Annotated in this window: 61 protein-coding genes, 2 tRNA genes and 1 pseudogene (1 of these 64 only partly in view); 24 read left to right on the plus strand and 40 right to left on the minus strand. The window is 53.3% G+C overall.

Annotated elements, in window-relative coordinates; all coding sequences use genetic code 11:
* From tssI to ACLW56_RS11680, 4 genes are all read right to left on the minus strand, one after another.
* Positions 1-1990 (minus strand): type VI secretion system tip protein TssI/VgrG (gene tssI, locus ACLW56_RS11665; protein WP_330983944.1); only part of this gene is annotated, 1990 nt, incomplete at its 3' end.
* A 280-nt stretch (positions 1991-2270) separates the two neighbouring features.
* On the minus strand, positions 2271-3308 hold the full coding sequence (locus ACLW56_RS11670) for a permease (RefSeq protein WP_330983945.1): 1038 nt from the start codon (positions 3306-3308) through the stop codon (positions 2271-2273).
* Between the two features lie 42 nt (positions 3309-3350).
* Positions 3351-3998 carry an NAD(P)H-binding protein gene (locus ACLW56_RS11675; RefSeq protein ID WP_330983946.1) on the minus strand — a complete coding sequence of 216 codons (648 nt, stop codon included), beginning with the start codon at positions 3996-3998 and terminating at the stop codon, positions 3351-3353.
* Between the two features lie 3 nt (positions 3999-4001).
* A complete protein-coding gene (locus tag ACLW56_RS11680) occupies positions 4002-4430 on the minus strand; it encodes a YhbP family protein (protein ID WP_330983947.1) in 429 nt (142 codons plus the stop codon).
* Between the two features lie 52 nt (positions 4431-4482).
* Here ACLW56_RS11680 and ACLW56_RS11685 point away from each other — a divergent pair, with 52 nt between their 5' ends.
* Positions 4483-4767 (plus strand): GIY-YIG nuclease family protein, encoded by a 285-nt coding sequence (locus ACLW56_RS11685; RefSeq protein WP_330983948.1) that lies wholly within the window; start codon positions 4483-4485, stop codon positions 4765-4767.
* On the opposite strand, the gene ACLW56_RS11690 is transcribed toward ACLW56_RS11685, so the two are convergent.
* Both ACLW56_RS11690 and ubiT read right to left on the minus strand, forming a co-directional pair.
* On the minus strand, positions 4754-5257 hold the full coding sequence (locus ACLW56_RS11690) for an N-acetyltransferase (RefSeq protein WP_330983949.1): 504 nt from the start codon (positions 5255-5257) through the stop codon (positions 4754-4756). The two genes, ACLW56_RS11685 and ACLW56_RS11690, sit on opposite strands and share 14 nt — an antisense overlap.
* Positions 5251-5775, minus strand: coding sequence for a ubiquinone anaerobic biosynthesis accessory factor UbiT (ubiT, locus tag ACLW56_RS11695; protein ID WP_330983950.1), 525 nt, complete (start codon positions 5773-5775; stop codon positions 5251-5253). The genes ACLW56_RS11690 and ubiT overlap by 7 nt, the downstream gene beginning before the upstream one ends.
* 220 nt (positions 5776-5995) lie before the next feature.
* Between ubiT and ubiU the strand changes: the two genes are divergently transcribed.
* The 3 genes from ubiU (at position 5996) to ACLW56_RS11710 (ending at position 8966) form a co-directional block, all read left to right on the plus strand.
* The gene (gene ubiU / locus ACLW56_RS11700; protein ID WP_330983951.1) at positions 5996-6991 is read left to right on the plus strand and encodes a ubiquinone anaerobic biosynthesis protein UbiU; all 996 of its coding nucleotides are present in this window, start codon (positions 5996-5998) and stop codon (positions 6989-6991) included.
* A gap of 8 nt (positions 6992-6999) precedes the next feature.
* Positions 7000-7878 (plus strand): U32 family peptidase, encoded by an 879-nt coding sequence (locus ACLW56_RS11705; RefSeq protein ID WP_415377767.1) that lies wholly within the window; start codon positions 7000-7002, stop codon positions 7876-7878.
* 80 nt (positions 7879-7958) lie between these two features.
* Positions 7959-8966 carry a luciferase-like monooxygenase gene (locus ACLW56_RS11710; RefSeq protein WP_330983953.1) on the plus strand — a complete coding sequence of 336 codons (1008 nt, stop codon included), beginning with the start codon at positions 7959-7961 and terminating at the stop codon, positions 8964-8966.
* Between the two features lie 126 nt (positions 8967-9092).
* On the opposite strand, the gene mtr is transcribed toward ACLW56_RS11710, so the two are convergent.
* The 8 genes from mtr to rbfA all read right to left on the minus strand — a co-directional run bounded on the left by mtr (position 9093) and on the right by rbfA (position 17743).
* Positions 9093-10337, minus strand: coding sequence for a tryptophan permease (mtr, locus tag ACLW56_RS11715; RefSeq protein ID WP_330983954.1), 1245 nt, complete (start codon positions 10335-10337; stop codon positions 9093-9095).
* Positions 10338-10491: 154 nt separating this feature from the next.
* Complete coding sequence (locus ACLW56_RS11720) at positions 10492-12426, minus strand: DEAD/DEAH family ATP-dependent RNA helicase (RefSeq protein ID WP_330984060.1); 1935 nt, start codon at positions 12424-12426, stop codon at positions 10492-10494.
* Positions 12419-12496 carry a protein YrbN gene (gene yrbN / locus ACLW56_RS11725; protein ID WP_099458804.1) on the minus strand — a complete coding sequence of 26 codons (78 nt, stop codon included), beginning with the start codon at positions 12494-12496 and terminating at the stop codon, positions 12419-12421. Before yrbN ends, ACLW56_RS11720 begins: the two co-directional genes overlap by 8 nt.
* Before the next feature lie 106 nt (positions 12497-12602).
* The gene (nlpI, locus tag ACLW56_RS11730) at positions 12603-13487 is read right to left on the minus strand and encodes a lipoprotein NlpI (RefSeq protein WP_330983955.1); all 885 of its coding nucleotides are present in this window, start codon (positions 13485-13487) and stop codon (positions 12603-12605) included.
* A gap of 108 nt (positions 13488-13595) precedes the next feature.
* On the minus strand, positions 13596-15731 hold the full coding sequence (gene pnp / locus ACLW56_RS11735) for a polyribonucleotide nucleotidyltransferase (RefSeq protein ID WP_330983956.1): 2136 nt from the start codon (positions 15729-15731) through the stop codon (positions 13596-13598).
* A gap of 250 nt (positions 15732-15981) precedes the next feature.
* Complete coding sequence (gene rpsO, locus ACLW56_RS11740) at positions 15982-16251, minus strand: 30S ribosomal protein S15 (protein WP_312625433.1); 270 nt, start codon at positions 16249-16251, stop codon at positions 15982-15984.
* A 146-nt stretch (positions 16252-16397) separates the two neighbouring features.
* Positions 16398-17342: a tRNA pseudouridine(55) synthase TruB gene (truB, locus tag ACLW56_RS11745; RefSeq protein ID WP_330983957.1), complete on the minus strand. Its 945-nt coding sequence runs from the start codon at positions 17340-17342 to the stop codon at positions 16398-16400.
* Positions 17342-17743 (minus strand): 30S ribosome-binding factor RbfA, encoded by a 402-nt coding sequence (gene rbfA, locus ACLW56_RS11750; protein WP_330983958.1) that lies wholly within the window; start codon positions 17741-17743, stop codon positions 17342-17344. The genes truB and rbfA overlap by 1 nt, the downstream gene beginning before the upstream one ends.
* 50 nt (positions 17744-17793) lie before the next feature.
* Here rbfA and ACLW56_RS11755 point away from each other — a divergent pair, with 50 nt between their 5' ends.
* Positions 17794-18009, plus strand: a complete 216-nt coding sequence (locus ACLW56_RS11755) for a hypothetical protein (protein WP_330984062.1) — start codon at positions 17794-17796, stop codon at positions 18007-18009.
* A 4-nt stretch (positions 18010-18013) separates the two neighbouring features.
* Here ACLW56_RS11755 and infB read toward each other — a convergent pair whose 3' ends face one another.
* The 4 genes from infB to ACLW56_RS11775 form a co-directional block, all read right to left on the minus strand.
* Positions 18014-20698 (minus strand): translation initiation factor IF-2, encoded by a 2685-nt coding sequence (gene infB, locus ACLW56_RS11760; protein WP_330983959.1) that lies wholly within the window; start codon positions 20696-20698, stop codon positions 18014-18016.
* Positions 20699-20722: 24 nt separating this feature from the next.
* Positions 20723-22210, minus strand: a complete 1488-nt coding sequence (nusA, locus tag ACLW56_RS11765; protein WP_330983960.1) for a transcription termination factor NusA — start codon at positions 22208-22210, stop codon at positions 20723-20725.
* A gap of 27 nt (positions 22211-22237) precedes the next feature.
* A complete protein-coding gene (gene rimP, locus ACLW56_RS11770; RefSeq protein WP_330983961.1) occupies positions 22238-22690 on the minus strand; it encodes a ribosome maturation factor RimP in 453 nt (150 codons plus the stop codon).
* A 199-nt stretch (positions 22691-22889) separates the two neighbouring features.
* Positions 22890-22966: transfer RNA gene (locus tag ACLW56_RS11775), tRNA-Met, on the minus strand.
* A gap of 334 nt (positions 22967-23300) precedes the next feature.
* Between ACLW56_RS11775 and argG the strand changes: the two genes are divergently transcribed.
* The 4 genes and pseudogenes from argG to ACLW56_RS11795 all read left to right on the plus strand — a co-directional run.
* Entirely contained in the window at positions 23301-24647 is a 1347-nt protein-coding gene (argG, locus tag ACLW56_RS11780) for an argininosuccinate synthase (RefSeq protein WP_330983962.1), read from the plus strand.
* 198 nt (positions 24648-24845) lie between these two features.
* Entirely contained in the window at positions 24846-25475 is a 630-nt protein-coding gene (locus ACLW56_RS11785) for a winged helix-turn-helix transcriptional regulator (RefSeq protein WP_330983963.1), read from the plus strand.
* Positions 25476-25685: 210 nt separating this feature from the next.
* Positions 25686-26726 (plus strand): porin OmpA, encoded by a 1041-nt coding sequence (gene ompA / locus ACLW56_RS11790; RefSeq protein ID WP_330983964.1) that lies wholly within the window; start codon positions 25686-25688, stop codon positions 26724-26726.
* A 43-nt stretch (positions 26727-26769) separates the two neighbouring features.
* Positions 26770-26928 (plus strand): annotated as a pseudogene (locus ACLW56_RS11795) (YfaZ family outer membrane protein); the annotation flags it as partial.
* Positions 26929-26969: 41 nt separating this feature from the next.
* Here the strand turns inward: ACLW56_RS11795 and ACLW56_RS11800 are convergent.
* The 7 genes from ACLW56_RS11800 to rlmE all read right to left on the minus strand — a co-directional run bounded on the left by ACLW56_RS11800 (position 26970) and on the right by rlmE (position 33151).
* Complete coding sequence (locus ACLW56_RS11800; RefSeq protein ID WP_330983965.1) at positions 26970-27368, minus strand: hypothetical protein; 399 nt, start codon at positions 27366-27368, stop codon at positions 26970-26972.
* Positions 27369-27539: 171 nt separating this feature from the next.
* Positions 27540-27626 (minus strand) — tRNA-Leu (locus ACLW56_RS11805).
* A gap of 9 nt (positions 27627-27635) precedes the next feature.
* The gene (gene secG, locus ACLW56_RS11810; protein ID WP_330983966.1) at positions 27636-27965 is read right to left on the minus strand and encodes a preprotein translocase subunit SecG; all 330 of its coding nucleotides are present in this window, start codon (positions 27963-27965) and stop codon (positions 27636-27638) included.
* A gap of 227 nt (positions 27966-28192) precedes the next feature.
* Positions 28193-29530 carry a phosphoglucosamine mutase gene (gene glmM, locus ACLW56_RS11815; protein ID WP_330983967.1) on the minus strand — a complete coding sequence of 446 codons (1338 nt, stop codon included), beginning with the start codon at positions 29528-29530 and terminating at the stop codon, positions 28193-28195.
* Entirely contained in the window at positions 29523-30371 is an 849-nt protein-coding gene (gene folP, locus ACLW56_RS11820; protein ID WP_330983968.1) for a dihydropteroate synthase, read from the minus strand. The genes glmM and folP overlap by 8 nt, the downstream gene beginning before the upstream one ends.
* 98 nt (positions 30372-30469) lie before the next feature.
* Positions 30470-32407: an ATP-dependent zinc metalloprotease FtsH gene (ftsH, locus tag ACLW56_RS11825; RefSeq protein WP_330983969.1), complete on the minus strand. Its 1938-nt coding sequence runs from the start codon at positions 32405-32407 to the stop codon at positions 30470-30472.
* 114 nt (positions 32408-32521) lie between these two features.
* Entirely contained in the window at positions 32522-33151 is a 630-nt protein-coding gene (gene rlmE, locus ACLW56_RS11830) for a 23S rRNA (uridine(2552)-2'-O)-methyltransferase RlmE (protein WP_330983970.1), read from the minus strand.
* A gap of 125 nt (positions 33152-33276) precedes the next feature.
* On the opposite strand from rlmE, the gene yhbY reads away from it, so the two are divergent.
* Positions 33277-33570: a ribosome assembly RNA-binding protein YhbY gene (gene yhbY, locus ACLW56_RS11835; RefSeq protein ID WP_330983971.1), complete on the plus strand. Its 294-nt coding sequence runs from the start codon at positions 33277-33279 to the stop codon at positions 33568-33570.
* Between the two features lie 141 nt (positions 33571-33711).
* Here the strand turns inward: yhbY and greA are convergent, their stop codons facing one another.
* On the minus strand, positions 33712-34188 hold the full coding sequence (gene greA / locus ACLW56_RS11840; protein WP_330983972.1) for a transcription elongation factor GreA: 477 nt from the start codon (positions 34186-34188) through the stop codon (positions 33712-33714).
* A gap of 247 nt (positions 34189-34435) precedes the next feature.
* Here greA and dacB point away from each other — a divergent pair, with 247 nt between their 5' ends.
* Positions 34436-35869 (plus strand): serine-type D-Ala-D-Ala carboxypeptidase, encoded by a 1434-nt coding sequence (gene dacB / locus ACLW56_RS11845; protein ID WP_330983973.1) that lies wholly within the window; start codon positions 34436-34438, stop codon positions 35867-35869.
* 108 nt (positions 35870-35977) lie between these two features.
* Here dacB and cgtA read toward each other — a convergent pair whose 3' ends face one another.
* From cgtA to rplU, 4 genes are all read right to left on the minus strand, one after another.
* Positions 35978-37147: an Obg family GTPase CgtA gene (cgtA, locus tag ACLW56_RS11850; protein ID WP_330983974.1), complete on the minus strand. Its 1170-nt coding sequence runs from the start codon at positions 37145-37147 to the stop codon at positions 35978-35980.
* 15 nt (positions 37148-37162) lie between these two features.
* Positions 37163-38128: a DMT family transporter gene (locus ACLW56_RS11855; protein ID WP_330983975.1), complete on the minus strand. Its 966-nt coding sequence runs from the start codon at positions 38126-38128 to the stop codon at positions 37163-37165.
* Positions 38129-38221: 93 nt separating this feature from the next.
* Positions 38222-38479 carry a 50S ribosomal protein L27 gene (gene rpmA / locus ACLW56_RS11860; RefSeq protein ID WP_097164196.1) on the minus strand — a complete coding sequence of 86 codons (258 nt, stop codon included), beginning with the start codon at positions 38477-38479 and terminating at the stop codon, positions 38222-38224.
* A gap of 19 nt (positions 38480-38498) precedes the next feature.
* Complete coding sequence (rplU, locus tag ACLW56_RS11865) at positions 38499-38810, minus strand: 50S ribosomal protein L21 (RefSeq protein WP_000271401.1); 312 nt, start codon at positions 38808-38810, stop codon at positions 38499-38501.
* Between the two features lie 257 nt (positions 38811-39067).
* Between rplU and ispB the strand changes: the two genes are divergently transcribed.
* Both ispB and sfsB read left to right on the plus strand, forming a co-directional pair.
* Positions 39068-40039, plus strand: a complete 972-nt coding sequence (gene ispB / locus ACLW56_RS11870; RefSeq protein WP_330983976.1) for an octaprenyl diphosphate synthase — start codon at positions 39068-39070, stop codon at positions 40037-40039.
* Positions 40040-40225: 186 nt separating this feature from the next.
* Positions 40226-40495 (plus strand): DNA-binding transcriptional regulator SfsB, encoded by a 270-nt coding sequence (sfsB, locus tag ACLW56_RS11875; protein ID WP_330983977.1) that lies wholly within the window; start codon positions 40226-40228, stop codon positions 40493-40495.
* A 59-nt stretch (positions 40496-40554) separates the two neighbouring features.
* Here sfsB and murA read toward each other — a convergent pair whose 3' ends face one another.
* The 7 genes from murA to mlaF all read right to left on the minus strand — a co-directional run bounded on the left by murA (position 40555) and on the right by mlaF (position 45348).
* Positions 40555-41814 carry a UDP-N-acetylglucosamine 1-carboxyvinyltransferase gene (gene murA / locus ACLW56_RS11880; RefSeq protein WP_330983978.1) on the minus strand — a complete coding sequence of 420 codons (1260 nt, stop codon included), beginning with the start codon at positions 41812-41814 and terminating at the stop codon, positions 40555-40557.
* Positions 41815-41866: 52 nt separating this feature from the next.
* Complete coding sequence (gene ibaG, locus ACLW56_RS11885; protein ID WP_330983979.1) at positions 41867-42121, minus strand: BolA family iron metabolism protein IbaG; 255 nt, start codon at positions 42119-42121, stop codon at positions 41867-41869.
* Between the two features lie 124 nt (positions 42122-42245).
* Complete coding sequence (mlaB, locus tag ACLW56_RS11890) at positions 42246-42536, minus strand: lipid asymmetry maintenance protein MlaB (RefSeq protein WP_330983980.1); 291 nt, start codon at positions 42534-42536, stop codon at positions 42246-42248.
* Positions 42536-43171: a phospholipid-binding protein MlaC gene (gene mlaC / locus ACLW56_RS11895; RefSeq protein WP_330983981.1), complete on the minus strand. Its 636-nt coding sequence runs from the start codon at positions 43169-43171 to the stop codon at positions 42536-42538. The genes mlaB and mlaC overlap by 1 nt, the downstream gene beginning before the upstream one ends.
* A gap of 18 nt (positions 43172-43189) precedes the next feature.
* Positions 43190-43741, minus strand: coding sequence for an outer membrane lipid asymmetry maintenance protein MlaD (mlaD, locus tag ACLW56_RS11900; protein WP_330983982.1), 552 nt, complete (start codon positions 43739-43741; stop codon positions 43190-43192).
* Positions 43742-43745: 4 nt separating this feature from the next.
* The gene (gene mlaE / locus ACLW56_RS11905; protein ID WP_330983983.1) at positions 43746-44528 is read right to left on the minus strand and encodes a lipid asymmetry maintenance ABC transporter permease subunit MlaE; all 783 of its coding nucleotides are present in this window, start codon (positions 44526-44528) and stop codon (positions 43746-43748) included.
* 7 nt (positions 44529-44535) lie between these two features.
* On the minus strand, positions 44536-45348 hold the full coding sequence (gene mlaF / locus ACLW56_RS11910) for a phospholipid ABC transporter ATP-binding protein MlaF (protein WP_330983984.1): 813 nt from the start codon (positions 45346-45348) through the stop codon (positions 44536-44538).
* Positions 45349-45557: 209 nt separating this feature from the next.
* Here mlaF and ACLW56_RS11915 point away from each other — a divergent pair, with 209 nt between their 5' ends.
* From ACLW56_RS11915 to npr, 11 genes are read left to right on the plus strand one after another with little or no spacing between them, the layout of a single operon-like run.
* Positions 45558-46535: a calcium/sodium antiporter gene (locus tag ACLW56_RS11915; RefSeq protein ID WP_330983985.1), complete on the plus strand. Its 978-nt coding sequence runs from the start codon at positions 45558-45560 to the stop codon at positions 46533-46535.
* Between the two features lie 14 nt (positions 46536-46549).
* Positions 46550-47536: an arabinose-5-phosphate isomerase KdsD gene (kdsD, locus tag ACLW56_RS11920; protein WP_330983986.1), complete on the plus strand. Its 987-nt coding sequence runs from the start codon at positions 46550-46552 to the stop codon at positions 47534-47536.
* Between the two features lie 14 nt (positions 47537-47550).
* Positions 47551-48117, plus strand: a complete 567-nt coding sequence (gene kdsC, locus ACLW56_RS11925) for a 3-deoxy-manno-octulosonate-8-phosphatase KdsC (protein ID WP_330983987.1) — start codon at positions 47551-47553, stop codon at positions 48115-48117.
* Positions 48114-48677, plus strand: a complete 564-nt coding sequence (lptC, locus tag ACLW56_RS11930) for an LPS export ABC transporter periplasmic protein LptC (RefSeq protein WP_330983988.1) — start codon at positions 48114-48116, stop codon at positions 48675-48677. The genes kdsC and lptC overlap by 4 nt, the downstream gene beginning before the upstream one ends.
* Positions 48658-49215, plus strand: coding sequence for a lipopolysaccharide ABC transporter substrate-binding protein LptA (gene lptA / locus ACLW56_RS11935; protein ID WP_330983989.1), 558 nt, complete (start codon positions 48658-48660; stop codon positions 49213-49215). The genes lptC and lptA overlap by 20 nt, the downstream gene beginning before the upstream one ends.
* Before the next feature lie 6 nt (positions 49216-49221).
* Positions 49222-49947, plus strand: a complete 726-nt coding sequence (lptB, locus tag ACLW56_RS11940) for an LPS export ABC transporter ATP-binding protein (protein ID WP_330983990.1) — start codon at positions 49222-49224, stop codon at positions 49945-49947.
* Positions 49948-49994: 47 nt separating this feature from the next.
* Positions 49995-51428, plus strand: a complete 1434-nt coding sequence (rpoN, locus tag ACLW56_RS11945) for an RNA polymerase factor sigma-54 (RefSeq protein WP_330983991.1) — start codon at positions 49995-49997, stop codon at positions 51426-51428.
* Between the two features lie 22 nt (positions 51429-51450).
* On the plus strand, positions 51451-51738 hold the full coding sequence (gene hpf / locus ACLW56_RS11950; RefSeq protein WP_330983992.1) for a ribosome hibernation promoting factor: 288 nt from the start codon (positions 51451-51453) through the stop codon (positions 51736-51738).
* A gap of 57 nt (positions 51739-51795) precedes the next feature.
* Entirely contained in the window at positions 51796-52287 is a 492-nt protein-coding gene (ptsN, locus tag ACLW56_RS11955; RefSeq protein WP_330983993.1) for a PTS IIA-like nitrogen regulatory protein PtsN, read from the plus strand.
* A gap of 33 nt (positions 52288-52320) precedes the next feature.
* Entirely contained in the window at positions 52321-53175 is an 855-nt protein-coding gene (gene rapZ, locus ACLW56_RS11960) for an RNase adapter RapZ (protein WP_330983994.1), read from the plus strand.
* On the plus strand, positions 53172-53444 hold the full coding sequence (npr, locus tag ACLW56_RS11965; RefSeq protein ID WP_330983995.1) for a PTS phosphocarrier protein NPr: 273 nt from the start codon (positions 53172-53174) through the stop codon (positions 53442-53444). Before rapZ ends, npr begins: the two co-directional genes overlap by 4 nt.
* Before the next feature lie 164 nt (positions 53445-53608).
* Here npr and mtgA read toward each other — a convergent pair whose 3' ends face one another.
* From mtgA to arcB, 3 genes are all read right to left on the minus strand, one after another.
* Positions 53609-54334 (minus strand): monofunctional biosynthetic peptidoglycan transglycosylase, encoded by a 726-nt coding sequence (gene mtgA, locus ACLW56_RS11970; protein ID WP_330983996.1) that lies wholly within the window; start codon positions 54332-54334, stop codon positions 53609-53611.
* Complete coding sequence (gene elbB / locus ACLW56_RS11975; RefSeq protein ID WP_330983997.1) at positions 54331-54984, minus strand: isoprenoid biosynthesis glyoxalase ElbB; 654 nt, start codon at positions 54982-54984, stop codon at positions 54331-54333. Before elbB ends, mtgA begins: the two co-directional genes overlap by 4 nt.
* Before the next feature lie 235 nt (positions 54985-55219).
* Positions 55220-55902: the 3' end of an aerobic respiration two-component sensor histidine kinase ArcB gene (gene arcB, locus ACLW56_RS11980; protein ID WP_330983998.1), read on the minus strand. It continues 1645 nt past the right edge of the window; 683 of the gene's 2328 nt are visible here — the last part of the coding sequence; its start codon lies beyond the right edge, outside the window — the gene reads right to left on this strand; the stop codon is at positions 55220-55222.

Consider the following 55902-nt stretch of genomic DNA (forward strand, 5'->3'; position numbering starts at 1 on the left):
GCGCCTTCAGCACCGCGGGCTGTACGGTCTGCACCACGCTTCCCGGGCTGCCGCCGCTGTTGAGATTGATTACCGGCGCACTGATGTCCACCCCCGACGGGCTGATTACCACAAACGAACTCCCCACCTTCAGGGTGATTTTGCTGGCGCTGTCCAGCACCATCTCCCCCTGCGCCTTTATGCCCAGCGCACCGCTGATTTTTTGCGCCAGCTCACTGTTCACCTGCAGGCTGTATTTCCCTGCCACCAGGCTGATGTGGTCGCCGCTGGTTTTATGGTGCTGCGTGCCGTCCACGGTCACCTTGCGGTCATTCGCCACATACAGTCCGTCGTTGTGGCTGATGTTCGCCATCCGGTCATGTCTGACGCTGACCGTCTGGTCGTTTTGTACGGCGAGGTCCTGGTCATGCACCACGCTGATTTTCTGGTCATGGCCGATGGTTTCCGTGTGGTCAGCCTTCACATCCGTGCTGCGGTTGTTCAGCACCTCCGTGTCCATATCCTTCTGCGCGTGCAGATAAACCCTTTCCTGCCCGGTGGCGTCTTCAAAGGTCAGTTCGTTAAAGCCGCTGCCTTTATACGTTTTTGAGCGAACAGTCATCTGCGTTTTGGTGAGCGGCAGGTCTCCCGGCGGGCGGTTATCCTCGTGATAAGTCCGGCCCATCACCACCGGCTGGTCCGGGTCGCCGTTGAGGAAATCGACAATCACCTCCTGGCCCACCCGCGGAATGGCGAGATTGCCAAAACCCGCCCCGGCCCACGCCTGCGATACGCGTATCCAGCACGAGCTGTCTTCAGTGCAGCCGTGATAGCGGTCCCAGATGAATTTCACCCGAATGCGGCCGTGCTCGTCGCAGAAAATCTCTTCCCCTTCCGGGCCGGTGACCACCGCGCTCTGCGGGCCATCCACCCGGGGCTTTGCCCGCGGTGGCATGCGCCAGGTCCGGTCTGCGGGAATAACCGAGAACTGGTTGGTCAGCGTGGTGCCGCTGCCCTGGCTGCCGTGCAGGGCCTGCGGCTGGTCGCCGCTCAGCAGGCTGCTCACCACCTGCCACTCCCGGTTCAGGGCCGATGTGGGATGCCCGGTCAGGTTGAACCTCACGCCGGGCCACAGTACCGGAGAATTGCTGGTGCCGGTGGCCGTTTCCGCGTCCGAACGCCAGCCTTCCATCCGGTAGCGGGCAAAATCCGCGCCGTGCTGCTCGTCCTTATAGCGACCCGGATAATCGTAAATTTCATACTGCTGCCACTGGCCGTTGAGGTGTTCGCCTGCCTGGTCATAGCGCCCCGGCCAGCCCGGCACTTTGAAGGTGTAATCCTGCATCTGGACGGAAGAAGGTCGCACCTGTGCCTGATAGCTGAAGGCGCTTATGCAGCCCGTGGCGGCGTCGGTGAGATTGGGGTTAAACGGCAGCTCACCGGCAGAGGGGAGCGCGGCAACGTCATCGGTCAGGATCAGCGTCTGCTCTGCGTCCATGCTGTTAAAGAACAGGATGCCCTCTTCGGCCCACAGCCGGGACAGGAAAGCCAGGTCCGTTTCCCCGTACTGGACGCAGAATTCCCGCGCCGGGTGCGGCTCATACAGCACCGCTTTCCAGCCGGTGATGCCATTCTCTTCGAGCAGAAGCGCGGAAATACCCTGAATGTCCTGTTGCTGAAAGTGGCGGAAATTTTGCCGCAGGCCGCTGCGCCACAGGGGAGGACGGATGCTGAGGCTGTACTGCATCTGCCAGTGATTGGATTCCCGGGTACGAAACGCCGCCACCACGCCGCTGATGCAGCGCACGGGCGAGTTGCCCTGCCAGAGGGTCAGGGTGACTTCTTTTTCAAGCAGCGTGTCGGCGGTTTGTCCGAACGATGTGCTGGCGATGTCCACCTCCAGCGTAAACACCCGCGAATAACCTTGCCGGAGTTCGAAACGCACCACGGCGAAAGTGTTCGCGTCCTTACCCGCCACTTCCAGCGTAAAGCGCAGTCCTTTTAATGACACAGCTGACTCCTGTCAAAAGAGTAAAAATGCTGCAAAGGAAGGTAGGGATTTGGGGGATTTATTTTGTGATGCAGGCGAGGGTTTTCGAATGTATTTAGCTAAAAATCATTAAATATCAATAAATTAATTTACTTCGTGAATAAGTGACGCTGACAGATTGATGAGACTTAAAAAAATCTCCACGTCTAAAAGAAAGGAACGCCAACAGGCCAATCGAAGTAATATAGAAATCGCCCCCAAAATAGGCTGGAATGGGGGCAATACCATTAGGCATGGTGACTTACAGCAGCGCCAATCCGCCGGTTATTACACCACTTAGCGCCACGAGACCACCCGCCAGCCATAGAGCTTTCGCCGGAAACGCTTTGCGCAACATGATGAGCGAAGGCAGGCTGAGTGCAGGCAACGTGATAAGCAGTGCCAGCCCCGGCGCTACGCCCATACCCGCAAGCATCATGGTTTGCACGATAGGAATTTCTGCCGCCGTCGGGATCACAAACAAGCAGCCTGCAACCGCCATCGCGATCACCCAAAACAGCGTATTACCAACAACGCCATCGGCATGCGGGAACAGCCATACGCGAGCCGCCCCGAGAACCAGCACCGCCAGGATATAAACCGGGATCGTATTCCAGAACAGCGTCCACAGGGCTTTGCCCCAGCGAACGAGGAACGATGCGTTCTCCGCAACGTCAGGCTCAACGGTGACATCAGGCAGTACGGCAGGTTCTTTGACCCAACGTTGCACCAGCGTCGCTACGATCAACACGGTTGCCAGCCCAGCAACAAAGCGAATCAGCGTAAACTGCCAGCCGAGCACAAAGCCCATAAACACCAGTGTGGCCGGGTTCAGTAACGGGTTTCCCAGCCAAAAGGCCAGCACACCGCCCATCGAGACTTGTTGGCGGCGCATTCCCGCTGCCACTGGCGCGGCGCAACAGGTGCACATCATGCCGGGCAATGAAAACAGCGTGCCCAGCAGCGTTCCCTGAAAACGCGGTTGCCCTAGCGTTCTTAGCAGCCAGTCGCGAGGGATCAGCACCTGAATGAGCGACCCCAGCAATACGCCAAGCACCGCCGCTTTCCAGACAGCCAGAAAATAGACCATTGCGTAATCAAGCGCCGCTCGCAGAGGATTATCCGCGGCCTGAGCCAGAATGGATTTGCCGATGCTGTGAGTATCAGCGGCCGTGAACGCTTTCCCATAATAGGGCTGCCATTTCACATACCAGAGACCGACAATCACGACGAGGAAAAACAAAGCAGGCTTCCACCACGCCAGTGGGGAAGTTGCCTGAGAGGAAGACTGACCAGCCATACCGTGCTCCGGAAAGGAATAAAAAAATTGTGGGAAAGGATGTTACGCCTGGCTCGCCGCTATTTCACGTAATTTTGCCGACGTTATGATGTTAACCCCTTCTTTTTGTGGCGAGAGTGCTTCTTTTAACAGCGCACGGGCAACATCGCGAGCCTCGATGGATTTCCAGTTACCCGGCAAGAACGCAAACAGCGGAGCCAGCAGAGATTCATTGGTGCGTCGAACCTCACGGTCGCCAAGCAGCATCGACGGCCGGGCAATGGTCAGGCGCGGCCACTGCTGGGCTATCAGCGCTTCTTCCATTTCCCCTTTCACCCGATTGTAGAAAAACGGTGAATGCGCGTTTGCGCCCATCGCACTGACCACCAGCATATGCTGCGCGCCAAGACGCTGTCCGGTTAAGGCCGTGTCCACCACCAGCGTGTAATCCGCATGCACGAAAGCTTCTTTGCTGCCCGCTTCGCGCCGGGTTGTGCCCAGGCAGCAGAAAACAATATCTACTGGATCGTCCACCTGCGCCAGCGCATCGGTCAGTTGAGGATCGTGAGGGTTATGCACTTCTGCAGGAATAGTCGTCAGCGGGCGGCGTGTCGCGGCAGTGATACGCGCAATCTCCGGCTGCTGAACCAGCATTCGCAGTAAGTGTCCGCCCACTAACCCTGTCGCTCCGGTGATCAATACATTTGCCATGTGCTAAACCTGTCGTAACCAGTGGAATTTTTTACCGAAACCCAGAGTATTGTCGGTGAACTTCAGTTCATCAATGCGGATTTGCCACACCGGAGCAGGCATCATTCGGGCAACAGGAAAACGGCGGTTGTAACGCTCGCGAACAGCGGCGCTCTCTTCACCTTCCAGCAGGCGGATTTCACCACGAAACTGAACACCACGAATCAGGGCCACCGTTTTGGGTTGACCATTGACAGTGCCCGCGACGAGCGCACATTTGCCGCTCATTTGGGCATGGCGGGTGCTTTCTTCACTGAGGAGGTAAAACGAAACGGTCTGACGGTCGAAGAGATAAAACGCGCTGGCGGCCCACAGTTCACCGTCCTTTGCGACGCTCCAACTGACAACGTGCTGTTTTTCCAGCCATCGACTGATGAGTGCCAGTGACTCCATTTTTGCGCTCCCACGTGCTATGGTGCGCTCACCTTAACACAGGAGCAGGAACGTGTGCTGGTTCGTCTATTTGATTCGCACGGCCGATAACCGCTTATACACCGGCATCACCACTGATGTGGAACGCCGCTTTGCGCAGCATCAGTGCGGGAAAGGTGCTAAAGCCCTGCGCGGAAAAGGTGAACTCGCGCTGGCCTTTTTCAGAGAAGTGGGTGAGCACTCACTAGCGTTACGCCTGGAGTACCGCATCAAGCAGCTGACGAAACCCCAGAAAGAGCGCCTCGTCAGCGGTGATGCTTCGTTTGAGACGCTACTGGCGAGCCTCAGAAACGATTGAAGTGATCGCAGTATTCCACCAGCCCGTGTACGCCATTGAGCGCATCGTCTGCCAGCGGACGAACCTGGAATGCCGCTTCAGTGCCAGGCCAGCGGCAGCGAAGATCAAAACGCGCAGCCGGTTCAAAGCCCAGTTTGCCATACAGTGCCGGATCGCCAAGCGTCACCACGGCGGCATAACCAAACTCATTCAGCGAATCCAGCCCTTCATAGACTAACTGACGGCCAATGCCCTGCCCTTGATAGTCTTTTGCCACAGCCAGCGGCGCCATGCCCACCCACTGCAGCTCTTCGCCTTCAACGCTGACCGGGCTGAAGGCCACGTAGCCGACCACTTGCCCTTCGTCATCTGTTGCCACCAGGCCCAGGGTTATCAGGCCATCTTCCCGTAGGGAGTGCACCAAATCAGCTTCGCCGTCACCGTCAAATTCGCGGCGCAGCAGCGCATCAATGCCCGGCGCATCTATCCCAATCTCCACTCGAATCAGCATGGCTCACCTACCGATGTCTGTCTGGTTTGTGACGGGGCATTCAGACCCGCCTCCACAAAATCCGCCAACTGCATCAGCATGACTCGTAACGCTTTTGGCATCTGTTCAAGCTCAATGGCGTCCATCAGGTTTTTGACGTACAGCCCTAATTCTGTGTCGCCTTCAATCACCAGACGGCGCTGGAAAAAGAGCGTATCCGGATCCTGCTTGCGTGCGGCAATCATCAGCAGATCGCTGGCATCCGCGCTGAAACTCACATCGGCATCAGCGTGATTGCTGACGATAAGACGGTCGTTCTCAACGGAAGTGAACCAGCGCAGGCCGATATCACGCACTTCGATGCTCAGCCAACGGCCTTCGAGGAACTCCAGTTCCCCCTCCGCCAGCGCCTGGCGGAACTGCCAGCTTAGCATCTGTTCCAGCACCTGGCGTTTCAGCGCAAAAGGCGTGACCTTGACCGGGACACTCATCAGAGTCGGGCCCAGTTGTACCAGGCGTGAACGCAGTTTATCCAACACGAGCTTTACTCCCTTAATGCAATAGTCTGGTTATTCTGCCACATCCGTGAAGCCATATAGCGGCGTAAATCAACAATTCTGTCAGACAGCACCACCATTATTGGCAACATCAATGCGCTTTTAACTGCCTCAAATCAAAAATTGTCGACGGTGGGTTATCTAAAATCCCAGTTCGTTAACAATCCTGCGGCCCTGCGGGTCGCTGCCTTCAGGAAACATTATGGAACTGCTCTGCCCTGCCGGAAACCTTCCGGCGCTTAAGGCGGCCATTGAGAATGGCGCCGACGCGGTCTATATCGGCCTGAAAGATGACACCAACGCCCGCCACTTTGCCGGCCTGAACTTCACTGAGAAGAAGCTGCAGGAAGCGGTCAGCTTTGTTCATCAGCACCGCCGCAAGCTTCACATCGCGATTAACACCTTTGCGCATCCGGACGGTTATGCCCGCTGGCAGCGCGCGGTCGATATGGCAGCCCAGCTTGGCGCAGACGCGCTGATCCTTGCCGATATCGCGATGCTGGAGTACGCCGCCGAGCGGTATCCGCACATCGAGCGTCACGTTTCCGTTCAGGCTTCGGCCACCAATGAAGAGGCCATTCGCTTCTATCATCGCCATTTTGATGTCGCCCGCGTGGTGCTGCCGCGCGTGTTGTCTATTCATCAGGTTAAGCAGCTCGCCCGCACCACGCCAGTGCCGCTGGAAGTTTTTGCGTTTGGCAGCCTGTGCATTATGGCTGAAGGACGCTGCTATCTCTCCTCCTATTTAACAGGAGAGTCGCCGAATACCGTGGGTGCTTGTTCCCCGGCGAAGTATGTTCGCTGGCAGCAAACGCCGCAGGGGCTGGAATCACGCCTGAACGATGTGCTGATTGACCGTTATCAGGACGGTGAAAACGCAGGATATCCAACGCTGTGCAAAGGTCGTTATCGCGTAGACGGAGAGCCTTACCACGCGCTCGAAGAACCGACCAGCCTCAATACGCTGGAGCTGCTGCCGGAACTGCTGGCAGCCAATATCGCTTCCGTGAAAATTGAAGGCCGTCAGCGCAGCCCTGCCTACGTCAGCCAGGTGGCAAAAGTGTGGCGTCAGGCAATCGACCGCTGCATCGCCGATCCGCAAAACTTCGTGCCTCAGACGGCATGGATGGACACGCTTGGGGCAATGTCGGAAGGCACTCAGACCACGCTTGGCGCTTATCACCGTAAATGGCAGTAAGGAAGACGATGAAATATTCATTAGGGCCGGTGCTCTACTACTGGCCAAAAGAGACGCTGGAAGATTTTTACCAGCAGGCCGCCCAAAGCAGCGCCGACGTGATTTATCTCGGTGAAACGGTGTGCAGCAAACGTCGAGCCACGAAAGTGGGTGACTGGCTGGAGATGGCGAAAAGCCTGGCGAACAGCGGCAAGCAGGTTGTGCTGTCCACGCTCGCGCTGGTGCAGGCCTCTTCTGAAATTAACGAGCTGAAGCGCTATGTCGACAACGGTGATTTCCTGATTGAAGCCAGCGATCTCGGCGTGGTGAACCTCTGCGCTGAGCGCAAACTGCCGTTTGTCGCCGGACATGCGCTCAACTGCTACAACGCGGTGACCCTACGCCTGCTGCAAAAGCAGGGCATGGTGCGCTGGTGCATGCCGGTAGAACTTTCTCGCGACTGGCTGGTAAACCTGCTCGCGCAGTGTGACGAGTTGGGGATTCGCAATAAGTTCGAGGTGGAAGTATTAAGCTACGGTCATCTGCCGCTCGCCTACTCCGCCCGCTGCTTTACGGCACGTTCAGAAGATCTGCCGAAGGACGAATGCGAAACCTGCTGCATCAAATACCCTAACGGGCGCAGCGTGTTGACCCAAGAAAATCAGCAGGTCTTTGTGCTGAACGGCATTCAGACCATGAGCGGCTACGTTTATAACCTCGGTAACGAGCTGGCCTCCATGCAGGGCCTGGTTGATATGGTTCGCCTGTCGCCGCTCGGAACTGAAACGTTCGCGATGATCGATGCCTTCCGGGCAAATGAAAACGGTGCCTCGCCACTTTCGCTGGAAGCACACAGCGACTGCAACGGCTATTGGAAACGTCTCGCCGGCCTGGAACTTCAGGCGTAAATAAAAGCTCGCTTTGTTAACTACGGTTATCATTTTTTAATGCACTATTAAAAAATATGCCGATGACAAAGTGAGCTGTTATGACCGACAAATCGATCCCTTTCTCGCTGCTGGATCTGGCCCCGATCCCGCAGGGTTCTGCTGCCAAAGACGCGTTTGCCCATTCGCTTGATCTTGCCCGCCTTGCTGAAAAGCGTGGTTATCATCGCTACTGGCTGGCCGAACACCACAACATGACCGGTATCGCCAGCGCAGCAACCTCAGTCTTGATTGGCTATCTGGCCGCAAATACCACGACCTTACATTTAGGCTCCGGCGGCGTGATGTTACCCAACCACTCACCACTGGTGATTGCCGAGCAGTTTGGAACGCTCAATACGCTGTATCCTGGCCGTATCGATTTAGGTCTGGGTCGTGCGCCGGGCAGCGACCAGCCAACCATGCGAGCGCTGCGTCGTCATATAGGTGGCGATATTGATAACTTCCCTCGCGATGTGGCCGAACTGGTCGACTGGTTTGACGCACGTGACCCCAATCCTCAAGTACGCCCCGTGCCGGGATATGGCGAAAAAATTCCGGTGTGGCTGTTAGGTTCAAGCCTTTACAGCGCACAACTTGCCGCTCAGCTTGGCCTGCCGTTCGCTTTCGCTTCGCATTTTGCGCCCGATATGCTGTTCCAGGCGTTGCATCTGTACCGGACCAACTTCAAACCTTCCGAGCGTCTGGAAAAACCGTACGCAATGGTCTGTATCAACATCATTGCCGCAGACAGCAACCGCGATGCGGAATTCCTGTTTACCTCCATGCAGCAGGCGTTTGTGAAGCTGCGCCGGGGAGAAACCGGGCAACTGCCACCACCGATTCAGAATATGGATCAGTTCTGGTCGCCGTCAGAAAAATACGGTGTGGATAACGCGCTGGGGATGTCTCTGGTCGGTGATAAAGCGAAAATTCGCCACGGGCTGGAATCGGTGCTGCGGGAAACACAGGCTGATGAGATTATGGTTAACGGCCAGATTTTCGATCATCAGGCGCGTTTGCATTCGTTTGATTTGGCGATGCAGGTGAAAGAGGAGTTAGTGGGGTAGTTCAGTGTTTCCCCCTCTCCCTAACCCTCTCCCTAACCCTCTCCCGCGGGGAGAGGGAACATTCCGAGCCCGCTTTACTCCCTCTCCCTTTGGGAGAGGGTCGGGGAGAGGGAAACAAACCCACTGTTACTGATACACTGGCAGCAGATTAAAGCTCGACAGGAAGTGCACTACCACGTTGCCCACGCCAAAGAGCAGAATCAGCGCGATCATCGGTTTGCCGCCCCAGACGCGGAACTGCGGGCTGCCGAAGCGTTTGCGTGATTTACGTGCCAGCAGCGCTGGAACAATTGCCGCCCAGATGGTTGCTGCCAGCCCCGCATAACCGATGGCGTACAGGAAACCGTTCGGCCATAACAGACCACCAATCACCGGTGGCACGAAAGTCAGCAGCGCTGTTTTGAAACGCCCCTTCCCTGAATCGTCGAACTTGAACAAATCCGCCAGGTAATCAAACAGGCCCAGCGTCACGCCGAGGAAAGAACTAGCCACTGCGAAGTTGGAGAAAACGACCAACAGCAAGTCCAGACTGCGGCTGTTCAGCACACCACTCAGCGCCTGCACCAGCACATCAATGTTTCCACCCTTCTGCGCGATACCAATAAATTCCGGACGCGGGATATTACCCATCGTGCCAAGCAGCCAAATCACATACAGCCCCAGCGCCAACAGCGTGCCGTAGACCAGGCACTTAACGATGGTCTGTGGATCTTTGCCGTAGTACTTCATCAGGCTTGGGACGTTACCGTGATAGCCAAACGAGGCCAGACAGAACGGCAACGTCATCAGCAGGTAGGGTAAATAGGACGTGTTCTGCTGCGCGACGTTTAACAGCGTCGGCGCTTCTACGTGTCCCAGCAGACTGCCGAAGGTCAGGAAGAAGGTGATCACTTTTGCACCCAGCACAATCGCCGTCATTCGGCTGACAGCTTTGGTACTCAACCACACCACAAATGCCACAATCAGCGCGAAGCCGAGGCCCGCAAGGCGAGGCGGCACATTTAGCGACATTTCACTGAAGGTGTGATGCAGAATTGAGCCGCTTGCCGAGATATAGGCATAGGTCAGGATGTAGAGCACAAAGGCAATCGACAGCCCGTTGATCAGGTTCCAGCCTTTGCCGAGCAAATCTTTGGTGATGGTATCGAAGCTTGAACCAATACGGTAATTCAGGTTGGCTTCGAGGATCATCAGGCCCGAATGGAGCATGCAGAACCAGGTAAATACCAGCGCTGCCAGTGACCAGAAAAACCACGCGCCGGACATGACCACCGGCAGCGAAAACATCCCCGCACCAATAATGGTTCCGCCGATGATCACCACGCCGCCAAACAACGACGGACGAGTGGCTATGGTGGTTAATGTCGCCATAGGACCTGCTCTCCAGAAAAGTGAATGTGTTGCCAGTTTACGCGAAGAAATGTACCAGTACACGAGTACAATTGAAATAAAAAAAGCCCCGATAACCTTCATCGGGGCTGTATCGTTTACTTTACGTTAGCAAACGTAGTTTTTTACTCGGCAATTATGCTTCGGTAGGACGACGACGTACTGGCGCATCTTCACGACGCGGGCCACGGCCACCTTCGCGACGCTCACCGCTAAAACGGCCTGCGCCACCTTCACGACGTTCACCGCTGAAGCGACGACCTTCACCACGACCGCCTTCACGACGCTCACCGAAACCGCCACGACCGCCAGCTGGGCCACCGCGACGCTCACCGCCACCGGTACGAGGCTGCGCATCACCCATCAGCTGCATGTTCATTGGCTTGTTCAGGATGCGGGTGCGAGTAAAGTGCTGCAGAACTTCGCCCGGCATGCCTTTTGGCAGCTCGATAGTGGAGTGCGTACCGAACAGCTTGATGTTACCGATGTAACGGCTGCTGATATCGCCTTCGTTAGCAATCGCGCCAACGATATGACGAACTTCAACACCATCATCACGGCCCACTTCGATACGGTACAGTTCCATATCGCCAACATCACGACGCTCACGACGTGGACGGTCTTCACCACCACGCTCTGGACGATCGCCACGTGGGCCACGGTCACCGCGCGGTGCACGGTCGTTGCGGTCGAAACGATCGTCACGATCGCGGAACTCACGCTTAGGACGCATCGGCGCATCAGGTGGAACGATCAGAGAACGTTCGCCCTGAGCCATTTTCAGCAGTGCTGCAGCCAGCGTTTCCATATCCAGCTCTTCGCCTTCAACGGTCGGCTGAATTTGAGACAGCAGGCCACGGTACAGATCCAGATCGCTGCTTTCCAGCTGCTGCTGAACTTTGGCAGAGAATTTTTCCAGACGGCGTTTGCCCAGCAGTTCTGCGTTCGGCAGTTCCACTTCTGGAATGGTCAGCTTCATGGTGCGTTCGATGTTACGCAGCAGACGACGCTCGCGGTTCTCAACGAACAGCAGCGCACGGCCAGCACGACCCGCACGGCCAGTACGACCAATACGGTGAACGTAAGACTCAGAATCCATTGGGATATCGTAGTTTACGACCAGGCTGATACGCTCAACGTCCAGACCACGTGCCGCAACGTCGGTGGCAATCAGGATATCCAGACGACCGTCTTTCAGGCGGTCCAGAGTCTGCTCACGCAGGGACTGGTTCATGTCACCGTTCAGCGCGGCGCTGTTGTAACCGCTACGCTCCAGCGCTTCTGCCACTTCCAGAGTCGCGTTTTTGGTACGAACGAAGATAATCGCCGCATCAAAATCTTCCGCTTCCAGGAAACGCACCAGCGCTTCGTTTTTACGCATGCCCCAGACAGTCCAGTAGCTCTGGCTGATGTCAGGACGGGTGGTCACGCTTGACTGAATGCGGACTTCCTGCGGCTCTTTCATGAAACGACGAGTAATACGACGAATCGCTTCTGGCATGGTGGCAGAGAACAGCGCGGTCTGATGACCTTCTGGGATCTCCGCCATAATGGTTTCTACGTCTTCGATGAAGCCCATGCGCAGCATTTCGTCAGCTTCATCCAGTACCAGACCGCTCAGTTTAGAGAGATCCAGAGTACCGCGTTTCAGGTGATCCAGCAGACGACCCGGCGTACCGACGACAATCTGTGGACCCTGGCGCAGGGCGCGTAATTGCACGTCATAACGCTGGCCGCCGTACAGGGCTACCACGTTTACGCCGCGCATATGTTTGGAGAAATCCGTCATTGCTTCAGCAACCTGTACCGCCAGTTCGCGGGTTGGTGCCAGCACCAGAATTTGTGGTGCTTTCAGCTCAGGATCAAGATTGTGCAGCAGCGGCAGGGAGAACGCTGCAGTTTTTCCGCTACCTGTCTGGGCCATACCCAGTACATCGCGGCCATTCAGCAAATGCGGAATACACTCTGCCTGGATTGGTGATGGTTTTTCGTAACCCAGATCGTTCAGAGCGCTAAGAATGGAGGCATTCAGCCCCAGATCAGAAAAAGTAGTTTCGATGATATCAGTCATGTAGTACATGTGCCTCATTGATGGCGGCCAGTCTACGTAACTCATCGTGAAATTGATCTGCAATTTTCATTGAAAAGTGTGAACCGGCTCAAATTTGGTGAATTAACGAACAATAAAGCCCTCACCCGCGAAGATGATGGCAATCAAAAAAGATTATGGGCTGATTTGTTCGTCAGCTATTGCTGGTCCGATTCTGCCAGGTCGTCTTGCTCCTGGCCCAAGAGCGCTAATTCCAACAATGCGTATCGGTGCTCAACAAAGTTATGAACGTTGTTAGCAACCGCCAGTTTGAACAGTGCCGCAGCGCTGTCCTTGTCCCCCAGACTTAGGTAGTACTTACCTAAATAGAAGTTTGTTTCACTGAGATGCTCAGCGAGCGAGGTGTTATCCGTTGCGTCTGCCTTCAGCTTGTCCATCAGCGTTGCTTCGCTAATGTTACCGAGGTAGAACTCGACAATGTTCCATCCCCATTGCTCTTTGTCCGATTTTTCATAGCGCTGCTTCAGTGCTACGACAGCCTGCTTCTCATCGAGCTTCTGCTCAACGATATAAAGCCACAGGCTACGGAAAGGATCATTGGGATCGTCTTGATAAAACGCCAGCAGATCATCTTGCGCTAACTTAGCACGACCACCGTAATACAACGCGATGCCGCGGTTTAAGTATGCGTAATTGTAAGTTGGATCAAGCTCAAGTACAGAATCAAACGCTTCATAGGCAGCATCAAAATTGCCTGCCTGCGTTAAATAAATGCCTAAGTAATTGAATACTTCAGGCATATCCGGTCTGATTGCCAGCGCTTGCGAGAAATCGTTACGCGCTAATGCCCTCAAACCGAGACTATCATACAACACTCCGCGCTCATATAAAAGCTGTGCGCGTTCATCATCGGTTAAAGCCCGACTGGCAAGAATCTGTTCCATACGGGCCAGAATCACTTCTTGCTGTAAAGTCGGTTGCAATGGCACCGCCAGGACTTCGCTCTTACGCCAGGCAGAGTTGCTGCATCCTGCCAGCGTGAGTGCTGTCGCAACGAAACACCAGCGCAAAAAAGGCTTCATTTCCCACTCCCGAAGACAACAATTGGATGAACGTCCTGTTCCCCGGTGGCTCAACAAGCGTCCTGCCCGGAATGCGCCCTCCGCAAAGGCGGAGGGCAAATGGCAACCTTACTCGCCCTGTTCCGCTGCCGGAGCTTCCGGCGCGGCCGCAGGTTGAGTCTGCTCGGTCGCTTCTTTAATGCTCAGACGTACACGGCCCTGGCGATCAACTTCCAGAACTTTAACCGGTACTTCCTGACCCATCTGCAGATAGTCAGTCACTTTCTCTACACGCTTGTCAGCGATTTGAGAGATGTGAACCAGACCTTCTTTACCGCCGCCGATAGCCACGAACGCACCGAAATCAACGATACGGGTAACTTTACCGTTGTAGATACGACCGACTTCGATTTCAGCAGTAATTTCTTCGATACGACGGATAGCGTAGGCCGCTTTGTCGCCATCCGTTGCTGCGATTTTCACGGTACCGTCATCTTCGATTTCGATGGTGGTGCCGGTTTCTTCCGTCAGCGCACGGATAACAGAACCGCCTTTACCGATAACGTCTTTGATCTTGTCTGGATTGATCTTGATGGTGTGGATACGCGGTGCGAACTCAGAGATATCGCCACGTGGCGCGTTGATCGCTTGTTCCATCACACCCAGGATGTGCAGACGAGCACCTTTAGCCTGGTTCAGAGCAACCTGCATGATCTCTTTGGTGATACCTTCAATTTTGATATCCATCTGCAGGGCAGAGATACCGTCGCGGGAACCCGCTACTTTGAAGTCCATATCGCCAAGGTGGTCTTCGTCACCAAGGATGTCAGACAGTACGACAAAGTTGTCGCCTTCTTTCACCAGGCCCATCGCGATACCTGCTACTGCAGATTTCACCGGTACGCCTGCGTCCATCAGTGCCAGAGAAGCACCGCACACGGAAGCCATGGAAGAAGAACCGTTAGATTCGGTAATTTCAGACACCACACGTACGGTGTATGGGAATTCGTCAGTGGTTGGCATCACTGCCAGCACGCCACGCTTCGCCAGACGGCCGTGACCGATTTCACGACGCTTCGGTGAGCCAACCATACCGGTTTCGCCCACAGAGTACGGAGGGAAGTTGTAGTGGAACAGGAAGCTGTCAGTACGCTCGCCCATCAGTTCGTCGATGTTCTGTGCGTCACGGGCGGTACCCAGAGTCGCGGTTACCAGCGCCTGAGTTTCACCACGGGTGAACAGTGCAGAACCGTGAGTACGCGGCAGTACGCCAGTACGCACGTCCAGACCACGAATCATGTCTTTTTCACGGCCATCGATACGCGGCTCGCCTGCCAGTACACGGCTACGAACGGCATTTTTCTCGATGTCGTGCAGGATGTCGCCGAGGTCATTGGCGTCCAGCGTTTCATCTTCAGCAACCAGGGTCGCGATCACTTCAGATTTGATAGCATCAACCTGAGCGTAACGTTCCTGCTTGTCAGTGATGCGGTAAGCATCGCTCAGACGAGCTTTAGCCAGTTCAGCAACGCGCGCATTCAGCGCTTCGTTGACGGCTTCTGGCTGCCAGTCCCAACGTGGTTTACCGGCTTCTTTCACCAGATCGTTGATGTTCTGAATCACGATCTGCTGCTGTTCGTGGCCATAAACAACCGCACCCAGCATGGTGTCTTCGCTCAGCAGTTCTGCTTCGGATTCAACCATCAGTACAGCGGCTTCAGTACCGGCAACAACCAGGTCCAGTTTGCTGGTTTTCAGCTCTTCCTGGGTCGGGTTCAGCACGTACTGGTCGTTGATGTAACCCACGCGAGCGGCACCAATTGGGCCGTTGAATGGAATACCGGACAGAGACAGCGCTGCAGAAGCACCGATCATCGCCACGATATCAGGGTTAACCTGTGGGTTTACGGACACAACGGTCGCGATAACCTGAACTTCGTTCACGAAGCCTTCCGGGAACAGCGGACGAACCGGGCGGTCAATCAGACGCGCAATCAGGGTTTCGCCTTCGCTTGGACGGCCTTCACGACGGAAGAAGCCACCCGGGATTTTACCAGCAGCGTAAGTACGCTCCTGATAGTTAACAGTCAGTGGGAAGAAGTCCTGGCCTGGTTTAGCTTTTTTCTGGCCGACAACGGTCACGAATACCGCAGTGTCATCCATGCTAACCATTACAGCGGCAGTAGCCTGACGAGCCATCATGCCGGTTTCCAGGGTTACGGTGTGTTGGCCGTACTGGAATTTACGAACGATCGGATTTAGCAAAATTTTACCCTTTCTTGATAAGGGACAGCGCACCACTGAGCGTGCCATCCATTGACCCGATCTTCTGGCATCCTCGCGACTAATGACAATCCTAACCGTCGTGGGTTAAGCCTCTCATTAGCCGCGCGAAACTCTGCTCGGAAGATCATTTATCGCAGCAATACAAACAATACATGAGTTTCAGCCTAATTGCTGCCATCTGGTTGAAAAAAGGGGCCATAAAGGCCCCTCTTTCTGAAACTCGCCAGAATTAGCGACGCAGACCCAGACGCTCGATAAGCGCAGTGTAGCGTGCAACATCTTTACGCTTCAGGTAGTCGAGCAGTTTACGACGCTGAGAAACCATACGCAGCAGACCACGACGGCTGTGGTGATCTTTTTTGTGCTCAGAGAAGTGACCCTGCAGGTGGTTGATCTGAGCGGTCAGCAGTGCAACCTGAACTTCGGTAGAACCACTGTCGTTAGAACCACGACCAAACTCGGAAACGATTTTTGCTTTAGCTTCAACGCTTAGAGACATTTTAAACTCCAGAATTAATAAGGAAAAAGGGTGCCGATCTCTAATTCAGCGACCCCAGGATTAACGCTGCCCTACGGGTAAACCGGTGTTCAGACGTTAAGCCGCAATATTCTACCTGCAGCGACTTGTTATCGCAAGGTGAGCGATTATTGCGGGTACTCAACGACCAGACGGCGTGGTGCCACGCGGCCTTCATCGTCAATTTCGCCCATACCGATGAATTTGGCTTCATCGCCTTCTGTCACGCGGACCAAACCGGTTGCTGTCACGTTCGAAGTACGCACAGGATTACCGTTTTTGAAGTACACGGAAGAGGTCAACGGCAGGTTCACCACCGGGAAGTCCGATGCCGGACTGTCCATCGGCATGAGGAGAGGATCCAGCAACTGGGCAGCTGGAATATCTTGCGCTTGTGCCTGAGCAACCAGCGCATGGAGCTGTTCCAGTGTCACCATCCGCTCAACCGGGTAACGGCTCACCGCCAGACGACGCAGCATAATGACGTGTGCGCCGCAGCCGAGCTTCTCACCCAGGTCATCAATGATTGTCCTGATGTAAGTGCCTTTCGAACAGTGGATCTCAAGCTCAAGCTCATCGCCTTCATGGCGAATAAACAGCAGTTCGTAGACCGTGATCGGCCTGGCCTCACGCGGAATATCAATGCCCTGACGAGCGTATTCATACAGCTTTTTACCCTGATACTTCAGCGCCGAATACATCGAAGGCACCTGCTGGGTATCACCGCGGAAGCTGTCCAGTGCAGCAGCCAAATCGGAGGCGCTGAAAGTCATTGGGCGCTCTTCGACGATTTGACCATCGGCATCAGAGGTGTCAGTACGCTGCCCGAGCTTCGCAATCACGCGATAGCGTTTGTCGGAATCAAGCAGATACTGAGAAAACTTGGTGGCCTCACCGAGACAGACCGGAAGCATACCGGTCGCCAGCGGATCGAGCGCGCCGGTGTGCCCTGCACGGTTAGCGTTATAAAGACGCTTTACCTTTTGCAGAACGTCGTTGCTGGAGGCACCCTGAGGCTTGTCCAGCAGCAACACACCGTGGATATCGCGGCCACGACGACGAGGACGACTCATTAGTCCTCCTTGCTGTCGTCCGGGTTCACACGACGCTCATCGTCATGCTTCACCACGTTGGTTACAAGGTTGGACATACGCATCCCTTCAACCAACGAGTTGTCGTAGAAGAAGGTCAGTTCCGGCACGATACGCAGGCGCATCGCTTTACCCAGCAGCGTACGAATGAAGCCAGACGCATCCTGCAAAGCACGGATGCCCGCTTTAACAGCGGCTTCGTCTTTGTCATTCAGGAAGGTCACAAACACTTTGGCATAGGCCAGGTCACGGGAGACTTCCACACCGGAGACGGTGGTCATCAGGCCAAGACGTGGATCTTTAATTTCGCGCTGCAGGATGATAGCAATTTCTTTTTGCAACTCCTGACCGACGCGCTGCGGGCGACCAAATTCTTTCGCCATAATAAATTCTCCAGAATAAAGACAACAAAGGGGCTATTAGCCCCTTCAGATTGCTGACAAAGAAGGAAAAAGCGTGGTTTTTCCTTCTTTGTGGTGAGCAGCCGAAAATCAATGAATTGATTTTCCTGGTTTTTTGTTCGGTCGCTAATGACAAAACGGCACTCGTTAGAGGTTTATCATCAGTCTCAAAGGGGCTATTAGCCCCTTTTGAAATTCATGCCGGGTGGCGCTTCGCTGACCCGGCCTGGACGCTGACTAATCCTTAAGGGATTAGTCGATGCTGCGTTGGATCTCAATGATCTCGAACACTTCGATCATATCGCCAACACGAACGTCGTTGTAGTTCTTCACGCCGATACCACATTCCATGCCGTTACGGACTTCGTTAACGTCATCTTTGAAACGACGCAGGGATTCCAGCTCGCCTTCATAGATAACCACGTTGTCACGCAGAACGCGGATTGGGTTGTGACGCTTGATGTTACCTTCGGTAACCATACAACCGGCGATCGCACCGAATTTCGGCGATTTGAACACGTCACGAACTTCAGCCAGACCGATGATCTGCTGTTTCAGCTCTGGTGACAGCATACCGCTCATCGCTGCTTTCACTTCGTCAATCAGATGATAGATGACGGAGTAGTAACGCAGATCCAGGCTTTCAGCATCAATGACGCGGCGCGCAGAAGCGTCAGCACGGACGTTGAAGCCAACCAGGATAGCGTTGGAAGCAGCAGCAAGCGTAGCGTCGGTTTCGGTGATACCACCCACGCCAGAACCGATAATCTTCACTTTCACTTCGTCGGTAGACAGTTTCAGCAAGGAATCGGAGATCGCTTCGACAGAACCCTGTACGTCGGCTTTCAGAACGATGTTCACTTCGTGAACTTCGCCTTCGGTCATGTTGGCAAACATGTTCTCCAGCTTGGACTTCTGCTGACGAGCCAGTTTGACTTCACGGAATTTGCCCTGACGATACAGCGCAACTTCACGCGCTTTTTTCTCGTCACGAACAACGGTCACTTCATCACCGGCAGCCGGAACACCGGACAGACCCAGGATTTCCACTGGAATGGACGGACCTGCTTCCAGAACTTCCTGACCCAGTTCGTCACGCATCGCACGAACACGACCGTATTCGAAGCCACACAGAACGATGTCGCCCTTGTGCAGAGTCCCTTCACGAACCAGAACGGTAGCAACCGGACCACGACCTTTATCCAGGAAGGATTCGATCACTGCACCGCTTGCCATACCGTTACGCACCGCTTTCAGTTCCAGAACTTCAGACTGCAGCAGGATTGCGTTCAGCAGGTCATCAACACCGGTACCCACTTTTGCAGAGACTGGGATGAACTGCGCTTCACCGCCCCACTCTTCCGGCATAACACCGTACTGAGACAGTTCGTTCTTAACGCGATCCATGTCCGCTTCAGGCTTGTCGATTTTGTTCACAGCAACGACCAGAGGCACCTGCGCCGCTTTCGCGTGCTGGATAGCTTCGATGGTCTGCGGCATGACGCCGTCGTCTGCTGCAACAACCAGAACTACGATATCCGTCGCCTGAGCACCACGAGCACGCATGGAGGTAAACGCGGCGTGACCCGGGGTATCCAGGAAGGTGATCATACCGTTGTCAGTTTCAACGTGGTAAGCACCGATATGCTGGGTAATGCCACCGGCTTCGCCAGACGCCACTTTCGTTGAACGAATGTAGTCGAGCAGAGAGGTTTTACCGTGGTCAACGTGACCCATGATGGTAACGACTGGCGCACGTGGCTCAGCAGCAGCACCGGTATCACGGTCGCTCATTACCGCTTCTTCCAGCTCGTTTTCACGACGCAGGATAACTTTGTGGCCCATCTCTTCGGCAACCAGCTGTGCGGTTTCCTGGTCGATGACCTGGTTGATGGTCGCCATAGCGCCCAGTTTCATCATCGCTTTGATGACCTGAGAACCTTTGACGGCCATCTTGTTAGCCAGATCGCCAACGGTGATGGTTTCGCCAATCACAACGTCACGGTTTACGGCCTGAGCTGGCTTCTGGAAGCCCTGCTGCAGAGTGGAACCTTTACGCTTACCGCCTTTACCACCACGGATGGCAGCGCGGGCTTCTTCGCGATCGGCTTTGGATTCAGCGTGCTTATTGCCTTTCTTCGCTGGACGAGCCGCTTTCGCGCTACGAGTGCGGCCACGGCCGGCTTCGCTTTCACGATCGTTTTCGTCTTCAGCCTGGCGCGCATGCTGAGAAGTGGTGACGTGATAATCGCTGGTATCCTCAGTCGGCTCAGCGTTATTCACCCCATTTTTCTCGTTTTCTTCGGCCATGCGGCGGGCTTCTTCCGCGACGCGGCGAGCTTCTTCTTCAAGCTTGCGACGCGCTTCTTCTTCCGATTTACGCTTCAGCTCTGCAGCTTCAGCTTCACGGCGGGCTTTCTCAGCCTGGGCGGTTTTGGTCATATCGTCTGTCTGTTGATTGCTCACTTTGTCTTTTTCCGCAACTTCACGCTTCGCTTTTTCAGCGGATTCGCGCTTAGCTTGTTCTGCGGCCTCACGTTCAGCTTTTGCCTGTGCCTCACGCTTGGCTGTTTCTTCAGCCTCACGACGGGCTTGTTCTTCCGCTTCACGCTTCGCTTCTTCTTCCGCCAGACGGTCAGCTTCCTGCGGGTCACGTTTTACAAAGGTACGCGTTTTGCGGACTTCAATCTGCACCGATTTGCTCTTACCACCGGTCCCCTGAACGCTCAGGGTGCTCCGGGTTTTACGCTGCAGCGTCAGCTTGTCAGGCGCTGAACCGTGTTCACGGTTCAGGTGTGCTAACAAGGTTTGTTTTTCTTGCGCGGTCACAGAATCTTCAGCTTTCTTCGGGATACCTGCATCAGCAAATTGCTGTACCAGGCGGTCCACGGAAGTCTGAATTTCTGCGGCCAGCGTTTTTACGGTTACATCTGTCATGCTGTTCCTTCCTGCTACAGTTTATTACGCTTCGTCGCCGAACCAGCAAATATTGCGTGCGGCCATGATGAGCTCACCGGCTTTCTCGTCGGTCAAACCTTCGATATCAGCCAGGTCATCAATGCCCTGATCGGCAAGATCTTCCAGCGTACAAACACCGCGGGCAGCCAGCTTAAATGCCATTGCACGATCCAGACCTTCAAGGTTCAGCAGATCGTCAGCCGGTTTTTTATCACCGAGGCTTTCTTCCTGAGCCAGCGCCAGCGTAGTCAGTGCGTTTTTCGCACGTTCACGAAGTGCCTCAACGGTCTGTTCGTCCAGGCCGTCGATTTCCAGCAATTCTTTCATTGGCACATAGGCCAGTTCTTCCAGGCTTGAGAAACCTTCTTCAACCAGCACGGTGGCGAAGTCTTCATCAATATCAAGATATTTGGTGAAGGTATCGATCGCCGCATGGGCTTCAGCCTGATGCTTCGCCTGCAGATCGTCAACAGTCATGACGTTGAGATCCCAGCCGCTCAGCTGTGAAGCCAGACGCACGTTCTGACCATTACGGCCGATCGCCTGTGCCAGGTTACCCGCTTCAACGGCGATATCCATGGTGTGCTTGTCTTCGTCAACCACGATAGAAGCAACGTCTGCCGGTGCCATCGCGTTGATCACGAACTGAGCCGGGTTATCGTCCCACAGCACGATGTCAATACGCTCACCGCCAAGCTCTGTGGAAACGGCCTGAACACGCGCACCGCGCATACCCACGCAAGCACCGACTGGGTCGATACGCTTATCGTTGGTTTTCACTGCGATTTTCGCACGAGAACCTGGATCACGGGCAGCCGCTTTGATTTCGATAACTTCTTCGCCAATTTCCGGCACTTCGATGCGGAACAGTTCAACCAGCATTTCCGGCTTGGAACGGGTAACGAACAGCTGCGCGCCACGCGCTTCCGGACGCACAGAGTAAAGTACACCGCGAATACGGTCACCCGGACGGAAGTTTTCACGTGGCAGCATGTCTTCACGCAGGATCACAGCTTCAGCATTGCTGCCCAGATCCAAAGAGATGTTGTCGCGGTTCACTTTCTTCACCACGCCGGTGATGATCTCACCTTCGTGCTCACGGAACTGATCAACAACCATCGCACGCTCCGCTTCGCGGACTTTCTGCACGATAACCTGTTTCGCGGTTTGAGTGGTGATACGGTCGAAGGTCACAGACTCAATCTGGTCCTCAACATATTCGCCCACGTTAAAGCTCTCGTCTTCATAACGAGCGGCTTCGAGGGTGATTTCTTTCGTTGGCTGGGTCACTTCTTCAACAATAACCCAGCGACGGAAAGTATCGAAATCACCACTCTTACGATCGATTTCTACGCGAACATCGATCTCTTGTTCGTATTTTTTCTTGGTTGCCGTAGCCAGTGCACTTTCCAGCGCTTCGAAAATCTTTTCGCGCGGCAGTGACTTTTCATTGGAAACGGCTTCAACAACAGCCAAAATTTCTTTGTTCATCGGGGCCTTTCACCTCAATCCAGACTGTTAAAAGTGGGGAACCAGGTTCGCCTTCTGGATGTTACTCAGCGCGAACACTTCATCTTTGCCTTCGACTGTAACAGTGATCATCTCACCATCTACCGCTTTGATAATGCCCTGCCATTTGCGGCGGTTCTGAACCGCCATGCGCAGGACAACCGTAACCTCTTCACCGAGGAAACGTGTGTAATGTTCAGCGGTGAACATAGGACGGTCGAGCCCTGGTGAGGAAACTTCCAGGTTGTAAGCGACGGTAATGGGGTCTTCGACATCCATGACGGCACTGACCTGGTGGCTCACATCAGCACAATCATCAACATTGATGCCATCTTCACTATCAATATAGATGCGCAGCGTGGATGTGCGACCGCGAATAAATTCGATGCCAACCAGCTCGAAGCCCAGTGCCTCAACCGGCGCCGTAAGCATCTCTGTTAATTTCTGTTCTAATGTGGACAAGCCCACCCCCAAGACATAAAAAAAGGGCGTAAAGCCCAGTTATTCTTTAGTCAGATAACAAAAAACCCCGATAAATCGGGGCTTTAGATAACTGAACCCTATAACCGCAAATGCGGTCTGGAGTACTTTCCGTGAGAATTTTTTCAAATCCAGCGACGACATACGAAGAGTATATTTGAAAAAGAACTCAAAGGGAAAGTGGTTGCGGGGGCCGGATTTGAACCGACGACCTTCGGGTTATGAGCCCGACGAGCTACCAGGCTGCTCCACCCCGCGCCTGAAACGTGGCATATTTTACCGGGTTTAGGTAAAAAACGCAAATACTGCTGGGATTTGGTACCGAGGACGGGACGTAAAATCGGCCTGCAGTATATTGAAAATTAATGGGTTCTGTCAACCCATTAATATCCTTGCTTGTTCAGGCATAAAAAAACCTGCTGTTATGCATAATGTTAGCGCCTCCTGTCGGGAATTTTTCAAGGAAAATGCATGAATCACTTCCTGTTCCCGAAAAAAAGTGATTAAATGAAAACTCATTTATTTTGCATAAACATGCAGTGAAAGCAGAAACTTTTACCTCAACACAGTCTGGCAAGCAGGGTTTTACTTTATGACGACGATTCTCAAGCATCTTCCATCTGGTCAACGTATTGGTATCGCTTTCTCCGGTGGTCTGGACACCAGCGCCGCACTGCTGTGGATGCGAAAAAAAGGCGCTGTGCCATACGCCTACACCGCGAACCTCGGTCAACCTGATGAAGAGGATTACGATGCTATTCCACGCCGCGCAATGGAATACGGTGCCGAGAACGCGCGCCTGATCGATTGCCGTAAACAACTGGTTGCCGAAGGTATCGCCGCCATTCAATGCGGAGCCTTCCACAACACCACCGGCGGTTTGACTTATTTCAATACCACCCCGCTTGGCCGTGCCGTCACTGGCACAATGCTGGTTGCCGCGATGAAAGATGATGGCGTGAACATCTGGGGTGACGGCAGCACCTATAAAGGCAACGATATCGAACGTTTCTATCGTTACGGTCTGCTGACCAACGCCGAGCTGAAAATTTACAAACCGTGGCTCGACACTGACTTTATTGATGAACTCGGCGGCCGTCAGGAAATGTCTGAGTTTATGATTGCCTGTGGCTTCGACTATAAAATGTCGGTTGAGAAAGCCTACTCCACAGACTCCAACATGCTGGGTGCAACCCACGAAGCAAAAGATCTGGAATTCCTGAACTCCAGCGTCAAGATCGTCAACCCGATCATGGGTGTGAAGTTCTGGGATGAGAACGTGAAGATCCCTGCGGAAGAAGTCACCGTTCGCTTTGAGCAAGGCCATCCTGTCGCGCTGAATGGCAAAACATTCAACGATGATGTGGAGATGATGCTGGAAGCCAACCGTATCGGCGGTCGTCATGGTTTGGGGATGAGCGATCAGATTGAAAACCGCATCATCGAAGCGAAAAGCCGTGGCATTTATGAAGCACCGGGCATGGCACTGCTACACATTGCTTATGAACGTCTGCTGACCGGCATTCACAACGAAGACACCATTGAGCAGTATCACGCTCATGGTCGCCAGCTGGGCCGTCTGCTGTATCAAGGCCGCTGGTTCGATTCCCAGGCCCTGATGCTGCGTGATGGTTTGCAACGTTGGGTGGCAAGCCAGATAACTGGCGAAGTTACCCTGGAGCTGCGTCGTGGGAATGACTACTCCATCCTCAACACCGTGTCTGACAATCTGACTTATAAGGCTGAGCGTCTGACCATGGAAAAAGGGGATTCGGTGTTCTCACCAGACGATCGTATCGGCCAGTTGACCATGCGCAATCTGGACATTACCGATACCCGTGAAAAACTGTTTGGCTACGCCAAAACCGGTCTGCTTTCAGCATCCTCTGGTAACGGATTGCCTCAGGTTGAAAACCTGGACAGCCATGTGAAGAAGTAATGCTGTGCATATCATAAAGGCCGGATATCCGGCCTTTTTTTTTTATTTTTACATCCAAAAGATGTTGCTATTCACTCACATTTTTCGGGCACATCCCTTTTTTAGGCCTCTTTTACCTGTCCGTTTCGCTCGTTGTGTTTTACCATGCGCATCTATAATTCTGACGTAATAACTCATCAGTATTCATGAGGATTCTCAATGCATATTACGCAACCTGATCGCCCTCAAGAGGCGATTAACCGTCTTCTAAACGCGCTGGAACCCCATGCAATCCCCATGAACGCCATCGCCAGAAAGAAAATCAGCTGGGATTATAAAGGCAAGCATCAGCTTTATCTGTTTAAGAAAGGCGAGATCTCTATGTTGCGTTCTTCAGATGGTTTGTTGATGGTCACCGTTTACGAGCCTCATGTGTTTGGCATTGCCGAAATGATGCAACCGATGCGTACACATGGTTTACGTGCGGAAGTCGAATGTGAAATTCTGCGGATGGATGCTGAGGACGCTATACAGATTTTACGAGAGAAACAGCTATGGGAAGAAGTCACTATTCTGCTCTCCTACCACACCGCCTATTTAACCTATCGCGATGCGCTTGTTCTTCAGCAACGAACCTATTCAGTTATCCGCAATCATTTATTAGAAATGATCATGCTCCCTGAAGAGACGAGAATGCGCGTATCCATGCTCGATTATATTCAGGACCGTACTCACCTCTCACGCAGTAGCGTGCTGAATGTGCTCTCCGCACTGAAAAAAGGGAAATATATCCAGTTCATACGCGGTGGATATTTACAGCATATTGAAACACTTCCTGAAAAATTCTAAGACTTCCAGGCCTTCCTGAATTAACAAATAATAGAAGGCCTTTACATTTAAAAACACAATGACACGCCTGGAAAACCTACTGATTAAAAAGCACGCCAGATTTAAATTTAAACCGTTTTGAATTATCCAATAATAATCATTGGTCCTATCTTAGCAGCCTGCGTTTATCAGTAATCCCATGCTCGCTTTGATAACGGATGATTGTTCAAAATGAAAAAAACACTTGTTGCTTTGATGGTTTTAAATGCTTGTGCAGTATCCACTGCTTTCGCCGCGGGTGATGCAGGTACCTGGTACGGTGGCGCTAAATTCGGCTGGTCTCACTATTTCGATGCCAGCGGAAATAAAGACTTCAACGATAACCTGCATGACGCAACTGATTTCGATATCGATCACGACAATGTCGGCGGCGGTGTATTCGGTGGCTATCAGATCAATGACTGGCTGGCGGTAGAAGGCGGTTACGACTACCTCGGCAACATGCAGATCAACGGCAATAACGGCGTTAACGGTGCCAAAATGAAAAGCCAGGGTCTGCAACTTTCCCTGAAAACCAGCTACGGCTTTACCGATAACTGGGATATCTATGGCCGCTTCGGTGCCATGGGCTATCGCGCTGAATCCGACATCAGCGGCCACAACAAGTTTGAAACTGGCATCCGTCCCGTTGTTGCTTTGGGAACTGAATATGCATTCACGCAGAACTGGGCAGGCCGCCTGGAATACCAGTGGGTTAGCAACGTCGGTAACGCCAACCAGATTGGTGTGAGTGCAGATGTCAGCTCTGTAACGGCTGGGGTGGTGTACCGCTTTGGCCAGCACGATGACGCGCCTGTTGTGACGCCTGCCCCTGTTGAAGCCCCTGCACCTGAAGTAAAAACCTTCAACCTCAAGTCTGACGTGATGTTCGGTTACGATTCCGCGATGCTGACTGAAGAAGGTAAAGCCGCCATCAATCAACTGTATAACTCCCCAGAAATGCAGGCGGCAAAAGGTCATTCGACGACGGTAATTGGTTACAGCGACCGCACCGGCAAGGCTGAATATAACCAGCAGCTCTCCGCACAACGTGCTCAGTCCGTTGCCGATCAACTGGTGAGCCTGGGAATGCCAGCAGCCAACATCCAGACCGAAGGCCGTGGCGCCAGCGATTCTGTCACGGGAAATACCTGTGATAACCAGAAAGGAAACGCTCTGATTTCCTGCCTGGCACCCGATCGTCGCGTTGTCGTGCAGATCTCCGGCCAGTAATTTATCGCGACAGCAACCACTTGATTTATTTGCCCGAGCGCCAGACGACTACGTTGAGGCAAATGCTGGTGTACGCCTGCGAGTCATCAAATCGATGTATGTTGAAGCTGGCTATCGTTATATCGATATGGCAGGAAAAGATGACCATCGGGATAATACCCTGGCCGATGGCGGTTACGCTGGTTTCAATTTCACTTTCTGACACCCCACAGGATCGCCGGGCGACCGGCAATCCTGATCCCATCAAGCAGCAACCTTCAGCGGCTTAAGCATTTCGTTAATCGCTTTAAGCCCGGCAATATTGCCCTCTTTCCGATACGTTTCATTCATCGCTGAAATTTGCTCAAGTTTTGATAACGCCGTATAAACCTGGTGCGCATCGCTATGAGTATCAAATATTTCAGACGGTTTTACATCCGTCAACATCGTTGATTTCAGTGAGTACTGGAGCTTGCTGAGACGTGCTGCATTCTCTTTATAGCAATGAGTCACATCCGAACTTTCTGCGCTCACGGTCTCCTGAGAATGTACAACGGGCACAGCCATATCCTGGATTTCAGTAACCGTATTTGATGAGGATGAACGGCTGCATCCCGCCAGTAATAAGAATCCTGTCAGGGAAAGCAATTTGGTGATAGTCATGGCGTCTTCATATCCGCATAGATGATGTAAAAACAAACGATGAAGACTTTATCGGGTTAACGCAGGTCCAGACAGGAGAGTTTTGTTTATAAAAAAACTCTGGAATAAAGCGAAAAACAGAAAGGACAAAAACAAAAAAAGACGTCTTACGACGTCTCTTTTCTGGAATATTGGTACCGAGGATGGGACTCGAACCCACAAGCCCGTTAGGGCACTACCACCTCAAGGTAGCGTGTCTACCAATTCCACCACCTCGGTACTGAGTACTTAGTGTGGGATATCGCTGCTCGGCTGTGCCGGTGCTGCTGGCTGAGTCTGCTCCGATTTCGGTGCAGTCAGATTTTCCCACTCGCTTCCTTTACTGGTTTTGTTGGTATTCAGGTTACCCAGAACCAGACTGATGATGAAGAACAGCGTCGCCAGAATCGCGGTCATGCGGGTCATGAAGTTACCAGAACCCCCTGAACCAAACAACGTAGCGGATGCGCCTGCTCCGAAGGAGGCTCCCATATCAGCGCCTTTACCCTGCTGCAGCATGATCAGACCAACGAGGCCAATCGCAACAAGAAGGAAAACGACCAAAAGAGCTTCGTACATAATCAACCTGTTCCTTGCGGGATTACCGCATACCAAGTGCTTCAACCAATAAAGCGGGATTTATTAACGTTTCCCACTGAAGCGGGTGTGAATACTAACCAAAGCGAATTGGCTTCGCAAGGGCAATTTTGATGCATTGTATCAAGTGCGGAAAAAAACAGCAAAAGACACACTGTGCGGCAACAAAAAGGCGACAAACGCCGCCTTTTTAAACGTTTATGGTGGGGTTAAACCGCTTTCACAGCGTCAGCGATTCGGTGAGAGAAGGCGTTAACCTGAGCTTCATCTTCACCTTCTACCATCACGCGAATCAGTGGCTCAGTGCCCGATTTACGCAACAGAACACGGCCACGACTTCCCAGAGCAGACTCCACCTCAGCGGTGACGCTTTTCACTGTCTCGTTCTCTAGTGGGTTTTCCGCACCGTCGGTGTAACGGACGTTAACCAGAACCTGTGGGAACATCTTCATGCCGCTACACAGATCCTGCAACGTCATGTGGTTGCGCGCCATCGCGGCAACAACCTGGAGTGCTGCCACGATACCGTCACCGGTGGTGGTTTTGTCCAGCAGAATGACGTGCCCGGAGTTTTCAGCCCCAATGCGCCAGCCCTTCTCCTGCAGTTTTTCCAGCACATAGCGGTCGCCCACTTTGGCGCGGGTAAACGGAATACCAAGCTGCTTCAGCGCCACTTCCAGGCCCATGTTACTCATCAGCGTGCCGACAGCACCTCCGCGCAGCTGGCCCTGACGCAAGCCTTCACGAGCGATGATATACAGGATCTGATCGCCATCGACTTTGTTACCCTCATGGTCAACCATGATCACACGGTCGCCATCGCCGTCAAAAGCGATACCCAGATGCGCTTTTTCTGCCAATACTCGCGCCTGCAAGGCACGAACGTCAGTTGCACCGACTTCTTCGTTGATGTTCAGACCATTCGGTTCACAACCGATAGCGATCACTTTCGCACCCAGCTCGCGGAACACGCTCGGCGCAATGTGATAGGTTGCCCCGTTCGCGCAATCGACCACGACTTTCAGCTCGTTCAGATTCAGCTCATTCGGGAACGTCGCCTTACAGAATTCGATGTAACGCCCTGCAGCATCGACGATACGGCTGGCTTTCCCCAGCTCGGCTGAGTCTACACAGGTGATCTCTTTTTCCAGCTCCGCTTCAATGGCTTCTTCTACTTCATCTGGCAGCTTGGTGCCGTCGATGGAGAAGAACTTGATGCCGTTATCATAGAACGGATTATGAGAAGCAGAGATAACGATGCCCGCTTCAGCACGGAAGGTGCGAGTCAGATAAGCCACTGCCGGCGTGGGCATTGGGCCGGTAAAAGAAGCAGAAAGGCCGGCAGCCGCCAGACCGGCTTCCAGGGCAGATTCCAGCATATAACCAGAAATACGGGTATCTTTGCCGATGATCACTTTACGTGAGCCATGGCGCGCCAGGACTTTACCGGCAGCAAAACCCAGCTTCAGAACGAAATCAGGGGTGATCGGTGCGTCGCCTACACGGCCGCGGATACCGTCGGTGCCGAAATATTTGCGGTTACTCATAGTATTTATTTTCCCTTGCAGACAGCGTGGCTTCTACCACACGCATCGCTTCAACAGTTTCTTTAACATCGTGCACGCGGATGATATGCGCGCCTTGCATCGCAGCAACCGCGGCACAGGCCAGGCTTCCGCTAAGTCGCTCAGTTGGCCCGACATTCAGTAATTGCCCGACCATCGACTTGCGCGACATCCCCACTAACAGCGGCAGGCCAAAGTGATGAAACCCGGACAGACGTGCGAGAAGTGCGTAGTTGTGCTGGAGATTTTTACCGAAACCAAAGCCCGGGTCGAGTAACAATTTCTCTTTTGCGATACCTGCCCGTTCGCAGCGTTCGATATGCTCAATAAAGAAGCGATTTACATCGGCAACGACGTCATCGTACTTTGGCGCTTCCTGCATTGTTTTTGGATTGCCCTGCATATGCATCAGGCACACCGGTAAGCCCGTTTCCGCTGCCGCTTCAAGTGCGCCGGGTTCAGTCAGGGAACGGATATCGTTGATGATATGCGCGCCTACACGGGCGGATTCGCGGATCACTCCCGGCTTTGAGGTATCAACGGAAATCCAGACCTCGAAACGCTGGGCGATAGCTTCAACCACCGGGATAACACGAGCCAGTTCCTCTTCCACGCTAACTTCAGCCGCACCCGGTCGCGTTGATTCTCCGCCTACATCAATAATGGTCGCCCCGGCATTGATCATCAGATTGGCGTGTTTCAGCGCATCAACCAGTTGGTTATGCGTGCCACCGTCTGAGAAGGAATCTGGCGTGACATTAAGAATACCCATCACGTGAGGATGCGAAAGATCGAGCATACTGCCCTGGGCAAAGAGTTTCATGGCGGAGTCCTGGCCTTACGGTAATTAACAGAAAAAGAAAAACCCCGGGGCAAGCCCCAGGGTTTCAATCATAAACAACATGTTCAACAACGGAAGACTTACTTGTCGCCCAGTTGCTCTGACATGGTGTTACCCGGATTCGGCGTACGCGGTTCATCAACCGGACGCGGCGCTTTCGGGGTGCCATTGCTGTCAGAGTTGTTGCTGCTGCCGTTGTTATCTTCCCAGCCAGCTGGCGGGCGAACATCACGACGAGCCATCAGATCATCAATCTGCGGTGCATCGATGGTTTCGTACTTCATCAACGCATCTTTCATGGTATGCAGAATGTCCAGGTTATCATTCAGAAGCTGACGAGCGCGAGCATAGTTACGCTCAATCAACAGCTTCACTTCCTGGTCGATGATACGGGCTGTCTCATCGGACATATGCTTGGCTTTCGCAACAGAACGGCCGAGGAACACTTCACCCTCTTCCTCTGCATACAGCAGCGGACCAAGTTTTTCAGAGAAGCCCCACTGAGTGACCATGTTACGCGCCAGGTTTGTCGCGACTTTAATATCGTTGGACGCCCCGGTAGACACATGCTCCGCACCGTAGATGATTTCTTCAGCCAGACGACCACCGTACAGCGTAGAGATTTGGCTTTCCAGCTTCTGACGGCTGGCGCTAATCGCGTCGCCTTCCGGCAGGAAGAAGGTCACACCCAGCGCACGACCGCGCGGAATAATCGTCACTTTATGCACCGGATCGTGTTCCGGTACCAGGCGGCCGATGATCGCGTGACCTGCTTCGTGATACGCCGTGGACTCTTTCTGTGCTTCCGTCATCACCATGGAGCGGCGTTCCGCACCCATCATGATTTTGTCTTTCGCTTTTTCGAACTCAACCATCGACACGACACGCTTGTTACCGCGAGCAGCGAACAGAGCCGCTTCGTTGACGAGGTTAGCGAGATCCGCACCGGAGAAGCCTGGTGTACCGCGCGCAATGATTGCCGCATCGATATCTGGCGCCAGTGGAACGCGACGCATATGGACTTTCAGGATCTGTTCACGACCACGTACGTCTGGCAGACCGACCACAACCTGACGGTCGAAACGGCCTGGACGCAACAGCGCAGGGTCAAGTACGTCAGGACGGTTAGTTGCCGCGATAACGATAATACCTTCGTTACCTTCGAAACCATCCATCTCAACCAGCATCTGGTTCAGCGTCTGCTCACGTTCATCGTGACCACCGCCCAGACCGGCACCACGCTGGCGGCCTACGGCGTCGATTTCATCGATGAAGATAATGCACGGTGCCGCTTTCTTCGCTTGTTCGAACATGTCGCGCACACGGGATGCACCCACACCGACGAACATTTCGACGAAGTCAGAACCGGAAATGGTGAAAAAAGGCACCTTCGCTTCACCGGCGATCGCTTTCGCCAGCAGCGTTTTACCGGTACCCGGTGGGCCCACCATCAGGACGCCTTTTGGAATTTTACCGCCCAGCTTCTGGAAACGGCTTGGCTCACGCAGGTATTCAACCAGCTCAGCGACTTCTTCTTTCGCTTCGTCACAGCCTGCGACGTCAGCAAAAGTGGTCTTGATCTGGTCTTCCGTCAGCATGCGCGCTTTGCTCTTACCAAACGACATGGCGCCTTTACCGCCGCCGCCCTGCATCTGGCGCATGAAGAAGATCCAGACACCAATCAGCAGAAGCATTGGGAACCAGGAAATGAAGATAGAAGCCAGCAGGCTTGGTTCTTCAGGGGGTTCACCCACGACTTTCACGTTTTTGGTCAGCAGGTTATCAAGCAGTTTAGGATCGTTAACCGGAATGTAAGTCGTGTAACGGTTACTATCTTTCTTGGTAACGTTGATCTCACGTCCGTTGATACGCGCTTCGCGAACCTGGTCCTGATTGACCTCTTGCAGGAAGGTAGAGTAATCCACCTTACGGCCATTTGACTCGCTGGGCCCAAAGCTCTGGAACACAGACATCAGCACCACTGCGATGACCAGCCAGAGTATTAGGTTTTTCGCCATGTCACTCAAGGGATTAACCTCTTATTACAACTGTGTTAATAACAGCGTCAGGTTACTATACATCCTTCACATTTCATACCGCCGCCGTACCGGCATGGGTGCAAAATCGTCGGGTTATGGTTTTCGCCCGGTCGCTACAATGTACACTTCACGCGAACGAGCGCGCGAAGAGTCCGGCTTACGAACTTTCACTTTCGTAAACAGGGAGCGAATTTCCTTAAGGTACTCCTCGAAACCTTCGCCCTGAAACACCTTCACTAAAAAACTGCCGCCTGGAGCCAAAACATCACGGCTCATCTCAAGCGCCAGTTCCACCAGATACATGGCACGGGGGATATCCACCGCCGGTGTTCCGCACATGTTTGGAGCCATATCGGACATGACAACCTGGACTTTACTGTCACCTACGCGTTCAAGTAACGCTTTCAGCACTAATTCATCACGAAAATCGCCCTGAAGGAAGTCGACACCGACGATGGGATCCATCGGCAAAAGATCGCAAGCAATGATGCGACCCTGACCGCCTATCTGCGTAACGGCATACTGTGACCATCCGCCGGGCGCTGCACCGAGATCGACGACCGTCATTCCCGGCTTAAAAAGTTTGTCACTTTGCTGTATTTCATCAAGTTTAAACCAGGCACGGGAACGTAACCCCTTTTTCTGTGCCTGCTGAACATATTTATCGCTAAAGTGTTCCTGAAGCCAGCGGCTGGAACTGGCAGAACGCTTTTTACCTGTCATTTAACTTTCCCATTGGGACGGTTCATCCTATCCGGCTGCGTAAATTTTAACGGCCGATTTGGTGATAATTGGGAGATGGCGGTAGAATGAACCGTTTTCAATCCCAACGTAAGCAAAAATATACGATGAATCTGAGTACTAAACAAAAACAGCACCTGAAAGGTCTGGCACATCCGCTCAAGCCGGTAGTTATGCTTGGCAACAATGGTTTGACCGAAGGGGTACTGGCCGAGATTGAACAAGCGTTGCAGCACCACGAACTCATCAAGGTGAAAATCGCCTCGGAAGATCGCGAGACTAAAGTCCTTATCGTGGAAGCTATCGTTCGCGAAACCGGCGCCTGTAACGTACAGGTCATCGGCAAGACGCTGGTTCTGTATCGCCCAACAGCAGAGCGTAAAATCTCGCTGCCACGTTAAGAGTAACCTGAATTGAACACATGTGATGTGTAAAACGAGGGGTTTTCGCGGGCAGGTGAGCAAAATGCCACGCTCTCAACGTTGATAAAAGGCCGCTATGCGGCCTTTTTCTTATCTTTACATTGCGTCAACAAAGCGGAATTACAGGTAATCCACTTTGACTATCTCATATTCAACTTCGCCACCCGGCGTCTGAATGGTCACTACGTCGTCCTGCTCTTTACCGATCAGACCCCGTGCGATAGGCGAGTTTACCGAGATGAGATTCTGCTTAAAATCAGCCTCATCATCGCCAACAATACGCCAGCTTGTCTCTTCATCGTTATCCAGGTTCAGCACCTGTACAGTAGCGCCAAAAATCACGCGGCCGGTGTTCGGCATTTTGGTGATATCGATAACCTGAGCGTTGGACAGTTTCGCTTCAATATCCTTGATACGACCTTCGCAGAAGCCCTGCTGCTCACGCGCGGCATGATACTCAGCGTTCTCTTTCAGATCGCCATGTTCGCGGGCATCGGCAATGGCCGCAATGATTTCAGGGCGGCGAACGGATTTCAGGTACTCCAGCTCTTCGCGCAGTTTTTCAGCACCACGTAAGGTCATCGGAATAGCTTGCATGGGTTTTACCTCTTCATCATTCCTTGAGGTACAGCTCGCGCTGCGCCCCTGTACTTTCTCCGTCAACCCACGGGCTTACCAGGAGAAAAGCAAAAAGAAAACTGACCCGGAACAAAATGTCCAGGGCAGCGGCAATTTTTCTGTTTGATGCGTATTTTACCCTGAAGTTCACTATGGGTCATCGTTTACTTTACAGGGCGTTGCGCCGTAGTATGGCGGTTTGTTTCCAGGTTGTTAGCGCGAGAATATGCGATTTTCCAGATTTATCATCGGATTGACCACCAGTTTAGCCTTTAGCGTCCAGGCCGCGAACGTTGAGCAGTACGTCACTCAGCTCCCCGCCGGCGCCAATCTTGCTCTTATGGTGCAAAAAGTCGGCGCACAAGCTCCCGACATTGATTATCACAGCCAGCAGATGGCCCTGCCGGCAAGTACCCAGAAGGTGATTACCGCCCTGGCGGCATTGCTGCAACTGGGTCCCGATTTTCGCTTTACCACCACACTGGAAAGTAAAGGTAGCGTTGATAGCGGCATTCTGAAAGGCGACTTAATTGCGAGATTTGGCGGCGATCCTACCCTAAAACGGCAAGATATTCGCAATATGGTGGCGGTTCTGAAAAAATCAGGCGTCCAGCAAATTGAAGGCAATGTGCTGATCGACACCTCTATTTTCGCCAGCCACGATAAAGCCCCGGGTTGGCCGTGGAACGATCTCACACAATGCTTTAGCGCCCCTCCTGCGGCAGCGATTGTCGATCGTAACTGCTTCTCTGTCTCACTTTATAGCGCGCAAAAACCCGGCGATTTAGCGTTTATTCGCGTTGCATCCTACTATCCAGTGACGATGTTCAGTCAGGTTCGCACCCTGCAAAAAGGGTCTGGCGAAGCGCAATACTGCGAGCTGGATGTTGTTCCGGGCGATCTGAACCGCTACACGCTGACAGGGTGTCTGCCACAGCGTTCAGAACCGTTACCGCTGGCGTTCGCCATTCAGGATGGCGCAAGCTACGCCGGAGCAATCCTTAAGGATGAGCTCAAGCAAGCCGGTATTACCTATTCGGGCACATTATTGCGCCAGACGCTGATCAACGATCCGGGCACCGTCATCGCCAGCAAGCAGTCGGCACCGCTGCACGATCTGTTGAAGATCATGCTGAAAAAATCCGACAACATGATAGCCGATACCGTCTTTCGCATGATTGGTCATGCTCGTTTCGGCGTGCCGGGGACCTGGCGTGCGGGATCAGACGCCGTCCGTCAGATCCTCCGTCAGCAGGCTGGCGTCGATTTAGGCAACACCATTATTGCCGACGGTTCCGGGCTTTCTCGCCACAACCTGATCGCCCCAGCGACCATGATGCAGGTGCTGCAATACATTGCGCAGCACGACACCGAGCTGAATTTCATCTCTATGCTGCCGTTAGCGGGTTATGACGGCTCTCTGCAATATCGTGCGGGTCTGCATCAGGCGGGCGTGGATGGAAAGGTGTCGGCCAAGACGGGCTCATTGCAGGGCGTGTATAACCTGGCGGGCTTTATTACGACGGCCAGCGGTCAACGCATGGCGTTTGTACAGTATCTGTCGGGCTACGCGGTTGAACCTGCGGACCAGCGTAATCGCCGCATTCCATTGGTTCGTTTCGAAAGCCGCTTGTATAAAGACATTTACCAGAACAATTAAAGCAGAAAGGCTCCCGATGGGAGCCTTTCTGCTGCCGGGTGGAGCTGCGCTTACCCGAACTACTGTTCTTGTAGGCCCGACAAACGAAGTGCCGTCGGGCAACAGTACTTAGTGCTTGTAGATGAACTCAACGCCTTCTTCGTCGTCTTCATCCCAGTCGTCCCAGTCATCATCATCTTCAACATCAGCGCCTTCAAGCTGCTCGCGATGATAATCGTCCCACATGAACTCGACTTTCTCAGGCTGCTTCTCTTCTTCCGCTTTTGCGACCGGGTTTTCGATGATGAAGGTCATCACATCCCAGCAAAGATCTTTCACGCCCTGCTGGCTTGCCGCGGAGATCAGATAGAACTTATCTTCCCAGCCCAGCGCTTCAGCAATGGCTTTCGCTTTGGCTTCTGCCTCGGCTTTGTCCATCAGGTCGATTTTGTTGAACACCAACCAGCGTGGTTTTTCAGCCAGCTTCTCGCTGTATTTTTCCAGTTCGCCGATGATAATGCGGGCGTTCTCCACTGGATCGGAACCATCAATCGGATCGATATCGATCAGATGAAGCAACACGCGACAACGCTCAAGGTGTTTGAGGAAGCGAATCCCCAGGCCAGCCCCTTCCGCTGCGCCTTCAATCAGGCCAGGGATGTCTGCGACCACAAAGCTCTTCTCGTTGTCCATACGAACAACACCAAGGCTTGGCACCAGCGTGGTGAACGGATAGTCCGCCACTTTCGGCTTAGCGGCAGAAACGGCGCGGATAAAGGTAGATTTACCGGCGTTCGGCATCCCCAACATCCCAACGTCTGCCAACAGCATCAATTCGAGCTGCAGGTCACGCTTGTCACCCGGCGTACCCATGGTCTTTTGACGTGGAGTACGGTTAACAGAAGACTTAAAGCGGGTATTGCCCAGACCGTGCCAGCCACCCTTAGCGACCATCAGACGTTGACCATGCCTGGTCATGTCACCCATCGTCTCGCCAGTGCCCTGGTCAATCACACGGGTGCCCACAGGGACTTTCACGGTGACGTCTTTGCCACGTTTACCCGTACAGTCACGGCTTTGGCCATTCTGACCACGTTCAGCGCGGAAAGATTTTTCAAAACGGTAATCGATCAGGGTGTTGAGGTTTTCGTCAGCCTCGAGCCAAACGTCACCACCATCACCGCCGTCACCGCCGTCCGGGCCGCCTCGTGGGATATATTTTTCGCGACGGAAGCTCACGCAACCGTTGCCACCATCCCCTGCTACGACCAGGATCGTTGCTTCATCAACAAACTTCATTTTACTCTCCGTAAATCATTCGCCTGAGCGGGGTAACGGGACTACCGCTTCACGCTTACGCCACCGTCCCCATAGACGATGACCAATGGCGGAATACATCGCGCCCGCAACCACGACAAACGCACCGAGATAACCTAAAAGGTTTAACATCGGTCTGGCGAAGAAATCGGGCCAGGCCATTGATAACAAATCTGAAAATAACAGTGTAAACAGCGGGGTCAGCGTAATCAGAGCGCTGACCTGCGCCGCCTGCCAACGGGCCATGGCTTCCGCCAGAGCCCCATAACCCACCAGGGTGTTGAGCCCGCAAAAAATCAAGCACGCCAGTTGCCAGTCACTCAACTGAGCTATTACGCCCGGCCTGGCTAACGGCAATAACGTTATCGTACATAAAGTGTACAGCAAAAACAGGATCTGCTGTGAGGCCAGACGGCGCAATAACACCTTTTGCGCGACCCCATAACTCACCCAGACCGTTGCCGCGCCAACGCCGAAAATGACACCCCAGGTGTAATCCGTCAGGCGGGTGAAAATTTCAGTCAGACTGGTGTTGAAAAAGAGCACCAGCCCGCAGAGCAACATTGCGGCACCGATTATCTGGGTGCCACGCATTTTCTCTTTCAGGATGACGACGCTCGCCACCATCATCCCTACAGGCGAGAGTTGCCCTATCACCTGTGATGCCGTTGGGCTCAAATACTGCAGGGATGAACTGAACAGAATGAAGTTGCCAAACAGCCCACCCGTGGCGATGGCCAACAGCACTAACCAACGCGGTTTGCGGAAAAGATGCAGCTGCGGAAGTTTGCCTTTGATAGCCAGAATGGTCCCCAGACCGAGACTCGCCATCAGGAAGCGGTAGAACACGATGGTAGGAGGTTCCATCACCTCCAGCACCTGCTTCATTGCAATCGGCAATGCACCCCAACACATCGCGGTGGTGAGCGCCAAAAGAATACCAATGCCCGCCTGCTGCTTCATGCCCGTTATCCCTGTCAGAAATTTTCCGGACTCTCAATGTAAAAAGCCCCGCAACACGTTGCGGGGCTTTCATCCGTTACCGGACCGAAAAACTTACTCAGCAACGATGCTGATGAATTTACGGTTGTTCGGACCTTTAACTTCGAATTTCACTTTACCGTCTGCTTTAGCAAACAGAGTGTGGTCACGGCCGCAACCAACGTTGTTGCCTGCGTGGAATTTGGTGCCACGCTGACGAACGATGATGCTACCTGCCAGAACAGTTTCGCCACCGAAACGTTTTACACCCAGACGTTTAGCTTCTGAGTCGCGACCGTTACGAGTTGAGCCGCCAGCCTTTTTATGTGCCATTTAATCTACTCCTCAGGTCTTAGGCGCTGATGCCAGTAATTTTCACATCAGTGAACCACTGACGATGGCCCTGCTGCTTACGATAGTGTTTACGACGACGAAACTTAACGATTTTAACTTTCTCGCCGCGACCGTGAGCAACAACTTCAGCTTTGATTACGCCGCCATCAACGAAAGGAACGCCGATTTTGACTTCTTCACCGTTTGCGATCATCAGAACTTCAGCGAACTCAACAGTTTCGCCAGTTGCGATGTCCAGCTTTTCCAGGCGAACGGTCTGACCTTCGCTTACTCGGTGTTGTTTACCACCACTTTGGAAAACCGCGTACATATAAAACTCCGCTTCCGCGCACATCCTCGTGTGATTCAGAGTGCGCTATAAATATTCACAATAGGGCGCGAATATTACGCAAAACGAGAGCCTTTGACAAGAGTGTTTGTCGTTCCATGCAGAAAAAAAATACAACCCGCACGGTAACGTTTATCTGCGCCGTTTTTTCAGTACAATCAGGGCTACAATTGTAAACCAAACTCTTCGTTATCCCTTATGGATAAGCGGTAAACAGGACATTAAGCCCGGCTTTTGCGATGAATTTAGAAAAAATCAATGAGTTAACCGCGCAAGATATGGCGGGAGTGAATGCGGCAATCCTTGAGCAGCTCAATTCTGACGTCCAACTGATCAACCAGTTAGGTTACTACATCGTCAGCGGAGGCGGGAAACGCATTCGTCCAATGATCGCAGTTCTGGCAGCTCGCGCTGTCGGCTATGAGGGAAATGCACATGTCACTATCGCTGCACTGATCGAGTTTATCCACACCGCCACCCTGCTGCATGATGACGTTGTGGATGAATCTAACATGCGTCGAGGCAAAGCCACCGCAAACGCGGCGTTCGGCAATGCTGCCAGCGTTCTGGTCGGCGATTTTATCTATACTCGCGCGTTCCAGATGATGACCAGTCTCGGATCGTTGAAGATCCTTGAAGTAATGTCCGAAGCCGTTAACGTGATTGCAGAGGGTGAAGTACTGCAATTGATGAACGTCAACGATCCGAACATTACCGAAGAGAACTACATGCGGGTTATCTACAGCAAAACTGCACGTCTGTTTGAAGCTGCCGCGCAGTGTTCAGGGCTCCTTGCTGGCTGCACGTCGGAACAAGAGAAAGGGCTGCAGAACTATGGCCGTTATCTTGGCACTGCCTTCCAGCTGATCGACGATCTGCTCGACTACAGCGCAGACGGCGAAACGCTGGGTAAAAATGTCGGTGACGATCTTAACGAAGGCAAACCGACGCTTCCTCTGCTGCATGCCATGCGCAATGGTACGCCAGAGCAAGCCGAGATGATCCGCCAGGCTATCGAAGAAGGCAACGGTCGCCATTTACTCGAACCTGTGCTGGAAACCATGACCGCCTGCGGTTCTCTGGAATGGACCCGTCAGCGCGCAGAAGAGGAAGCGGACAAAGCTATTGAAGCTCTGCAGTCTCTTCCAGACACGCCATGGCGTGAAGCATTAATTGCCCTCGCGCACATCGCAGTCCAACGCGACCACTGATCTGTTCCCGCGTTCTGCGCGGGAAAGTTCTAATAAAAACCCCTCTCCTGTTCGCTCCTTGCAACATCTTAATTTAATCCGAATATCCTTTCTCTTTACTTGAACTTTTTAGAACCATGACATTTTCAGCGTTATAGTATGACTCCCACCACAAAGTGGTTATTGGTTTATCAACAGGGAGAAAGTATGGATAAATTTATCGACTGGCATCCTGCAGATATTATTGCCGGACTGCGCAAAAAAGGAACATCATTAGCGGCAGAATCCCGTAAGAACGGCCTTAGCTCATCAACGCTTGCTAATGCGCTTACCCGGCCCTGGCCGAAAGGTGAGGTGATCATTGCGACGGCATTGGGTACTGACCCTTGGGTTATCTGGCCATCGCGTTACCACGATCCTATTACCCACGAGTTTATCGACAGAACGCAGCAGAGAAGACAACTGAAAGAGAAGTGAGTCAATCCAGCAACCCCCACGTCGCCTGAGACGGGGGGATACCAGACTGAAGAGCGATATTACTCGCCTTTGATACGTTCGATGTTAGCGCCCAACGCACGAAGTTTATCTTCAATACGCTCGTAGCCACGATCGATGTGGTAAATACGTTCTACAACCGTTGTCCCTTCTGCAATACAGCCTGCCAGCACCAGGCTTGCAGAAGCACGCAGGTCGGTCGCCATCACCTGAGCGCCGGAGAGTTTCTCAACACCGTGGCAAATCGCGGTATTACTTTCGATTTCTGCATGAGCACCCATACGGATCAGTTCCGGTAAGTGCATGAAGCGGTTTTCGAAGATGGTTTCCGTTACCACACCCGTTCCTTCCGCCACCAGGTTCAACAGAGTGAACTGAGCCTGCATGTCTGTTGGGAAGCCAGGATGCGGAGCGGTGCGCACGTTGACCGCTTTCGGGCGTTTACCGTGCATGTCGAGGCTGATCCAGTCTTCACCGACTTCGATATCTGCACCCGCTTCACGCAGTTTCGCCAGTACCGCATCAAGCGTATCTGGCTGAGCATGGCGACAAACAATTTTCCCGCCAGAGATAGCGGCAGCCACCAGGAACGTACCGGTTTCGATACGGTCTGGCAGGACACGGTACACACCGCCACCCAGACGCTGCACGCCTTCGATGGTAATACGGTCGGAACCCTGGCCGGTGATTTTCGCGCCCAGCGTGTTGAGGAAGTTAGCCGTATCAACGATTTCCGGCTCGCGCGCGGCGTTTTCGATGATGGTCGTCCCTTCGGCAAGCGTCGCGGCACTCATAATGGTGACGGTGGCACCTACGCTCACTTTGTCCATCACGATATGGGCACCTTTCAGGCGGCCATTCACGGAAGCTTTAACGTAACCTTCTTCCAGTTTGATTTCCGCGCCCAGTTGCTCAAGGCCGGTGATATGCAAATCGACCGGACGCGCACCAATGGCGCAACCACCCGGCAGAGAAACCTGACCCTGACCAAAACGAGCCACCAGCGGCCCCAGCGCCCAGATAGAAGCACGCATGGTTTTCACCAGCTCATACGGAGCGCAGAACACGTTCACGTTGCTGGCATCGATCCAGACAGATCCGTTGCGATCGACTTTGGTGCCCAACTGGCTCAGCAGCTTCATGGTGGTGTCGATGTCTTTCAGCTTCGGCACGTTCTGAATTTCTACTGGCTCTTCCGCCAACAGTGCCGCGAAGAGGATCGGCAGCGCAGCATTTTTAGCGCCGGAGATGCTCACTTCGCCCTGAAGACGCGTTGGCCCCTGTACACGAAATTTATCCATTCGTTGATATCTCTTTTAAAATTCACCTGCGCGAAGGGCGGCTGCCCGTCGCTCAAAAACCGTTGAGCTTGCGATCGCGTTCCCATTCGGTCGGGGTATACGCCTTGATCGACAGGGCATGAATGCGGTTATCAGCAATGTATTCCATCAGCGGGACATACACGGCCTGCTGTTTCTTTACCCGGCTCATACCATCAAACAGACTGCCCACGGCAATAACCTGAAAGTGACTGCCATCGCCAGTGACGTGGGCTTCCTGAAGGGAGAGTGCATTCATGAGCACCGTCTGAATTTCATGATTTTCCATGGGGTAATTTCATCTGATAGTGAAAACAGCCCAATATCTTAGAGGAAAGTGAAGCGGTCTTAAACAGACAAAAAGCCCCGACGCACAAAACGTTGAGGCTTTTAAGAATAATGCATTGAATACGTTAGGGGATCAGGTCGACGGGAAGGTTGTAAAGTTGCACCAGCGTATTCATCTTTTCGCTTTTGCCGACGATATTCACCTTCTTGCCCTGAGCGCGAATGAGCGCCACCAGATGGATAAGCAGCGCAACACCTGCGGTGTCCACACGGCTAACCTGACTGAGGTCAATCGTATCGACGCCCAGAGTGGCTTCTTCGCGGGCGTCCCAAAGAGGAACCAGAAAATCCTGATCAAGTTCCCCTTGCAGGCGTAATTGCCCGGCTTCTCGCGTCCAGCACAGCGAATCAGCCATTACTTTTTCTGATCCAACGTGATGGGCTGTTTGGAAATAGATTGCAGCTGCGCGGTCAGGCCATCAATGCCTTTGGTACGCAGCAGATCGCTCCACTCATTCTGTTTGGTGGTGATCATGCTGACCCCTTCGGCAATCATGTCAAACGCCTGCCACTTGCCCGTTTGGGTGTTCTTACGCCACTGGAAATCAAGACGAACCGGTGGGCGACCATTAGGGTCAATGATGGTCACGCGAATCGGTAAAATCGTCGCATCGCCCAGCGGTTGTTCCGGTGCGATCTGGTAAGTCTGACCATGATACATCGCCAGTGCCTGGCCGTAAGCCTGCTTCAGGTATTCGTGGAACGCCGCAAAATAGGCTTCACGCTGGGCTGGCGTCGCATCACGGTAGTAGCGGCCCAACACCAAGGCTCCGGCATATTTCACCTGAACATACGGCAGCAATTCCTGGTCCACAACCTGACGCAGATAATCCGGGTTAGAACGAATTTTTGGCTGCTCGTTTTTGAGGCGGTCAAAGGTTTTCTGTGCCGCTTCGCCCATCAGTTTATAAGGATTTGATTGATCGGCTGCCGTTGCCGCCGTCAGTGGGGCAATCACCAGCATGGCAATCATGAGTACACGTTTAAACATGAAGTAAGTCTCCTGAAATTAGTGCGTCGCTCCAGCCGGCTCGGCTGCATCAGTATGGTCTTCCGCCGGGCTTTGCGCATCGCCTGTCGTCTTAGTGTCGCTACCTTTGCTGTTGTAAAGGAACTGGCCAATGAGGTCTTCCAGCACCATGGCTGATTTCGTGTCCTGGATAGTGCTACCTTCTTTAAGCATAGACGTCCCCATTTCCGGATCGTCAAAACCGACATTCAGCGCCAGATACTGCTCACCCAGCAAGCCTGAGGTGCGGATAGCCAGCGAGCTGGTGTCCGGGATCTGGTTGTATTTCTCTTCGATATCCAGCGTCACGCGAGGCAAGTAGGTTTTTGGATCGAGCGTAATATCGGCCACACGGCCTACGACAACGCCCCCGATACGTACCGGTGAACGCGCTTTCAGACCGCCGATGTTATCGAAAGTGGCATACACCTGATAAGTCGGTTCAGTCCGTAGAGAGGTGACGTCTGCCGCTTTCAGGCACACAAACAGCGCCGCCAGAAATGCCACTAACAGAAATACGCCTACCCAGATTTCACTTTTTTTCGTTTGCATGAACTCAATTCCCAAACATCAGTGCAGTCAGCACAAAATCCAGCCCCAGCACCGCCAGCGACGAGTGCACCACGGTGCGGGTCGTTGCACGGCTGATCCCGGCGGAAGTGGGGATCGCATCATAACCGTTGAACAACGCAATCCACGTTACGGTAATGGCGAAGACCACGCTTTTGATCACGCAGTTCACCAGGTCCATTCTCCAGTCCACGGCATTTTGCATCGCCGACCAGAAGAACCCCGCATCAATACCTTTCCAGCTCACGCCCACCAAAGACCCCCCCCAGATGCCAACGGCAACAAAGATGATAGTCAGCAGCGGTAGCGAAATAACACCGGCCCAAAAACGTGGGGCAATCACGCGTCGCAGCGGATCCACCGCCATCATCTCCATGCTGGAGAGCTGTTCGGTGGCGCGCATCAGGCCAATTTCAGCGGTCAGCGCAGACCCTGCGCGCCCCGCAAACAGCAAAGCCGCAACCACCGGCCCCAGTTCGCGCAGTAGCGACAGCGCTACCAGCATGCCAAGACTGGTTTCTGCGCTATAGGTCGTCAGCACCAGATAGCCCTGAAGGCCAAGCACCATACCGATGAACACGCCCGAGACAAGAATGATCAGCATCGACAGCACGCCAACGTTATAGAGCTGACGCACTAATAACGGCGCATGCTTGCGAAACTCGGGCTTGCCAACGATGGCGTTGAATAACATCAACCCAGCCCGCCCAAAAGTCCTCAGGGTTTTAATCCCCCGATGACCCAGCGAAGCCAGTGCATTTAACAGCATGAGTAACTTAACTCCCTGTTCCGAGAAGATCGTGACGATACTCGCCCGCCGGATAGCGGAACGGCACCGGGCCATCGGCGATACCATCGAGGAACTGACGCACGCGCGGATCGCTGTTGTCCTGTAGCGATTGCGCGCTGCCATGAGCGACGATTTTTTTATCGGCAACGATATAGGCGTAATCCGCGATGCTCAGCACTTCCGGCACATCATGAGAAACCACGATGCAAGTAACACCCAGCGCGCTGTTGAGCTCTGAAATCAGTTTGACCAGCACGCCCATAGTGATAGGGTCCTGGCCGACAAAGGGCTCGTCGAACATGATGAGATCGGGCTCAAGTGCAATCGCACGGGCCAGCGCAGCCCGGCGTGCCATCCCACCAGACAGCTCAGAGGGCATCAGTTTAGCCGCCCCGCGTAGCCCAACCGCTTCAAGCTTCATCATCACCGTGCTTTTCAGCAACGCCGCAGGCAGACGCGTGTGCTCGCGCAGCGGATAAGCGACGTTATCGAAAACATTCATATCGGTAAACAACGCGCCAGACTGAAACAGCATGCTCATCCGTTTACGGACCGCATACAGACGCGAACGAGACATGTTTGGCACGTCTTCGCCGTCGAAAAGAATTTCACCGCTGTCAGGCGGAATTTGCCCGCCAATGAGACGCAGCAGTGTTGTTTTGCCGATCCCTGACGGCCCCATGATGGCCGTAATCTTCCCACGCGGCACCGACAGCGAGATGTTGTCGAAGATCGTTCGCGTACCGCGAGTAAAACTGACACCACGGACATCGACCAAATTATCCGGTTTCTGGTTCATAGATTATCCCTGGAAAAACCTCATCAGGTTAAGCATGGCGTGTTATGGCGCCAATAACGCATCATTTTTACAGAATCTTACCCGCCGTGGTTAGCGAAAGCAGGCATTTGTTTTACTTTTTCAACGCATAAAGTCAAAATTAAGAATTCGTCCACGCCTTGTGTGTGGTGCAAACTGGCTGGCGATTATACCTGAAGAAAGGACTTTAGATGCTTTTAGCGACGGCTCTGTTAATAATTGGTTTGCTTCTGGTGGTCTACAGTGCCGATCGTCTGGTCTTCGCAGCCTCGATACTTTGCCGCAGTATGAACCTTCCGCCGCTGATCATTGGCATGACAGTGGTCAGCGTCGGCACCTCATTGCCCGAGATCATTGTCTCTGCAAGCGCTTCTTTTCACGGGCAAATCGATCTCGCTATTGGCACAGCTATCGGCTCGAATATCATTAACATTCTGCTGATCCTGGGCCTGGCGGCGCTGCTTCACTCATTTACCGTCCATTCCGATATCCTGCGCCGCGAATTGCCGCTAATGTTAGTCGTAAGTCTTTTCGCAGGTTTTGTGCTGTATGATGGGCGGCTAACCAGAATGGATGGCTGCTTCCTGTTTGCCCTGGCCGCCTTGTGGTTGTTTTATATCGTGAAGATCGCCCGGCTCGCCGAGCGACAAGGCAACGACAGCCTGACGCGAGAACAGCTTGCCGAGCTGCCGCGAGAAGGCTCTTTGCCCGTCGCCTGTCTGTGGCTTGGTGTGGCGCTGATTATCATGCCGATGGCGACCCGCATGGTGGTGGATAACGCAACCGTGCTGGCGAACTATTTTGCGATGAGCGAACTGACCATCGGCCTGACCGTTATTGCCATCGGCACCAGCCTGCCGGAGCTTGCGACGGCGATTGCCGGCGCACGGAAAGGAGAAGACGATATCGCTATTGGCAATATCATCGGCTCCAACATTTTTAATATCGCTATCGTGATGGGCATTCCGGCGTTGATTGCGCCAGGGGAGTTCAACCCACTGGCGTTTAGCCGTGATTACGGTGTGATGGTGCTGGTCAGCGTGATTTTTGCCCTGCTGTGCTGGCGTCGAAAACCGCAAATTGGTAAAGGCGCAGGCGCGTTGTTGACGGGCTGCTTTATCGTTTGGCTGGCGTTCCTCTGGTGGGGCACGCCGTTTTTCGCAGAGTGAATCGGGATAACATTATGTCGCAAATAGATTTGCAACCGGATTTTGACTTTCAGCAGGCAGGCCTTGAGGTGCTGGAGATTGAACGTGAAGGTCTGGCTCAGCTCGATCAATACATTAATCAGGACTTCGCCCGCGCCTGCGAGAAAATAGCCGACTGCGGCGGCAAAGTGGTGGTGATGGGCATGGGCAAATCCGGGCACATTGGCCGCAAGATGGCTGCTACGTTTGCCAGCACCGGCACTTCCTCTTTCTTTGTGCATCCTGGTGAAGCCGCACATGGCGATCTGGGGATGGTCACGCCGCAGGATGTGGTCATTGCCTTATCCAACTCGGGCGAATCTAACGAAATTCTGGCGCTCATTCCTGTGCTCAAACGTCTTCATGTGCCGCTTATCTGCATGACCAGCCGCCCTGAGAGCAGCATGGCGAAAGCCGCCGATATTCATCTTTGTGTCAGCGTCCCCAAAGAAGCCTGTCCGCTCGGGCTTGCCCCAACGTCCAGCACCACGGCGGTGTTGGTGATGGGCGATGCGCTTGCCGTTGCTTTACTGAAAGCCCGCGGTTTTACGGCTGAAGACTTCGCGCTTTCACATCCCGGCGGCGCACTGGGGCGCAAATTGCTTTTACGCGTCAATGACATCATGCACACTGGTGACGAAATTCCTCAGGTCAGCAAAGACGCCTCCCTGCGCGATGCGCTGCTGGAGATCACGCGCAAAAATCTGGGCATGACCGTTATCTGCGACGACCAGATGCAAATCGAAGGTATTTTCACCGATGGCGACCTGCGTCGGGTATTCGATATGGGCGTTGATGTGCGCGATCTCAGTATTGCCGATGTCATGACTCACGGTGGCGTTCGTGTCCGTCCGGGCATTCTGGCGGTGGATGCCCTGAACCTGATGCAGTCCCGTCATATCACCTGCGTGATGGTTGCTGATGGCGACCATCTGCTGGGTGTGTTACATATGCATGATCTGCTGCGCGCTGGCGTAGTGTAAGTAAGGAAAAAACAATGAGTAATGCTGGCGCGTCGGTAACGACCTGCTATGGACCGGTCAGTACGCAGGTTATCGAGCGGGCGGAGAAAATCCGTCTGCTGATCCTTGATGTCGATGGCGTCCTGTCTGACGGTTTGATTTATATGGGCAACAACGGTGAAGAGCTGAAAGCCTTTAACGTTCGCGATGGCTACGGGATCCGTTGTGCGCTGACTTCAGGCATAGAAGTTGCAATCATCACCGGGCGAAAAGCTAAACTGGTAGAAGACCGCTGCAAAACGCTGGGCATTACCCATCTGTGGCAAGGGCAGTCGGATAAGCTTATTGCTTACCGTGAGCTCCTGAAGACGTTATCTTTGCGCCCGGATGAAGTGGCTTATGTCGGTGACGATCTGATTGACTGGCCAGTGATGGCTGACGTTGGCCTGAGTGTCGCCGTTGCAGATGCCCATCCGCTGTTGCCGCCACGCGCGGATTACGTGACCCGCATTGATGGCGGACGTGGCGCGGTTCGTGAAGTCTGCGACCTGCTGCTGCTGGCTCAGGGCAAACTGGATGAAGCCAAAGGGCAATCAATATGAGTAAAACCAGACGTTGGGTTATCATTCTGCTTTCACTGCTGGCGCTGGTGCTGATTGGCTTTAACCTGGTCGATAAAGACGACACCACGCAGGCCGTGGTCAGCAATAACGATCCGACGTACAAAAGTGAACACACAGATACGGTGGTTTACAGCCCTGAAGGTGCGCTGAACTACCGGTTAATCGCAGAGCATGTCGAGTATTTTTCCGATCAGGCCATTTCCTGGTTCACTCAACCGTTTTTAACCACTTTTGACGTCAATAAAGTGCCGACATGGTCTATCAGGGCCGATAAGGCCAAACTGACGAATGACCGTATGCTGTATCTTTACGGACACGTTGAGATCAACGCGTTGACGCCGGACTCTCAACTTCGCAAAGTCACGACGGACAATGCCATTGTGAATCTGGTCACCCAGGATGTGAGTTCAGACGATCTGGTGACGTTGTACGGGACAACATTTAATTCCAGCGGCCTTAAAATGCGCGGCAACTTACGCAGCAAAAACGCCGAGCTGATTGAAAAGGTGAGAACCTCTTATGAAATTCAAAACAAATAAATTCAGCCTCAAGCTTGCTCTTGCCAGCGCTTTGCTGGCCGCCAGTCTGCCAGCGCTGGCGTTGACGGGCGATACCGATCAGCCGATTCACATTGAGTCCGATCAGCAATCCCTCGACATGCAGGGCAACGTGGCCACATTTACCGGCAACGTTATCGTGACGCAGGGCAGTATCAAGATTAATGCCGATAAGGTTGTGGTGACTCGTCCTGCGGGCGAAAAAGGCAAAGAGACGATTGATGGCTACGGTAATCCAGCCACCTTCTATCAGATGCAGGACAGCGGAAAGCCAGTTAAAGGCCACGCTTCTAAAATGCATTACGAGGTTGCCAGCGATCTGGTCGTCCTGACCGGTAAGGCTTATCTGGAACAGCTCGACAGCAATATCACCGGTGACAAAATTACCTATCTGGTGAAAGAGCAGAAAATGCAGGCGTTTAGCGAAAAAGGTAAGCGCGTAACAACCGTTCTGGTACCGTCGCAGCTGCAGGATAAGAGCGGCGCCAACAAACCGGCTGAGCAAAAGAAGAGTAACTAATACGTTATGGCAACATTAACTGCGAAGAATCTTGCGAAAGCCTATAAGGGACGTCGGGTGGTTGAAGACGTCAGCCTGACGGTCAATTCGGGTGAAATCGTTGGCCTGTTGGGGCCAAACGGTGCAGGTAAAACCACCACCTTCTACATGGTGGTCGGCATTGTGTCCCGCGATGCTGGCAACATCATTATTGATGATGAAGACATCAGCCTGCTGCCACTGCATGCACGTGCACGCCGGGGTATCGGCTACCTGCCGCAGGAAGCCTCTATTTTCCGCCGTCTGAGCGTGTTCGACAACCTGATGGCAGTATTGCAAATCCGTGATGACCTCACCAATGAGCAACGCGTTGATCGTGCCAACGAGCTGATGGAAGAGTTTCACATCGAACATCTGCGTGACAGCCTCGGTCAGGCGCTGTCCGGGGGCGAGCGCCGCCGTGTCGAAATTGCCCGTGCGCTTGCGGCAAATCCGAAATTTATCCTGCTCGATGAACCGTTTGCCGGTGTTGACCCTATATCGGTCATCGACATCAAACGCATCATTGAGCATCTGCGCGACAGCGGTCTTGGTGTGCTCATCACCGACCACAACGTTCGTGAAACGTTAGCGGTTTGTGAACGTGCTTACATCGTAAGCCAGGGGCATCTGATTGCCCACGGCACGCCAGAACAAATCCTTCAAGACGAACATGTTAAGCGTGTGTATCTTGGGGAAGACTTCAGACTCTGATAGGGTAGTGACTACAGACATTCTGGTCGGAGATATTTGCCCTGATTATGAAGCAAGGTTTGCAATTAAGGCTCAGTCAACAGCTCGCCATGACGCCGCAACTGCAACAGGCTATTCGCTTGTTGCAGCTTTCTACGCTCGAGCTGCAACAGGAACTTCAGCAAGCGCTGGAGAGTAATCCCCTGCTTGAGCAAACCGATCTTCACGAAGAAGTTGATTCGCAAGAAGAAACTGACAACGAAGCCTTCGACACCGTCGATGCACTCGAACAAAAAGAGATGCCGGACGAGCTGCCGCTCGATGCCAGTTGGGACGAAATCTACACCGCGGGAACCCCTTCCGGCACCGGTACTGATTATCAGGATGACGAATTACCTGTCTATCAGGGTGAAACCACTCAATCGCTTCAGGACTATCTGATGTGGCAAGTGGAGCTGACCCCCTTTTCCGACACCGATCGCGCCATCGCGACCTCTATCGTTAATGCCGTTGATGACACGGGTTATCTCACGGCCACCGTCGAAGAGATCCTCGAAAGCATCGGCAATGAAGAGCTCGATCTGGATGAAGTGGAAGCGGTGCTCAAGCGCATTCAGCGCTTCGATCCTGTCGGCGTCGCCGCGAAAGATTTACGCGATTGCCTGTTGATCCAGCTTTCTCAGTTTGCCAAAGAGACGCCGTGGCTTGAAGAAGCCCGAAAGATCATTAGCGATCACCTCGATCTGCTGGCGAACCACGATTTTCGTTCTCTTATGCGCGTCACACGTCTCAAAGAAGACGTGCTGAAAGAAGCCGTCACGCTAATACAATCGCTGGATCCGCGCCCGGGTCAGTCTATTCAGACCGGCGAGCCGGAGTATGTCATCCCTGATGTGCTGGTCCGTAAAATCAGCGGCCGCTGGACTGTCGAGCTCAATTCTGACAGCATTCCGCGCCTGCAAATTAATCAGCACTATGCCGGGATGTGCAATACCGCTAAAAACGAGGCTGACAACCAATTCATTCGCAGTAATTTGCAGGAAGCCAAATGGCTCATTAAAAGCCTGGAAAGCCGCAATGACACGCTGCTGCGGGTGAGTCGTTGCATCGTTGAACAACAGCAGACGTTTTTCGAGCAAGGCGAAGAGTTCATGAAACCCATGGTGCTGGCGGATATCGCCCAGGCGGTGGAAATGCATGAATCCACGATTTCGCGCGTGACAACGCAAAAGTATCTTCACAGCCCACGAGGCATTTTTGAGCTTAAGTATTTCTTCTCCAGCCATGTGAATACCGAAGGCGGCGGCGAAGCCTCGTCCACGGCCATTCGAGCGTTGGTGAAGAAGTTAATTGCCGCGGAAAATCCCGCGAAACCACTGAGTGACAGTAAGCTGACCTCCATGCTGTCCGAACAGGGCATCATGGTGGCACGCCGCACCGTTGCAAAGTACCGAGAGTCTTTATCCATTCCGCCGTCCAACCAGCGTAAACAGCTGGTCTGACACAACCGATAAGGAAGACACTATGCAGCTCAATATCACAGGACACAACGTCGAAATCACTGACGCTCTGCGCGAGTTTGTGAATGCAAAATTTGCGAAGCTTGAGCAGTTTTTCGAACGGATCAATCAGGTCTATATTGTGTTAAAAGTGGAAAAAGTGACTCATATCTCGGACGCCACCCTGCATGTGAACGGGGGCGAAATTCATGCCAGTGCGGAAGGGCAGGATATGTATGCCGCCATCGACGGTCTGATTGATAAGCTGGCACGCCAGCTGACCAAACATAAAGATAAACTGAAACAACACTAATTGTCCGGGCGTACGCCTGTCCCGGTCCTTCGGGTCAGGCGGTACGCAGGTGAAATTATGATGAACAACGATTCGGCTCTGCAACTGAGCAATGTCCTTAACCAGGAATGTACCCGCAGTGCAGTTCACTGCCAAAGTAAGAAGCGCGCGCTGGAAATTATCAGTGAACTGGCCGCAAAACAGCTGAATTTACCGCCGCAGGTGGTATTCGAAGCGATCCTGACCCGTGAAAAAATGGGCAGTACAGGCATTGGTAACGGTATCGCCATTCCTCACGGTAAGCTGGAAGAGGATACGCTCCGCGCTGTCGGCGTGTTCGTGCAACTTGAAACGCCTATCGCCTTTGATGCGATTGATAATCAGCCGGTCGATCTGCTGTTTGCCCTGCTGGTGCCAGCCGATCAAACCAAAACCCATTTGCATACTCTCTCGCTGGTGGCAAAACGCCTGGCGGATAAGACTATCTGCCGTCGCCTGCGCAGCGCGCAAAGCGATCAGGAACTGTATGAAATTATCACTGGCGAAGAGGTCAGTGATGATGATGCCTAACGGGAGCGTGGTTGTCGTAAGGAGAAACGGCTGATGGTACTGATGATCGTCAGCGGCCGCTCGGGCTCAGGTAAATCTGTTGCCCTGCGCGCGCTGGAAGATATGGGCTTTTACTGCGTGGATAACCTGCCAGTAGTGCTGTTGCCCGAACTGGCGAAAAGCCTTGCTGACCGGCAGATGTCTGCGGCGGTCAGCATTGATGTCCGTAACATGCCGGAATCTCCGGAGATTTTCGAACAGGCGATGCAAAACCTGCCGGAGACGTTCTCTCCGCAGCTGCTTTTCCTTGATGCTGACCGCAACACGTTGATTCGTCGCTACAGCGACACGCGTCGCCTGCATCCGCTCTCAAGCAAGAATTTGTCACTGGAAAGCGCCATCGATCAGGAAAGCGACCTGCTGGAACCGTTGCGTTCCCGCGCAGACCTGATTGTCGACACCTCGGAAATGTCAGTCCACGAGCTGGCAGAAATGCTGCGTACTCGCCTGCTGGGCAAGCGAGAGCGTGAGCTGACAATGGTGTTTGAATCGTTCGGCTTTAAACACGGAATCCCGATTGATGCGGATTATGTGTTTGACGTGCGTTTCCTGCCAAACCCGCACTGGGACCCGAAACTCCGCCCAATGACCGGCCTCGATAAACCGGTGGCGGCGTTCCTCGACAGGCACACAGAAGTTCACAATTTTATCTATCAAACACGCAGTTATCTTGAGCTATGGTTACCTATGCTGGAAACCAACAATCGCAGCTATCTGACAGTGGCGATTGGCTGTACTGGCGGTAAACATCGTTCGGTGTATATTGCCGAGCAGCTTGCTGACTACTTCCGCTCTCGCGGCAAGAACGTTCAGTCACGTCACAGGACGCTGGAAAAACGTAAAACATGAGCGTAAAGCAAACCGTTGAAATCACGAATAAGCTGGGCATGCACGCCCGCCCGGCGATGAAGCTGTTTGAACTGGTGCAGACGTTTGATGCCGAAGTGCTGCTGCGAAATGACGAAGGCACCGAAGCAGAAGCCAGCAGCGTGATAGCGCTGTTGATGCTGGATTCCGCCAAAGGCCGTCAGATTGAGATAGAAGCCAGCGGCCCGCAGGAAGAAGAAGCCCTCGCGGCAGTCATCGCGCTGTTTAATGCCGGATTTGATGAAGACTGATTTAGCCTGATTTGCCTCTCCCTTAGCATTACCCCCTCTCCCCTGCCCTCTCCCTCAAGGGAGAGGGAGAAAACCAGCCCCAAACAGCGCCAAACAGTCCCCTCTCCCTGAGGGAGAGGGTTAGGGTGAGGGTGAGGGGGTGATCTCAAAGCCAGACGCCCGGCTTAATACAGTTTGTTATCCCGCATAAATCCTTCCCCGCCCAACTGACGCATCTGGCGTAAAATCCACGCCTGTCGGTTGCGGATATAGCCTGAAGGCGCATCGGCGCGAAATTTAATCGGGTTTGGCAAGACGGCCGCCAGCAGCGCCGCTTCGGACATCGTCAGATTACTGGCTGGCTTATGAAAATAGCGCTGCGAGGCCGCTTCAACGCCAAAAACGCCCTCGCCAAATTCGGCAATGTTCAGGTAGACGGTCAGGATGCGCTTTTTGCTCCAGACGGTTTCAATGCCCACCGTCAGACCCGCTTCCAGTCCTTTACGCAGCCAGCTTCGGCCATCCCATAGAAACAGATTTTTAGCGGTTTGCTGTGACAGCGTGGAAGCCCCGCGAATGCGGTTTTCGTTGCGTTCGTTATGGGCCAGCGCTTTCTCTATTGCGCCAACATCAAAGCCCCAGTGATCCGGGAATTTCTGATCTTCTGCGGCGATGACCGCCAGCCCCATCCACGGGGTCATCTCATCCATGCTCACCCAATCAGAGTGCGCGAGATAGTGTAAATTACCGCTGAAGATTGCGCCTAGCTGGCGCTCAACCATCACGGCTGAAAACGGCACCGGCAACACGCTGAAAAGCGCGATACCGCCGCCCCAAAACACCACCAATACCAACACAACCCTGAGCAATATGCGTTTTAGCCAGGCCATCGGGGAACGCCGCCGACTCATTCGCTAAGCGCCAGTACGCGTGACACCAACTTTTCTATCCCGGTGGCCGCTTCGGCAATATTTTGCGCCAGCATATACGCTGGAGTGGTGACGACTTTGTTCTCTTCATCGACCACAATATCGTCCACCGGACAAGGCACGTGTTCTGCGCCCATCGCTTCCAGTACCTCCGCCGTATCAATGTCGGTGCCAATAGTGATGCGCAGTGGGAAGTCAAAAATCTTCGGCAACATCGCCGGAGCAATACACATGAACCCGAGCGGTTTTCCCGCCTGATGCATCGCGAGCGTGAGCGCTTTTAACTCCGCATCGACATGGCACTCACTGCCCTGGGTAGCAAAATTACTGAGGTTTTTGGCCGCACCAAACCCACCAGGGACAATCAACGCATCCAGAGTTTCCACACGTGCCTGCGATAACGGCTGAATATCGCCGCGAGCAAGACGGGCGGCTTCAATCAGCACATTGCGGCCCTCAGCCATTGATTCACCGGCCAAATGGTTAATCACCTCTGACTGTCCTTTATCCGGTGCGAAACAGACCGCCTGTGCGCCGTTACGCGCAATGGCCAACAAGGTAATCACCGCCTCATGAATTTCGCTACCGTCATACACACCGCAGCCGCTCAGCACGACGCCAATTTTTTTCATCTCGCGTTTCCTTTAAGGCAACTGTCTGAAGCCCATGAATAATTTTGATTTACCGCCATGCTTCACACATTTTACTGATTTACGTAACAAATAATTTAAGTTTTGCTATCTTAATGAACGTGCAATCCCATTCTCAGGTTGCGTCTGTTCAACACATGAAAACTCCAAAGGCGCAGCCACGTTTTCCCTGGTGTTGGCGCAGTATTCGCGCACCCCGGCTTGACCGGGGTCATTTTTATCGGTTCGCCACCCAGGCTTTCAGTGTCGCCACATCCTGTTGCCACTCGGTTTTCATCTCTTCAATCCATTCACCCACGTTATCCCACCAGGCGGGTAAATCTGGGGTTTGAATTTGCTGCCCTAACTGCTGGATATGGCGCAAACCAATCGATCCTGCAGCCCCTTTGATTTTATGCCCTTCCTCAACAATGCCTTTCTGGTCACGAGCCGTCAGGTTAGATTCCAGCACCGCCAGATAACCCGGCATCATCTTCTCAAACACAGCCAGTCCGTCAGTAATCAGTTTGGGCCCCACCAGCTCGATATATTGCTCAAGCATATCGGTATCGAGCACGGCAGATGATTTGCTGTTGTCAGATGTCGTCACGCGGTTCTCCTCATCGTCAGGGGTGTCCCAGAATTTTTTAATCATGGCGGTCAGCGCAGGCACCGCCAGCGGTTTGCTAAGCACGTCATCCATGCCCGCATCGAGGTACTCTTTTTTGTCTTTCAGCACGTTGGCCGTCAACGCCACCAACGGCGGCAATTCATCGGCATGATAACGCTGCTTCAGCTCACGCGAGATATCCAGCCCGGTCATATCCGGCAACTGAATATCCAGCAACACCAGGTCATAGTCAGCAGGAGAGAACATTTCCAGCGCCGCGGTGCCGGTCATCGCCACGTCCACGCTATTGC

The organism is Pantoea sp. sgz302252 (assembly GCF_047713085.1).
Classification (GTDB): Bacteria; Pseudomonadota; Gammaproteobacteria; order Enterobacterales; family Enterobacteriaceae; genus Scandinavium.

Bases quoted from the DNA above. Each gene is read 5' to 3' on its own strand.
- ACLW56_RS11670 (WP_330983945.1), bottom strand. From the start codon at position 3,308: ATGGCTGGTCAGTCTTCCTCTCAGGCAACTTCCCCACTGGCGTGGTGG.
- ACLW56_RS11675 (WP_330983946.1), bottom strand. From the start codon at position 3,998: ATGGCAAATGTATTGATCACCGGAGCGACAGGGTTAGTGGGCGGACAC.
- ACLW56_RS11680 (WP_330983947.1), bottom strand. From the start codon at position 4,430: ATGGAGTCACTGGCACTCATCAGTCGATGGCTGGAAAAACAGCACGTT.
- ACLW56_RS11690 (WP_330983949.1), bottom strand. From the start codon at position 5,257: ATGCTGATTCGAGTGGAGATTGGGATAGATGCGCCGGGCATTGATGCG.
- ubiU (WP_330983951.1), top strand. From the start codon at position 5,996: ATGGAACTGCTCTGCCCTGCCGGAAACCTTCCGGCGCTTAAGGCGGCC.
- ACLW56_RS11705 (WP_415377767.1), top strand. From the start codon at position 7,000: ATGAAATATTCATTAGGGCCGGTGCTCTACTACTGGCCAAAAGAGACG.
- ACLW56_RS11710 (WP_330983953.1), top strand. From the start codon at position 7,959: ATGACCGACAAATCGATCCCTTTCTCGCTGCTGGATCTGGCCCCGATC.
- mtr (WP_330983954.1), bottom strand. From the start codon at position 10,337: ATGGCGACATTAACCACCATAGCCACTCGTCCGTCGTTGTTTGGCGGC.
- ACLW56_RS11720 (WP_330984060.1), bottom strand. From the start codon at position 12,426: ATGACTGATATCATCGAAACTACTTTTTCTGATCTGGGGCTGAATGCC.
- yrbN (WP_099458804.1), bottom strand. From the start codon at position 12,496: ATGAAAATTGCAGATCAATTTCACGATGAGTTACGTAGACTGGCCGCC.
- nlpI (WP_330983955.1), bottom strand. From the start codon at position 13,487: ATGAAGCCTTTTTTGCGCTGGTGTTTCGTTGCGACAGCACTCACGCTG.
- rpsO (WP_312625433.1), bottom strand. From the start codon at position 16,251: ATGTCTCTAAGCGTTGAAGCTAAAGCAAAAATCGTTTCCGAGTTTGGT.
- truB (WP_330983957.1), bottom strand. From the start codon at position 17,342: ATGAGTCGTCCTCGTCGTCGTGGCCGCGATATCCACGGTGTGTTGCTG.
- rbfA (WP_330983958.1), bottom strand. From the start codon at position 17,743: ATGGCGAAAGAATTTGGTCGCCCGCAGCGCGTCGGTCAGGAGTTGCAA.
- infB (WP_330983959.1), bottom strand. From the start codon at position 20,698: ATGACAGATGTAACCGTAAAAACGCTGGCCGCAGAAATTCAGACTTCC.
- nusA (WP_330983960.1), bottom strand. From the start codon at position 22,210: ATGAACAAAGAAATTTTGGCTGTTGTTGAAGCCGTTTCCAATGAAAAG.
- argG (WP_330983962.1), top strand. From the start codon at position 23,301: ATGACGACGATTCTCAAGCATCTTCCATCTGGTCAACGTATTGGTATC.
- ACLW56_RS11785 (WP_330983963.1), top strand. From the start codon at position 24,846: ATGCATATTACGCAACCTGATCGCCCTCAAGAGGCGATTAACCGTCTT.
- ompA (WP_330983964.1), top strand. From the start codon at position 25,686: ATGAAAAAAACACTTGTTGCTTTGATGGTTTTAAATGCTTGTGCAGTA.
- ACLW56_RS11800 (WP_330983965.1), bottom strand. From the start codon at position 27,368: ATGACTATCACCAAATTGCTTTCCCTGACAGGATTCTTATTACTGGCG.
- secG (WP_330983966.1), bottom strand. From the start codon at position 27,965: ATGTACGAAGCTCTTTTGGTCGTTTTCCTTCTTGTTGCGATTGGCCTC.
- glmM (WP_330983967.1), bottom strand. From the start codon at position 29,530: ATGAGTAACCGCAAATATTTCGGCACCGACGGTATCCGCGGCCGTGTA.
- folP (WP_330983968.1), bottom strand. From the start codon at position 30,371: ATGAAACTCTTTGCCCAGGGCAGTATGCTCGATCTTTCGCATCCTCAC.
- ftsH (WP_330983969.1), bottom strand. From the start codon at position 32,407: ATGGCGAAAAACCTAATACTCTGGCTGGTCATCGCAGTGGTGCTGATG.
- rlmE (WP_330983970.1), bottom strand. From the start codon at position 33,151: ATGACAGGTAAAAAGCGTTCTGCCAGTTCCAGCCGCTGGCTTCAGGAA.
- yhbY (WP_330983971.1), top strand. From the start codon at position 33,277: ATGAATCTGAGTACTAAACAAAAACAGCACCTGAAAGGTCTGGCACAT.
- greA (WP_330983972.1), bottom strand. From the start codon at position 34,188: ATGCAAGCTATTCCGATGACCTTACGTGGTGCTGAAAAACTGCGCGAA.
- dacB (WP_330983973.1), top strand. From the start codon at position 34,436: ATGCGATTTTCCAGATTTATCATCGGATTGACCACCAGTTTAGCCTTT.
- cgtA (WP_330983974.1), bottom strand. From the start codon at position 37,147: ATGAAGTTTGTTGATGAAGCAACGATCCTGGTCGTAGCAGGGGATGGT.
- ACLW56_RS11855 (WP_330983975.1), bottom strand. From the start codon at position 38,128: ATGAAGCAGCAGGCGGGCATTGGTATTCTTTTGGCGCTCACCACCGCG.
- rpmA (WP_097164196.1), bottom strand. From the start codon at position 38,479: ATGGCACATAAAAAGGCTGGCGGCTCAACTCGTAACGGTCGCGACTCA.
- rplU (WP_000271401.1), bottom strand. From the start codon at position 38,810: ATGTACGCGGTTTTCCAAAGTGGTGGTAAACAACACCGAGTAAGCGAA.
- ispB (WP_330983976.1), top strand. From the start codon at position 39,068: ATGAATTTAGAAAAAATCAATGAGTTAACCGCGCAAGATATGGCGGGA.
- sfsB (WP_330983977.1), top strand. From the start codon at position 40,226: ATGGATAAATTTATCGACTGGCATCCTGCAGATATTATTGCCGGACTG.
- murA (WP_330983978.1), bottom strand. From the start codon at position 41,814: ATGGATAAATTTCGTGTACAGGGGCCAACGCGTCTTCAGGGCGAAGTG.
- ibaG (WP_330983979.1), bottom strand. From the start codon at position 42,121: ATGGAAAATCATGAAATTCAGACGGTGCTCATGAATGCACTCTCCCTT.
- mlaB (WP_330983980.1), bottom strand. From the start codon at position 42,536: ATGGCTGATTCGCTGTGCTGGACGCGAGAAGCCGGGCAATTACGCCTG.
- mlaC (WP_330983981.1), bottom strand. From the start codon at position 43,171: ATGTTTAAACGTGTACTCATGATTGCCATGCTGGTGATTGCCCCACTG.
- mlaD (WP_330983982.1), bottom strand. From the start codon at position 43,741: ATGCAAACGAAAAAAAGTGAAATCTGGGTAGGCGTATTTCTGTTAGTG.
- mlaE (WP_330983983.1), bottom strand. From the start codon at position 44,528: ATGCTGTTAAATGCACTGGCTTCGCTGGGTCATCGGGGGATTAAAACC.
- mlaF (WP_330983984.1), bottom strand. From the start codon at position 45,348: ATGAACCAGAAACCGGATAATTTGGTCGATGTCCGTGGTGTCAGTTTT.
- ACLW56_RS11915 (WP_330983985.1), top strand. From the start codon at position 45,558: ATGCTTTTAGCGACGGCTCTGTTAATAATTGGTTTGCTTCTGGTGGTC.
- kdsD (WP_330983986.1), top strand. From the start codon at position 46,550: ATGTCGCAAATAGATTTGCAACCGGATTTTGACTTTCAGCAGGCAGGC.
- kdsC (WP_330983987.1), top strand. From the start codon at position 47,551: ATGAGTAATGCTGGCGCGTCGGTAACGACCTGCTATGGACCGGTCAGT.
- lptC (WP_330983988.1), top strand. From the start codon at position 48,114: ATGAGTAAAACCAGACGTTGGGTTATCATTCTGCTTTCACTGCTGGCG.
- lptA (WP_330983989.1), top strand. From the start codon at position 48,658: ATGAAATTCAAAACAAATAAATTCAGCCTCAAGCTTGCTCTTGCCAGC.
- lptB (WP_330983990.1), top strand. From the start codon at position 49,222: ATGGCAACATTAACTGCGAAGAATCTTGCGAAAGCCTATAAGGGACGT.
- rpoN (WP_330983991.1), top strand. From the start codon at position 49,995: ATGAAGCAAGGTTTGCAATTAAGGCTCAGTCAACAGCTCGCCATGACG.
- hpf (WP_330983992.1), top strand. From the start codon at position 51,451: ATGCAGCTCAATATCACAGGACACAACGTCGAAATCACTGACGCTCTG.
- ptsN (WP_330983993.1), top strand. From the start codon at position 51,796: ATGATGAACAACGATTCGGCTCTGCAACTGAGCAATGTCCTTAACCAG.
- rapZ (WP_330983994.1), top strand. From the start codon at position 52,321: ATGGTACTGATGATCGTCAGCGGCCGCTCGGGCTCAGGTAAATCTGTT.
- npr (WP_330983995.1), top strand. From the start codon at position 53,172: ATGAGCGTAAAGCAAACCGTTGAAATCACGAATAAGCTGGGCATGCAC.
- mtgA (WP_330983996.1), bottom strand. From the start codon at position 54,334: ATGAGTCGGCGGCGTTCCCCGATGGCCTGGCTAAAACGCATATTGCTC.
- elbB (WP_330983997.1), bottom strand. From the start codon at position 54,984: ATGAAAAAAATTGGCGTCGTGCTGAGCGGCTGCGGTGTGTATGACGGT.